This window comes from Zarconia sp., from assembly GCF_057467645.1.
Window position 1 is genome coordinate 1 of sequence record NZ_JBRJXU010000137.1, and the last position, 46,682, is coordinate 46,682.

Here is a 46,682-nt window from a genome sequence, read left to right on the forward strand (position 1 = left end):
CCCCTCAGCGCTTTACTAACATAACACGACCTCACCCATCTGCGTCAACCCTTTTGGCAAAAAAAAATTGACAATCTCTGAATCTCCCTCTGCTCAAGGGTTTCAAACTCGACTATTCCCGGCAGAACCGGCTGTTGTTTAGTCGAGCACCTCTAAGAGAGAATAGGTGAGTCTACACCCTAGATCGATCTAGCTCAGCGAGGGGGAAATCTGGTGAATTTTCAGTCTTTAATATTGACGCTGCACAAATATTGGGGCGCTCGTGGTTGTGCGATCGCTCAGCCTTACGACACAGAGAAGGGCGCGGGGACAATGAATCCCCATACATTTTTACGAGCCATCGGGCCCGAACCTTGGTCGATTGCCTATGTCGAGCCTTGTCGGCGACCGACGGATGGACGATATGGCGAAAATCCCAATCGCTATCAGCACTACTATCAGTACCAGGTGCTGATGAAACCTTCACCGGATAACATTCAGGATCTCTATCTCGATTCGTTGCGGGCTTTAGGAATTGCCGTGGAAAACCACGATATCCGATTTGTCGAAGATAACTGGGAGTCTCCGACGCTGGGTGCGTGGGGTGTGGGCTGGGAAGTTTGGCTCGATGGGATGGAGATTACTCAGTTCACTTACTTTCAGCAATGTGGCGGAATTGATTGCAAGCCGGTTTCGATTGAAATTACCTACGGACTCGAACGGCTGGCGATGTACCTTCAAGAGGTCGATGCATTTCCGAAAATCCGCTGGACGGATGAGTTGACTTACGGTGATGTTCACTTACAAAGTGAAATCGAACAGTGCGTTTATAATTTTGAAGCGTCCAATCCAGAGTTGCTATTTACTCTATTTAGTCTTTACGAAGGGGAAGCGGCTCAGTTATGCGAACGAGGATTGGTCGCCCCGAGTCTCGATTACGTCCTCAAATGCTCTCACACCTTCAATCTGCTCGATGCGCGGGGTCTGATTTCAGTAACGGAACGCACTAGATACATCGGTCGGATTCGGAATTTTGCACGACGAGTGGCTCATTTGTATCTGGAGCAACGCCAAAAGCTAGAGTTTCCATTGATGAAAAATCCGTCAGTATAATGAGATTGAATCCCGATGGAGTCATTTAAGGTTGCTGGTGAATGAAAGGTAAGCTGTCCATCTCGAACAATTTTTTCGAAAAATTCGATCGCTCCGGAACGCTGTTTGATAATCTCAGCTTCTCCAATCGTTCTCAGATTTCACAAAATTTGGCGGTTTTAATCGATGCCGACAATATTAGTTCCAAATTAATTTCTGCTTTACTCGAAGAAATTTCTAAGTATGGCACGGCAAACGTCAAAAGAATCTATGGCGATTGGACGAGCTCTCACCTGAAAGGTTGGAAGGAACGATTACATGAGTTTGCCATACAGCCGATTCAGCAATATAGCTACACCTCAGGGAAAAATGCGACCGATAGTGCATTGATTATCGATGCGATGGATTTGCTGTATACAGATAACTTTGATGGTTTTTGTATCGTATCTAGCGATAGCGACTATACTCGTCTGGCTTGTCGTTTGAGAGAATCTGGGCTGTTGGTTTATGGCTTTGGGGAGCGAAAAACGCCAATTCCTTTTCAGAAAGCGTGCGATAAGTTTACCTACGTGGAAATTCTGTCTAAATCAGAGCCGATCTCTGAACGTACTGAGTCAACATCTATTCTCAGTAAAGTGGCGAATTTCAATCGAGATTCTCATTATGTAAAAACGGAAGTCGTTCCAGAATTTCCTGAAGATAGCGACACTCTCGGTGAAACGGATCGAGTTCCGATCGAGCTAATCGAACATGCCTATGAAGCAATTGCCGATGAAGATGGCTGGGCCAATTTAGCTCCGGTCGGGGGACAAATTAATAAAGTATCCCCTTCATTCGATCCGAGAAATTATGGTTATAACAAGCTGGGAAAGCTGATTGAAGCGCTAGATTTGTTTGAAATCAAGGAAGTTGCCAGCGAACATAATCCAGTTGTCAAAGTTTTATACATCAAGAAAAAACAAAAGATGATGGAAGATAGTTTGGCTTAATCATTTCTAAGCCGTGCAAAAAAATAACGTCTGTAAAAGTGCGCTTTACTAAGAAAAATTCTCAGTTGTGAAACGATCCCTCAGGAGTGTATGGCGTTTACCACTCTCTTTGAGGTATGAGAACTTCACAAAACGTTATAAACTAAAAAAGTAAGATTTTCCTTGCTTCTGAAACGTCAATATTTGGGTAGATATAGACCTCCTTTTACAGTAGCTATTGTGAGAGGTCACTTTTTGTTGTTGTAATTGTGGCGAATGCAAGCCAGATATTCGTGCAGGTCAGGGATGCACCCATATTTGCACAAATTATCCTAAGGGTTAAAACGGTTGCAATCTCTCAACTTAAAGAAGGCAAAGCTCGTGAAAATCTTCGTTCTATTGTGTCCATGTATCTCGTTCAAAGCTGTCAGAATTTGCGATGAATCTTAGTGAATTACTCGAACCCATTGCCAGTCAATTTCGGAATTTGGGAATGCCCGAACCGATCGTCCACTGGGGACATCCATTAATGATGGGAATCGTTATCTTTGCCATGGGTAGTGCTGTGGGATTGACCGGTTGGCGCGGACGAATGGCGACAGAAGCTACGGTCTCTGGTGAAAATTTCAGCACTCACCGCAAAATTGCTCCTTTCATGTTCCTCTTTCTGGCGTTAGGCTATACCGGCGGATTACTCTCGCTGGTTATGCAACGGGAAGCCGTCCTCGAAAGTCCTCATTTCTGGACTGGATCGATCGTTTTGATTTTGCTATCCATTCAAGCCGGATTGTCGTTGAGTGGTTTTTGGGGCGATCGTTCCTCCCTACGTAGCGTCCATGCGTATTTGGGGGGCACGACATTGTGCGTCATGTTCCTTCATGCAATGTTAGGGTTGAAGCTGGGTTTATCTATCTAAGCGTTCGCTTCCCATCACCCATCTCAATTACCTCTAAATTGTTTAAATAATGTCTCAAGGTGCTGGCATCATTTTAAGTTTGGCTTATATTGTCGGCTTGATGATGGCAACATTACCCCAAAGCAAGTATGGGTTACTGGCTTTGGGGTTTATTTTGGCAGCAATCGTGCCTAGATTCTGGCGGATGGGGCCGAGATGGTGGGTGTGGATAACAGCAGGAACGATCGCCTTTTCGGCTGCTTTTTATTTTCAACTTCGCGTTCCCGAACCGGCTGTCAATGACATCAGCCAGTTCGTACCCTCCGCTGATGTAGAAGCCGAGGCACAAATCGTTACAGTACGCGGTAAAGTCGTGAGTTCTCCTCGCCTGACTCGTTCTCAATCGGTACAATTTGAACTTCAAGCGATCGAACTTCAAGAAACAACCAGTGCAGACAACGGCAGTTCCAACACCCTATCCCAAATCGATCGACCCGTCACAGGAAAACTCTACGTCACCGTTCCCCTCCTGCAAGGAACCGGTTTGCATCCAGGACTGGAAATCTCGATAACGGGAAAACTTTACGAACCCACACCCGCCACCAATCCCGGCGCGTTTGACTTCTCTAACTACCTGGCTTGGCAAGGTATTTTTGCTGGAATGAGAGGGGATGAAATTCAGCGCTCTAATCTTCAACCCACTGCCGATGCCGGATTTGGGGGACTCTGGCAAATTCGCCAGCGTATCGTTCGCGCCCAAGTAGAAGGGTTGGGAAGTCCGGAAGGGCAATTAGTGAGTGCAATGGTACTCGGACGCAGATCCGTCGATTTACCCTACGAGATTCGCGATCGATTTATTCTCGTAGGTATGGCACACGCCTTAGCTGCCTCCGGTTTTCACGTAACCCTGATTTTAGGCTTAGTCCTGGCAATTGCCCGACGACTTTCCGAGGGGACAAAATTTTGGCTGGGTACGGTGACATTGGTTTTCTATGCCGGACTCGCGGGTTTTCAAGCTTCGGTACTGCGGGCTGCGATTATGGGATTTGGCGGCTTGGTGGGTTTAGTACTGCAACGAAAAGTCAGACCCGTGGGTATTTTGTTACTGGCGGCTGTCATTTTGCTGCTGTACGATCCCCTGTGGATTCGGGATGTCGGATTTCAGCTCAGTTTTGCCGCGACTTTGGGATTGATCGTTACCGTTAACCCGTTGGTGAAGCGTTGGGATCGACTACCCGTTGCCATCGCTACAGCGCTCGCAGTTCCGATTTCGGCAACCATTTGGACGCTTCCCCTACAAATGTACTATTTCAGCGTGGTATGTACTTACAGCGTTCTCGTGAATGCGATCGCCACGCCTCTACTTTCTTTAATTACGATCGGTGGATTTGTTAGTGGAATTGCTGCATTGGTGTATCCGGCAGTGGGTCGTATTGTGGCAGGGTTACTGTACTATCCCGTTCGCGGCTTGCTGGCGATCGTCGAATTTTTTAGCGAACTTCCCGGAAATAGTATCGCTGTCGGAACGATCGCGCTTTGGCAACTCGTCGCGTTATACGGACTTCTCGGAGCGGTTTGTCTGTATTGTACGTGGCAAGCCGATCGAAAGAGATCGGGAAAAAAAGTCCAATCTCCCAGTTGGGTTCTATGGGTAATGTTGTTTTTCCTCTCGTTAGGCATAGTGGTGTTTCCCGCTTGGCATCAAGCCAACAACCTGTTTCAAGTCACGGTATTGAATACGCGACGGGAACCGATTTTAGCGATTCGCGATCGATGGCAAGTGACACTATTAAATAGTGGGGATACGAATACCGTTCGTTATGTAGTACTGCCTTTTTTCAGCAGTCAGGGAATTAATCGAATTGAGGCGGCGTTGGCGATGCGTCCTCCAATCGGACAAAATTCCGGCTGGCAACTCTTATTAGACTCGCTTCCGATTCAAACTTGGTATTATCCAGCATCTCCACCGGATTCCAGATTGGAAGCAATTTTGGCAGCAGTGCGATCGCAAGACGGATCGAGCGTTCCCCTGTCGGTTAAGCAAACCGAACCTATGGGTGCGACATCCGTGACACTGCTCAATGCCAATCCTCCCGTCTGGCAGTTACGGATTCGGGAACAGACTTGGTTGGTGTTGGGTAATTTGGATATTCAGCAGCAGACTCAACTCCTGGCCGGTGAGAGTTTGCCGGAGCTCGAGGTGTTATGTTGGTCGGGGGCAGAAATTTCCGATCGACTTTTAGAGGCTCTCAATCCCAAAGTGGCGATCGCGTTTTCCGATTCCCTTGACAGCGAGACAGTCAAAAAACTACAAACTCGGCAAATTCAGTTATTTTGGACTCATCGCGATGGTGCGGTGCGTTGGAGTCCCGAGGAAACCTTCCAAACCACTTTGGATAAGACCCAAAACGATCGGAAACGCGATCGGTCGGGACGCAAACTAGAGTAGAATATAATATACCTGCTGGAGAGGTGGCAGAGCGGTTGAATGCGGCAGACTCGAAATCTGTTATGGTGTCACAGCCATCGGGGGTTCGAATCCCCCCCTCTCCGTTGTTACGAAAACATCTAACTCGACTTTTTCATTTTCATAGGAATAAGAGATGAGAGGTTTGAGTCTCATCTCTTGTGTTCGATCGGAGATTCAGAATCGAAAACCGATCTCGCTCACGCTCAAGTAACGGGAGTCTCTACAGTTTCGAGCAGACCCCTTTGCACGAGAATATTTCGGAGGTGCCGCAACGCTGAGGTCTCCGAACAATTTTCTGTGGCAAACTTCAAGCCATTCTGACCGAGTTCCTGGCACATTTGTGGGTCATCCCAAAGAGTGCGAATCGTCTGAGCTAAACCCTCAGGTGAAAAAGCCTCACAAGTCAGTGCATTGTGACCTTCGATCGCGTAATCGCGCACGCCATCGGAATTCGTAATTGCAAAAGCTGTTCCCAGATGCATCGCAGCAACAAGAGTCACGTGACCGCATGGCACTTCCGAACCACTTAGAGGAAGCACCATAAAGCGGGAATGCTTAATAATGTTGTATGCGTGGGGTTTGGGAATATTTACCCGAACTTTGACATTGGTAGGAATGTCTAGATTTTTTAGGTTTTCCGGTCGGGTTACCAACACAAGCGGGATATCGGGCAACTGTTCCATTGCAACCATTAGAGAATGGTAGTCTCGTGCATTTCCCCCAATCGCACAGATGTAATCTCCTGTTTCTAAAGGTGTATCCGGTTGAACTTCGGGCTGTCCTACACTCCAAAGGCACACATCAATGCGCTCTAAGGGAATCCCAAAATACTCGTGATAGAGCTGTTTCTCCATGGTTGAATAGACCACAAAGCGGCTGATATCCGCAAATGCAGCGGTCATCAGACTGCGCTTGACTCCTCGCGGCAGCTTAGGATAGTTAAAAGAATACGCAATGTGTTCGACCTCGACACCGAGCTGCTTCACGAACAGAGCACACCAAAACGATACAGCAGGGTCGTGGGTAAAAAGGATTTTTGCACCCTGTTCCTTAACGGTAAGTACGGCTTCTCGGCAGGTGCGAATCATCGTCAGGTTCGGATGCTTTACGTATTTTTCGAACAATCCTTTTGGTTGATAATAGTAGAAATGCCAGTGAAGGTTTTCTCCGGAGAGTTCGGGTGCGAACCACTTCCAACTTTGTTTGGTAAAAGCCGTACAGCATACGATATGTTGGGTGGCTTGAACCGACTGAGCTGTGTGGGTTTTTGAGTTTTGAAGGGTTTTCATGAGTGGTGGAAGATTCAGTGAAAACAATAAGATAAAGAAGATTGAACTAAAGCCGATCTCGCAGTCAAATTTTCGTGCTAGGGGTCAGTTTGAAGAGATGGCGAGATCTTTTCGAGTGAGGTTGGCAACGAAGATGTGGTAAATCTCGACTTGCAAGTGTCATTTTCAAGATCCATAGAGTGTTGTCCACTCCGGAAACTGCCGATTCAAGAGTTGGCTGAGTTCGGCAGTTTGTTGTTGCTGAATGGGACGCAAGTAGTCGATGGCTTGCTCGACATCACCCGAATCCCGTTCGACAGGTCGAGAAAGGGTTTTAATCGCACCAGCACGAACTTGAGAGGGAATGGCCCGCTTGAGAACATCCCATGCTGGAGTGCCGCGTAACCGAGAGATATAAGAAGCTCCCCAGACTTTGGAAACTTTTTGTGTTGCAGCGTTATCGCGCCGGTTGAGACTCGGAGGAATGAAAGATGGGTCAACTCCCAACCATTCAAATAGACCCGAGAGGGTTTGCTGGGGGTTCGCACTGAGTTCTTCCAAGGTCAGCGTCATGATGCGATCGCGACCAAGTGTATCGATGTAGGGAGCCAGCTGCATGGCGTAGTAGCTGATATCGGTAATGTCTTTCGTACTTTTGATTGCCTCCAGCATCGGGCGACCTTCCGCAGACCACTGAACTTCCCACCAGTAGTGGCTGATAGAGCGTTGGATGGGGTCTCGCATGATATAGACGATCCGAGCATCCCGATTGAATTGAGCAATGCGCTGGGCAACCCCTTGATAACGCGGTAGTTTTGCGTAATCTGTAGATGATTCGCCAATAACCCGTACTCCATCGGCAGGGGAAAAAAGACTCAGATACCACTCTTGGCCCTTAGACCAGTTGAGTTCTTTGACAAAGTACTGAGTTTCTTTAGGCTGCTGGCTCATACAGATTTCTGGATGTTCGTCCAGATAATTATGAAGCGAAGTCGTACCCGACTTCATTGCCCCCACTATAAATAGATTAGGAATTGATTTCATCATCAGAACTAGCCTCGGAAAAGCGCCACTTGTATTCTCGGATATCGCTACTCCCAATCATAGCTCGATGTTTTTTTGAACAGTCGAACAATTGATGAGCATTAAACTGTCTTCTTCCCTTGAAATTCCACAATTTGAATCACACTTAGGTCAGTATCGATGACGTGACTTGATTTACTTAAAATTTACACCCGTAGGTAATTTGACTGTTTATCTCGATAAATCCGTACTGCTTTTTACAATTTATATTGTGGTCCTTAGTACTTTTCCTTGCAACCTATCTAAAGTATTTACGGAGACTGGAGTTCTAATGACCACTACATTATCCGAAAATTTACAGAGTCATTAGAATGTAAATTCTCACTCCAAAGTACTCTATGGAAAAGGAAATACAGAAGAGCAACTCTCTTTCTTTATTAAACTCATACATAAACCCAAACATTTCATAAGTTTTGATAAAGCTCGAGTGTAACCCTTCAAGGGGGTGAGGTGTTCTCGTGCAGCGCGGCAGAAATAAATAACTAGCTTACTCAGTTTGCTAAAAGCTCTCAGTCGATGGGTGTTCGCATTTTTACCTATGTAACTAAATGTAAATTAACCCAATTCCTCTCCTGGGTCAAAACAGAAGTTAGTTAACAAATTGCAACATAAAAAAGCTTTTCAGCACCTACCTACTTAAAACTTCAGACTCCGTTCGATAGTTTACTGTCTAACGACTCCTGCCATCCTGCACTAGTACACATAGCGTTCGGGAATTTATAACGGTTCGGTTATTGCTGGCGCACTGCACTACGTAACGTCAGTTCGGGTTAAGAGTCTATTTGTCACGGGCTCAACAAGAGAATGCAGGTATGAGACCGACAAATGCTGAAAATCAGTAACGGCAAAATCAGGGTTTCAGCTTATCCCGAACTCACGTTACGTAGCACAAGGGTTGGGATTGACCTTGAAGAATACTCCTACCCCTCGTCAAAAGACCCTCCGAGCAAAAAGAAACAGAGCTCAGGACAAGAAAAGCCAGTAGCACGTCAAGGACACAGCGTCGATCTGGGATGGTGGGATGACTGTGTGGCAGTTATTGGTTAAGCTATGGGACAACTGACAGTCGTGAGTTGGGTTAAATCAGCACTAAGTTATCTCGATGAATGGCGGTTTGAGCGACAAAATAGCCCAGAATTTCAGAAATTTGTTCCGAGCGACAGCCTTGAATTTTTTGCAGTTCGACGCTGCTGTAATTCGTAATCCCTCGAGCAATAACTCGATCGCGCTCGTTACAAATGCGAACGGAATCAGAAGTCTGAAAATCTCCCTCAACTTTGACAATCCCCGCAGGCAATAAAGATTTTCCCCCTTGAGCGATCGCTTTTTCCGCTCCGGCATCGATATAAATCGTGCCACTGGCGATCGGTCCGTGGGCGATCCAACGCTTGCGAGCATTGTCACTACTTGGTTGGGGGTCGAAGAGGGTTCCTAGGGGTTCCCCTTGCAAAATTTTTTCGATATTTTCTGGGTGTCGACCTGCCGCGATGACCGTGCGAACGCTACTTCCGGTGGCAATCCGCGCCGCCGTAATTTTGGTTTCCATTCCACCAGTTCCCCAGCCGCTGCGGGAGGTTCCCGCGTCTACTGTCAGGAGTTCGTCGGGATGCTGGACGCGCTCGATGGGTTGGGCGTCGGGATTGGCGTTGGGATCGGTCCAATAGAGTCGATCGACATCGGTGAGCAAAAATAACCAGTCTGCTTCCACCAAACTTGCCACTAGAGCCGAGAGGGTATCGTTATCGCCAAATTTTAGCTCTTCGACCGCTACGGTATCGTTTTCATTGACGATCGGAATCGCTTCGAGTTTGAGGAGTTCGCGAAAGGTATTGTAGGCATTAACGTAGCGGCTGCGTTCGACTAAATCCTGGCGGGTGAGCAAGACTTGGGCAATGGGTTGTTGGAGAGCGGTAAATAGATCGTCATACACTCGCATTAACCGTCCTTGTCCCACAGCAGCTACCGCTTGTTTGATGGCGATCGCGCGGGGACGCTCGGTGAGTCCGAGTCGAACGCAGCCGACACCCACGGCCCCAGAAGACACTAAGATGATGCGATGTCCGAGGGTACGCAAACGAGTGAGGGTTTCCACCAAAGCACCAATGGTGGAGAGCGCCAATTGTCCGGTTTGCGGTTGGGTGAGGCTGGACGTACCAATTTTGACAACGATAGTTTGGGGTTGGAAGTCCGCTTGAGGACTCATTATAAATCTTCTCGATCGAACGGATAAATAGCAGCAGAGTGCCCCTTCTATCGGTGAAGGTTAACACTCTGCTTGGGATGTATTATTGCATTTACGCTTAGGGTCTATATATAAACCGACCCCATTCAATATTTAAGGTCTTTATTTAAGCTGACCTCATTTAAGACTCTTCCAGGATGCCAGACAATTGAAGAAATCATGACGGGCGTAATCTTTTCTTTATATTTCATTTCTTGGACATTCATCAACATCTATAAAGTTTTATTTATTTACACTTTACTTATGGACACCCAGAGACACCCCCAGGGCTTGGGAAAACCAAATCTCGATCGCCCGCACGGTAGAATTACTAGCCACTTGACCGGGTTCGACCATCGGTTCGACGAGAATGGTAAACATCCCCAAACGATTTCCCGCCAGGACGTCGGTAAACAGACGATCGCCGACCATTCCCACTCGTTCGGGGGGTAAGTTCATCGCGGCAACCGCTTGTCTGAGTTTGCCCCGAAAGGGTTTGCCCGCAAAGGCTAGGTAGGGAACATCCAGAGCGCGGGCGATCGCACCGATCCGACTTTCGTTAATATTGTTACTCACCAGCCAAATTGTCGCCATTTCCTTGAGTTGACCCACCTGTTGTTGAAGTTGGGGAGACATTTGGAAGCTCTTCATCGGCAAGAGGGTATCATCCACATCGAGAACCAAGCCTTCAAGCTGGTACTGTTTGAGAATCTCCGGCGTCAAACTCAAGAGCGAGTCGCCTAAAACCAGATCCGGTTGTAAGAATTTTCCCCAGGACATCAGTGTTTTTCGAGTTGAAATGTTGAATGGAGGTCGATGCACGCCCCGATCTCATCGATTTTATCGATCGGCTAAATCTCGCTCGACGGTGGCAATGGCTTCTTCATGTTCTGCCAAGGTGCGGCTAAAAATGTGAGTGCCATCGTAACGAGCCATGAAGTAAAGGTACTCCGTCTCTTCCGGTTCGAGGGTGGCTTTGAGACTGGCAACCCCCGGAGCGGCGATGGGAGTTGGAGGGAGTCCCGGATTGAGGTAGGTATTGTATGGAGAAGGTGTTTCGACCTGGCGGAACGTCAAAGGCTTATCAACGGTCTGGCGAATTCCCAAACCGTATTCTACCGTTGGATCGGCTTCGAGTTTCATACCCTTCTTCAATCGGTTGGTAAATACACCCGCGATCGTCGCTCGTTCGGGTTCCACCACCGATTCTTTTTCGACGATACTACCTAGGGTCACCCATTGGAGTAATGTCAGTTCTAAGGGATTGGGCTTTTGGCGGTAGACGGGAAGCGCAACTTCTTCAAAACGCGCCAGCATTTGAGCGATGACGGCTTCAGGAGTCAAACTGCCGTCGGTTAACTGGTAAGTATCCGGATAAAGAAAGCCTTCGAGGTGGGGTAAGTTGTTTGGCAGCCAGGGATATTGAGCGTAAGGTACGTTGCGCGAGGCTTCTATAAAGGCATCAGCCGAGAAAAATCCTTGTGCCTCAAAATAGGTCGCCATTTCCCGAATCGATCGCCCTTCGGGAATCGTAAAGCTATACTGCACGACATCCCCTTCCCAAATACGATCGGCGATCGACTCCAGGGGTTGAGCTGGAGATAGCTGATACATCCCCGCTTGAAAACCGCCCGATTGTCTTTGAAACTGCAACCAACGGGCCCAAATCTTCCATGCCAGAGCCGATCGAATGACCCCCGCTTCTTCTAACTTCACCCCAATAATTTGGGCGGGAGTGCCTTGAGGAATTTCAATTTGCATTGCAGGCGGTTCTTGGGCTTGACCCACCGGAGTCACCAGCGGTGGCGCACTCGCCCACTCCCACCATTTCCAGCCTCGCCAAGCACCATATCCCGCGCCACCCAATAGCACCACCAGAAACACAAACCATCTCAAAAAACGTCGCACCTGCCTACGCCTCAATCTAAATCAGCAAATAATCGCTCTTCCAGAATACTTTCAATATGGGGCATCATCGGTTCCAGTTTTTGATAATCTTCATTGGAAAGTAACTCCAGTTTTCCCAACGCATTCATTCGCGCCAGAACGAAAAACGGATCGAGGGGCGTGCACACCGCATACTCTTGCTCTTCATGGAAGAAGTTCGCCAGCCACAATAACTCTTCGTATTCGTCGTCATCGGAGTCGTCTTCGTACTCCTCATCCTCGGCTTCGGGGATTTCGCCAGCAATCGTCAGGGTCAGTGCAGTGTGCTGAAGCGTCATATCGTATTCTGCCAGGACGGCGCGAGCCGTGGGAAATACTTTTTCGATATCCTCTTCTGTAGCGAGGGAGACTTCGTCCTCGTTATCGGTATCGAGTACGAGGATATCGACAGGGGTATCAACGGGCATCAAGAGAACGTATTCTTGGCCATCGAGATCGAAAGATTGTTCGATGTAGCACGAAAGCGATCGCCCAGTATCATCCGTCAAGGTGACGGACGCACCATAAGGGCGATCGTTCGGATTTTGCGGTTGGTTCATTACCCAATATTCGCAGTCGATTTCTCGCTGTCAATTTGTATAGATTGTGCCTAGTTTAACCCTAAGTTTGACTCGAAGATCGCGTTGGCGTAAATCCCATACCCACAAAAAAAGGGTAGCGTGATGGCTACCCGCAACCTCAACGTTGAAGAATGAGATAGCGGCCAAGCCACTTTCTCAAACCTTCAAATTTAGGCGGTGACTTTACCCGCAGTCACGGCTTTGAGTTCGCCACTGGCGTACTTGGCTGCAAACTCATCGATGGGAATTTGCTTGATTTTCGATGCATTACCGGCGGTCCAGAACTGCTGGTAGCGATCGGAGCAAACTTGCTTCATGTACTTCATCGACGGCTTCAAGAAGTGCCGGGGGTCGAAGTTAGACGGATCTTTCGATGCGGCTTCCCGGATAGCGGCGGTAATGGCCAAACGGTTATCGGTATCGATGTTCACTTTGCGAACGCCGCTCTTGATACCCTTTTGAATTTCTTCGACGGGAACGCCGTAGGTTTCGGGGATGCTGCCGCCATACTGGTTGATCATGTCTAGCCACTCCTGAGGAACCGAGGAGGAACCGTGCATGACGATGTGGGTATTGGGCAAGCGCTTGTGAATTTCTTCGATGCGGCTGATGGCGAGGATTTCACCCGTGGGTTTGCGAGTAAACTTGTAAGCACCGTGGCTGGTTCCGATGGCAACGGCCAGGGCATCCACTTGAGTGCGCTCGACGAATTCAACGGCTTCGTCGGGGTCGGTGAGAAGCTGTTCGCGGCTCAGGGTTCCTTCAAAACCGTGACCGTCTTCTTTGTCACCTTGCATGGTCTCGAGAGAACCCAAGCAGCCGAGTTCGCCTTCGACGCTCACACCGATGGCATGGGCGACATCAACCACCGTACGGGTGACGTTGACGTTGTACTCGAAGCTGGCGGGAGTTTTGGCATCCTCTTCCAAGGAACCATCCATCATCACGCTGGTGAAACCGTTGCGGATAGCAGAATAGCAAGTGCCAGGACCGTTCCCGTGGTCTTGGTGCATGACGACGGGAATGTGGGGATAGGTCTCAACTGCTGCGAGCACTAAGTGGCGCAGGAAGTTTTCACCAGCATACTTGCGAGCGCCGCGAGAAGCTTGAAGAATAACGGGGCTATCGGTTTCGTCAGCCGCCGCCATAATTGCTAAGATTTGTTCGAGATTGTTAACGTTATAAGCGGGAATCCCATAACCATTTTCTGCGGCGTGGTCTAGCAACAGCCGCATGGGGACGAGCGCCATATGAATCCTCCTGATGATGTCTCGTGAGACTAGTGCGATCGAGATTAGCTCGATCTCGTTAGAACAATCTTAAGATAATTTTCAACATTTGGCGAATTGTTTCATTTCACCGATTTTGGCCAGAGAGATGCATCCCTTGAGTCAAAACGAACTCCTATTCGTTCGCTCCAGAAAACAAGCTTGCATCGATATAGTTAATCCGAGCCATCGGGGTGAGGGCGCTGAGGATTTGGGAACCGTAGCTACGGTGGAGAACACGACTATCAAGGAGTGCCACCACCCCCTGACAGTCCCGGACGGGGGCGATCGCCCGTTGCAGTTCGCTCAGGGCTGTGGGCAGGAGATACAATCGAAACCAATCCTGACGCTGTTGTTTGTAGTGGGCAACTCGTCCGGCCACGAGGGGATTTTCGAGAGAGGGAAGCGGCAAGGTGGCGATCGCCAACAATCCCGGAGCGGGAAGTTGACCCTGATGTTCTCGCCAAAACTCCCAACCGGTGACGAGGATACTGTTAGCGCCGATCTGAGTTTGCTCCACCTGAACTCGAGAGCCAAATTCTGCAGCCAAAATCGAACCGACGATCGATTTCAAGGGTACGTCCCCGATGAGAATCACAGTAAACGAACCCGAACTCTGAAGTTGGGTTGCTCGTTCCCAAGAGGTTTCCGGATGCGGGGTGGCCGATGGTCTCTCGATAATTTCCGCATCCGAGATCGTACTCACCCGAATCAAGGTATGTAACTCTCGAATCAGCCGGCTCTGATATTGGGGCGTGTTCGGCAACGGCAAACCGTCGGGCAAGTAGAGTTGAATGAAAGCACTGGCGCGATCGGGAGAAAATTTGACGCAGGTGATGTCCTCAAACCCCATCCGCTGCCGATAGATCGGGGCTTTGGGGTCTAAGTCTAACGCACCGCCAATGGTGACGATCGGTTGTTGGGGCCAAATCGGACTTAAAACTTCCCTCACGTTAACCGGTCCGCACTGTAGGGAAAAGTTGCCGCTGGTGCGATCGATATTCGCCCAAGTCAAATAGCCCTGCGCGTAGAAACGGGACCAGAAATCGTACCAGGAGGGAAGATTTGGGGTCGGGCACGAGTCTAGGTGTTGACTGAGTTGGCGCAGGATATCGAGTTCTGGGGTCTCGAGCAAACAACATCCATAAGGATTGATCGGCCGCTCGAAAATGGCTTTCGTCAGCCGGACTCGGGCGTTGCGAACGAACTCGGACAAGTCCGGATACGCCAGCATTAACTCGTTCCAGTGGCGCGGTTCGATTTGGGTGGTTAATTGCTGCCGAGTCCAGCGTTCGAGATCGTCGGCACCGTCAAGTACTGTGGGAATGCCAGAGGGGAAGCGATTCTCGCCATTGAGTCGATCGCTCAGCCAACTTTGGGGAGAGGTCACTAACAGCCCGGAGAAATTTTCGTCGAGGCGATCGCCGGTGCTGAGGAGTTTTCGGGTTTCCCCCCAGGCTTGCAGTTGAGGAATTTCTCGATCGAGCAGACCCGAATGTATCGATGTGGGGGCCACTAAGATGGCGGCTTCGGGCCACATCAATAACGGCATCAGGTAACTGAGGCGATATCGCCCGTCAAATTCACCGAACGATCCCGTCTGAATCAACGCTCCCCGTCCCAATCGCAAGGCACGGGCAACCAAGCGCCCCATGGTTAAATGATGGGGCCACGACGAGATCTGAGACGATCGCAAAAACGAGCGCAAAACTCTGTGAACTTCGACTTCGACGATCGCCCGGTCTTTGGAATTGGGACGGGTTAAGTTTGGAACGTAAGAGCGTTGGTCGTCCATGGGGCCCAATGTAGTGCGGTGCGATCTGGATACGGCGCGGTTCGACTCGCACGCGATCGGCGATATTTCGATCGTACTATAGCAACCGCGACATCTGATACGAGTGTTGGTCGGCATCGGGGGGTCGGGGCTTTCGCAGGGTTCGGAAGCGACTCGGGAGTGTAACGGACAATTGAAAACTCGTGAATTCCTTCCTCTATCACCCCATCACCCCACACTCTCCCTCAGCTCGACGCGACTTCATCGAGGGAATAGAAACTCTGGATAAATTCAAGGATGACGCTGACTGGGGGTAAGGCAACGGGTTTACTTGAAACTGCCATTCCGGTTTTGGCGGGGGAGTCTCCAGCTCGATCGAGAAAACGTTTACCAAACATCGGGTTATGGTAAACCTTTAAGGTTTGAGAACTCGAATTGGTGAGCACGGCTTGAGTGGGGGCCCCAAAAAACTCGCCCTTGGGTTCGTCGGACTTCTCTAACCCCGAAAGTTCGATGGTACTGGCTACTCGCATCTTTTTTAAAATCGATACGCTGAGTTTGGCGACTCGATTAGACTCTTTGACCCCCAAAATCTCGCTACTTTTAGACTGAATGAGTTTGACGAAATTGAGGGCGCTTTTTTGGGTGGGTTCGGCGTCTTCAAAGGGAAGCATCGCTAGGTAAACCGTTGGGAATAGCAGTTCGTCGGTGTCCACCCGCAGGGTTAGCGTGGTCTGGCGATAACCCACATCGATACTGGGCGGTTGACCCATTTCCGGGTATTTTCGAAAAATGTAATAGTACATTCGAGCCAATACAAAATGGGCTTCCTGAGTCAGAGGCATATCGATAATAATTTGAACCATCGGATGGGTTTGATTGAAAAACCGTTGGAAATCCTCGGGGGTAAAGCGGCAGATTCGACTGCGATCGCCCCATTGACTCAGATCGATCCACTCGCAACTCATTCCCTCGGTTTTCAAACTAAATCGGGACACGCCGTATAACTTAGCTCCGGTTAGAATTGCCCCGCTCAAGTCCGCCCCTTCCCAATCCGCTCTCATCAAATTTGCCTGAGTTAGATCGGCGTGGACGAAGCTAGTATTCACCAAGTTGGCATGGCTCAGATTGGCACCGATTAAGTTAGCCCCGCTTAATTTTGCCCCACTTAAGTCAGCCCAGCGCAAATCGGCTCCGCTCAAGTCAGCCCAGCGTAGATTGGCCCCCCGCAAACTCGCCCCACTCAAATTCGCCCGATGGAGGTGAGCGTGCCGGAGTTCGGTGTGTCCCAAATCCGCTCCACCGAGATCGGCTTTACTCAAATCGGTCCCGTTTAAATTCGCTTGAGATAGATTCGCCCCCACCACCGTTGACCCGCGCAGATCGGCTTCGCTGAGGTTGACACCGCCGAGATCGGTGCGATCGAGCTTGGCTTCTCGTAAATCCGCACCATTCAGGTTAGCCTCGTTCAAATTCGCTTGGGTGAGATCGGCTCGAATCATCTCCGCGCGAATGAGGGCCGCCTGCATCAAATTGGCTTGAGTGAGGTTAGCCCGAATCATGTTGGCGACGTTGAGAATCGCGCCGTGTAAGTTGGCTTTGGTTAAATTTGCGCCGCTGAGTCGAGCCACGTTCAGCTTGGCGTAGCTTAAATCGGCTTCGTTGAGATTCGCACCGCTCAAGTTGGCAATACTGAATGTAGATCGGCTGAGGTTGGCGTTGTCGAGATTGACTCGACTTAGATTCGCTTCGGCGAGGTCGATCGCCCCAAAGTCTCTCTCTCCAGCAGCATATTTTCGGATGAGTTCTTGGACGGTCATAGATTCTCCCTGAAAAACCTAATAAGTAGCGAGTTGTGCTTGAAGAAAGACGCGACTCCCTCGGATTCGAAGGCGGGTGAGTCTGAATGCTATTTTACGCGATGGGTCGCCAATGCCTTTTGAATGGGATTTGGGCGCGATCGAATGTTGGATTTTACATCGAATTGAAGGCTCGTCCATCACTCACATTTCGCTAATTTATTCGTCGAAAACGCCATCACTCGAACACAAAACTTGGCGATTGAATATTTTCTGTTTGAGAGTCACCCTCATTTAAACCCATCACATTTACCACTCTCAAAGTCTTTAAACATCAAGGATTAATATTGATAAAATTCATCATGAACGAGGGTGATGGGAAAGAAATTTGACTGGCTTTGGCGATCGAACCTTGAGGGACTCGATTCACGGAATGAATCAACTGCTTGCCAAATTGAGGATGGTGTTGAACTTCGAGTTGTTGATTCTTCGAGTTATTTAAAACCACGTGAGTTGGCGCGTGAAAAAACTTTTCCCCTTGCTTGATGAGGAACGAGTCATTGGCGAGTTCTTTAAGAGCATTCACTTTTTCGATCGCCACAGAGAGCGTGGCACCAACTTTCTGGATGTATCGATGTTGTTCTTCACTGAGTCGATCGCTCGCTTGGGTGGTCAGCAGGCGAACCAATTGCAGAATATTGTCTTGGGTGGCTTCGGCATCTCGAAAGGGTAAAATCGCCACGCAAGCCGTTGCAAATAACTTGAGATCGCTATTCATCCGAAAGGTGAGAATCGTCCGTCGATCGCCCACTTCAATACTCGGTCCCCGGCGCAATCCGGGATATTGGGCGGCGATTTTGTAATAAGCCAGAGCCAGAGCCAGATGTGCCGCACTGTCCATGACCATATCTACCATAATCTGAACCGTCGGCAGCGTTTCGTTAAAAAATTGTTTGACTTGTTCGCTGCTGAGCTGGCGAATTTGCGATTCATCCCCCGTCGGACTCAGATTCACCCACTTGCAGGTAATCCCTTCGCTTTTGAGACCGAATCGGGAAACGCCATAGAGTTTCACGCCGGTGAGGATCGCTCCGGACAGATCGGCTCCCATCCAATCTACTTTCATCAAATTGGCTGCGGTTAGATCGGCATAAACCAAGCTGGCGTTGAGTAAATTGGCATAGCTCAAGTCCGCACCGGCTAAGTTGGCGCCGCTGAGCTTAGCACCGCTCAAGTCCGCACCGGCTAAGTTGGCACCGCTCAAATCCGCCCAGCGCAAGTTCGCACCCCGCAGGTCGGCCCCCACCAGCTTCGCTCCGGCTAAACTGACTTGTCGAAGTTCGGCATTGCGCAGGTTGGCACCACCTAAATCGGTGCGTCGGAGGTTCGTGCCTCGGAACGTGGCGTGTTCGAGATTAGCTCCGCTCAGGGTGGCGCTGCTCAGATCGGCCTCGCTAAAATTTGCGCCTTGAAAGTTGGCTTGGGTGAGTTGAGCTTCTTTAAGAATCGCCCCGCTGAGGTTGGCATCTTTGAGATCGGCTCGACTCAAATTCGCTCGGAGCAATTCCGAGCGTACTAAGGCAACATCTTGTAAAATGGCTTCTCTCAGGTCGGCACGGATGAGGTTAGATACGTTCAAGTCGGCACTGCTGAGATTGGCTCGGCTTAAGTTCGTACCGCTGAGTTTGGCGACGTTGAGTTTGGCTCGTTGGAGATTGGCGCCGCTGAGGTTGGCTCCGCTGAGATTGGCAACGCTCAAACAGGCATCGCTCAAATCGATTTGGCTTAAATTGGCTTGGCTCAGATTTGCTTCGTTGAGGTTAACTTTGGCAAACTTTCTCTCTCCGTCTGCATAGTGTTTTAAGAGTTCTTCAGCTTCCATTTGGCAACCCTGAGACAATCTGAGCATGACAGTGTATGCTTAACCATATTGAGTGTGGCGGCGGTCGCCGAGACTCGAACGAGCCATCGCGCCACGAAATTTTATCCCAAGTCTTTAGAGGTAAAGAGACAGGGAAGCTAAGGTCGAGAGTGCGCCGAACGCGCAATTTTTTCCCCACCCAAACGATCTGCACTGAATTTTTACAGTCCCGATTCTACCATCATAACTTTTGCCGGCTGGAGACGTGAGGATTTGAGGCGTGCCAAGGGTCGATTCTAAATCGATTTCGAGCAACATCAGATCGACGATCGCAGGTTTCTCGTTCCCACAATCGATCGATTTTTATCTCGATCGACAACATCGCGATTGCCGAAATTCCCAACCCAGACCGATTGGTGTGGCGAAACTCAATATCCCGGAAGTAGAGGGAACTGCTTTAGAAGCAGCTGTATCCTGACAAGATATGGGGTGATGAACGATCGAATTTTACCAAGTCAAGGGAGTGATATTTGGACGTCTTTTCGATCTCAGATCCTGCTGGCTTTTATCTAAAAGTTGAGAGAGTCAATTTAGAGAGATTTAGCCAGCATTGAGTGTTGAGCTGTTAGGGGTCACCTTCTTCATTCAAGAGGTCAGCATGGGTTCGAGCTGGATTCTCTCTCCCGAGCCAGGAATCTACGATCTTTGGCGCGCGAGTCGCGTTGAGTTCGTTCGCTCTTGGTCGATCTGAAGCCGAATGCTGACAGTAAAGCCTAGAAGGCGGATTGATTTTTTTCGTTTCGATCGCTCATCTTATTGTCAAGTTACAATCTAAACATGAAATTTTAAATTGCTTCTAAGTTCTTTTCACCCGTGCGAATTCTGACAATTTGTTCGACGGGAGAAATAAAGATTTTTCCATCACCAATTTCACCGGTTTTTGCCGACGCAATCAGCTTATCGACCACCATATCGACGCGATCGTCTTCTACGACAATTTCGATTTTCAGTTTCTGGAGAAACTCGACCGTATATTCAGAACCGCGATATCGTTCGGTTTGACCTTTTTGTCGTCCGAAGCCTCGAACTTCAGAAACGGTCATTCCCACGATACCCGCATTTACGAGGGCAATTTTAACCTCATCTAGTTTAAACGGGCGAATGATTGCTTCTACTTTTTTCACATCAAAACTCCTAAAACTAGAACTCACACAAGCAGGCGAGCGACCGATCGCTCAATATATAGATATCGATGGAGATATCGTAATCGATTATACGTCGTTCCCCGTCGGCGCGTTCTCCACGGGCAACATCCACTCTCCGTGCTGGCGATGGTGCGGTATCGCACCCGATCGAATATCGATCGATTACACATCGAGTTGCGCTAACCCCAAATAGCGAATTCCTTCTGGGGTAATCTCAAACCGACAGGGCAAAACCTCAACCCCGCGCGCGATTGCCTCGCGCAAAAGCTCTCCGTAAACCGGGTCGGCGCTATCTCCAGGGGAAAAGCGATCGCAGTCGCTTCGATTTATAAAATACAACATCACCGATCGCGCTTGGGGAAGCAGGGACATCAACTCGCGCAAGTGCTTTTGTCCGCGCACGGTCACCGTATCGGGAAATAGAACCAAGCCATCTTGTTGTCCCCAGGTTGTATTCTTCACCTCCACGTAGATGGATTTGCCGTCGCCACTTCCTTCGAGGAGGAAATCAACCCGACTTTTGCCATCGCTGCCGTACTTCACTTCCGATCGAATCTCGGTGTAGTCTCCCAATTCCGGAATCAAACGCTGTTCGAGAACCCCTTTCATCACCCGATTGGGCAGGGCGGTATTAATGCCCACCCAGGTTCGCGCCGCATCTCGCATCTGAATCAACTCCCAAGTATAGGCGTACTTGCGCTTGGGGTTGTTACTGCAAGACAAAAGCACCGGGCTGCAGGGATCGCAAACCCCCGTCATCGGTCCGGTATTGGGACAATGTGCCGTGACGATGTCGCCGTTCACCAGTTCGACATCGGCCAAGAAGCGCTTGTAGCGTTTGACCAAGGTGCCAGCGTACAGGGGCGGATACTGGTATACAAAGTCTGTCATGGTCTCTGGTGGGATGGGACTCGGATGCAATGGAAAATAATCGATCGAGTTTCGGGTAGACTCCCACAAGACAAGGGTCGTTTGTTGCGGTTAAATGTTGGGGAAACCTTTCGCAATTTTTTACCTTTAATCTCCGTGTCTGAAGAGAAAAAGCCCGCTCGCTCCCTTGCTGGAATTGCTGGGATTGTAGCAGTCGCCACCCTGATTAGTAAAGTCTTCGGTTTGGTGCGCCAGCAGGCGATCGCCGCCGTATTTGGGGTGGGCGCGGCCGTGGATGCCTACAACTACGCCTACATCGTTCCCGGCTTCTTGCTCGTGCTGCTGGGGGGGATTAACGGTCCTTTTCACAGCGCCATCGTTAGCGTTCTCGCTAAGCGCGAACGGTCCGAATCTGCTCCCATCATCGAAACCATCACCACCCTCATCGGCGGCATTCTCATCCTCGTTACCCTCGGCTTAATTCTTTTTGCCGATCCGATTTTGAGTTTGGTAGCCCGGGGTCTGACAGAAACGGAGGTGGGGTTGCAAACGCGGGAAATTGCCGTGCGGCAGTTGCAGATTATGGCCCCCATGGCGCTGCTGGCGGGTTCGATCGGGATTGGCTTCGGTACCCTGAATGCGGCGGATATGTACTGGCTGCCCTCGATTAGTCCCCTCTTCTCCAGTGCGGCGTTGATTGCTGCCTTGGGGGGATTGGTATTCTATTTGGGCGAAAACGTCATCGAACCGGAATATGCCATGTTAGGGGGCGTGGTACTGGCGGTGGGAACGCTGTTGGGGGCGGGGTTGCAATGGTTCGTGCAGATGGTGGCGCAATGGCGGGCGGGTCTGGGTAAGTTGCGGCTGCGGTTCGAGTTCGATCGCCCTGAAGTTCGGGAGGTGTTGCAGGTGATGGGGCCGGCGACGTTCTCCTCGGGGATGATGCAGATTAACGTCTATACGGATTTGTGGTTCGCCTCGTTTATCCCCGGTACGGCTTCGGCTTTGGCTTACTCGGGATTGTTGGTGCAAACGCCGTTGGGGATTTTATCGAATGCGATTTTAGTGCCGCTGATGCCAGTTTTTTCTCGCTTGGCCGACCCGCAAAATTGGCCGGAGTTAAAGCTGCGGATTCGCCAGGGATTGATGCTGACTGCCCTCACAATGCTGCCCTTGGGGGCGCTGATGATGGCCCTAGCCGAACCGATCGTCCGGGTGGTGTACGAGCGATTTGCCTTCGATCGAGCCGCTTCGGAATTTGTCGCGCCGATGCTGGTGGCTTACGGATTGGGAATGTTCGTCTATTTGGGACGGGATGTGCTGGTGCGGGTCTTTTATGCCCTCGGGGATGGGGAAACGCCGTTTCGAGTCAGCGTGGCGAATATTTTTCTCAATGGGTTGTTGGATTATTTGTTGGTAAATGCCTACGGCGCGCCGGGTTTGATTTTGGCGACGGTGGGGGTGAATGTGGTGTCGATGGGGGTATTGTTGGTCTTGCTCGATCGCAAGTTGAACGGGTTGCCGATTCGCCAGTGGAGTTTGCCAATTGTTGCATTAACCCTTGCCAGTGCGATCGCCGGTTTTTCGAGTTGGATCGTCAATGATACCCTCAGCAGTCTTTGGGGCAATGAAGGGTTTTCGATTTTGCTGCTGAAATTGGGAATTTCTGGTGGTTTGGGGTTGGCAATTTTTGCCGTCCTTTCGATATTTTTGGGGGTTCCGGAAGTGGATTTATTAGTCGATCGCATTCGTCAAAAACTGAGACGGTGAACCACCAGACGTTTATCCTTTGAATGGAGTGCTTTTGATTCTCACGAGTTCTGCGATCGATATTGTCGGAATGTTATAGCCATATTCAGTCGCGTGTTTGACACAAGTGACCGTGGGCAGGCAATCGCGGTGGGAGCGGGGGAAGCTGGGGGAGAAAGATCGAAGATACGCTCTGTGAGCTCGAACTGTTCTAACCTAACTGAATACCGCTATATATCCATTTCGGTTAAATACTTACAATGTAAGCATTCAGCCGTCAGCTATCAGCTACTAGCTTTAGACTCTCAGAACAAGCTACAACTTCAGGAGTTTGGGTTTGGCAGAGGTTCAAGTTAGAAGCTGTGTCGGAGTTTGAAGCTGACGACTGACCGCTGATAGCTGAATGCTGACCTTACAATCATCGTTGTGGTGAGAACCGGGAGCATCGGGAGAGACTTAAAAAAGAGATGGAGCGGGTTGCGCTTAATTGTCACGAATTATCCGAACTCGATATGACGACGATCGATGTCAATAAAAAGCTTTAGACGGTCTTGTTACTAAGACAGTCTAAAGCCATTATCGTATCTGACAATCAAGTAAGACTCAATCGAAACCTCGCTCGAACAAGGTATTGAGTTCGTCGTCTTTGAACGTCTCTTCAATAAAAGTTTTTGAAAACAGGGAAAATGGTGGCTCTGAAGATAGGGATTGTAATTACCGACAACCGCGTGTAGAACTGTTGACAATAAGAACGCAGATGCACCCGAAGGTGAGGTTTTGGCAATTGCAAAATATATTAGCGTGATTTTCTGCCCCGTGCGGGAAAATTTCAGATTTATCTTACAATTTCGACGATCGGCATCCATTGGTTGGGGCGAGCGTCGCTAGGCGATCGCGAAGAAACTCGAATGCCCTATCTCCAACCGTTTAAGTTTTACATCGAATCGAGCCGCCTTCACAATCTTTTTACAAGTGCTTGTTAGGTTGAAATTGACGCTGTATTCGAGCACCTCATTCATTTCACCTCGGAGTACTGACCGCCTGTTTCTAAATATGGAAAAACCGCGATCGACCCCTTCGGCACCGAACCTTGACGCCAACTCAACTCATCGGAAGCCAGGGGGGTTCTTGACGTCTTGGCTCGCTCCGGCGAGAACTTGGCTGGGCAGTCTCAAAATTAGCCAGAAAATCAGTTTGGGATATGCTGTGGCCTTGGGAATTGCAATATCAGGGACGGCTGCAGGTATTGCGTTAGGCGATCGCCACCAGAATTTAGCCCGAAAACAGATCGAAGATGTCCTCGAAGAAACTCGCCTGTTGGCAATCCTCGATCGAGAACTCAGCCATGCGATCTTGCACCAGCACCGAATTATTATCTTCGGCGGGAAACCGAAGAAGTTTCAAGAAGAATATGCCGAGTTCCAATACCACGCCGCAGGGTTCGATCGAGCTTGGCAGGAGTTAAAAGCCACTTACGTCTCCCCAGAAATTGACGAGCGATCGGACGAGTTAGAACTGGTGAAAAAACTAGCGAAAAAATACGACGGTTTGACAGCTGCGTATTTTCACGAAGTTGAATTTATTTTAAGCGATCTCGATCCGAACAATTGGCGACCTGAAGAGGTTGAAGAAGACCAACAACGATTGATTCGGTTGAACCAAAACGCCCTGGGTCGATCGATGAAGAACTTTTCAGAAGATTTGGAAAACCTCGGTGAGGCGATTGCCCAGGAAACAGAGGACGCCGAAGAATATTTGCAACAGGCCGAAGCACTGCAAATTAAAGCGATCGCCTTGAGCATTGTCCTCTCCGTCGCGATCGCGGGATTGTTTGCCATTCGTACCAGTCGCACCATCTCTCTACCCCTGCGAAAAGTCACCTACATCGCCCACAAAGCTACAGCAGAAGCCAATTTTGACCTTCAAGCACCGGTCACCACCCAAGATGAAGTGGGAATTTTAGCTCTGGCAATCAACCAACTCATCGGGCGAGTACAGCAACTCCTCAAAGACCAACAACACGCCAACGAAAAGCTAGAACACTACAATCAAACCCTAGAGCAGAGAGTGCAAGAGCGCACCCAGGAACTGCACGATAAAAATGAATTTCTCCAGGACACCCTGCGCAAACTCCAACGCACCCAAGCCCAACTGATTCAAGCAGAAAAAATGTCGAGTTTGGGACAGATGGTGGCTGGAGTCGCCCACGAAATCAATAATCCGGTGAATTTCATCTTCGGCAATCTCACCCACGCCAAAGAGTACCTCGAAGATATTCTCAATCTCTTGCATCTCTACGAGCAGGAATACCCCACTCCCACCCCTGCGATTCAAACAGAAATCGAAGCGATCGAACTGGATTTTCTCGAAGAAGATTTGCTGAAACTGTTCGGATCGATGCGAGTGGGAGCCGATCGCATTCAGGAAATCGTGAAATCCCTACGCAACTTCTCTCGCCTGGATGAAGCAGAAATCAAAACCGTCGATATCCACGAAGGCATCGACGGTACGCTGATGATTCTGCAAAACCGTCTCAAAGCCAAACCCGAGTATCCGGCGATCGAGATCGTCAAAAAATATGGCACACTGCCCCAAATCGATTGCTATCCCGGCCCACTCAATCAGGTGTTTATGAACTTGCTCGCCAACGCCATCGATGCCCTAGAACAGAAACGACTCGAGCGACGCGAAACCGCACGCATCGAAATTCACACCGAGGCAATCGGCGATCGAATCTCGATTCGGATTCGCGACAATGGAACCGGAATTCCCAATTCGATCCGCAGCAAGCTTTTCGATCCCTTTTTCACCACCAAACCCGTCGGTAAAGGTACGGGACTCGGACTCTCGATTAGCTATCAAATCGTCGTCGACAAGCACGATGGAAGCCTCCAGTGTCGATCGAATCCCAGCGAAGGTACGGAGTTTGCCATCGAGCTGCCGGTTCGTCAAGCGGCGATTCAAGCAGCGTAGGGTGCGGTGTCACAAGCGATCGGTGCTCGGGGATGTGCGGGTTTAGAGTGTACCCATCGTCGGGGTCAACAGCCCCATTCCCCCTACCGGTGTCTCTTTGATGACGCGGGTACTTTATTTCTTTGCAAGTCCCTAAGTAATCAGTAATCAGTTTGACTTGAGACCTCCATTGTCAAGTTATTCGTAATCCAGGCCGATTGATAGGGTTTGAGAACGAACTCGGTGTGAACTTCTTCAATGCAGCGTCCGCTGATGAGATCGCACCAGGAGTCCGTACACACGAGATTCAAATTGGATAACCGCAGTTCCTGAGTTTGGTTACTGAGATTGTGAATGGAAAAAATACTCTGATCGCGATACATACTCTGCCGCCAGAAGGCAAAGATCGCTTGATTGAGGGGGTGCAAGGTGTACTGGGTGGCATTGGGATGAAATGCCGGTTGGCGGCGACGAATCTGAATCAGTCGGCATAGTTCTTTGAGAACGATGGCGTGGGGGGATTTAGGATCGCTCAGTTGCTTTTCTAACTCCTCGTCGTTCCAACGATGGCGGTTAATCGATCGATTGTGACCCGTCCGTTTCATATTCTCCGTATCGTTGCACGTGGCGAGCAAACTGTGGATGTAGAAGGCGGGAATTCCCTCGAGGGACATCATGATGGTTTGCGAGCACAGAAACCGCTCGATTTGCCAGCGATCTTCTCCTTTGGCCGTGCCTTTGAGAGCATCGAACAGGGAGATATTAATTTCGTAGGGACTTTGGCTGCCGTCGGGTCGGGTGCGATAGCTAATTTGTCCGCCAAATTGTTTCATCACCCCCACTAAGGTCTGAAATTCTGCCTCGGAGAGCAATCCTTCTGTGGGTCGCAAGCCAATACCATCGTGGGAGGCGGTAAAGTTAAAATACGCACAGCCGATCGGGGCGGGCGGCATACTCATCATCCAAGTTTTCAGGTGATCCGATCGACCCTGAAGCAGGGCGTTGAGAACCAATGGCGGCAGGCTGAAGTTATAAATCATGTGCGCCTCGTTCCGATTGCCGAAATAACTGAGGTTTTCCCGGTTGGGGACGTTGGTTTCGGTAATCAGGGCGACCGTCGGATCGAGGGTTTGTAAAATCTCGCGCAACAGGCGGACGATGGCGTGGGTTTGTGGCAGGTGAATGCATGTCGAACCCGGTTCTTTCCACAAAAAGCCGACGGCATCGAGGCGGATGTATTTTGCCCCTTTTCGAACGTAAAAGAGAATGATTTTAACGAATTCGATCAGAACGTCGGGGTTGGCAAAGTTGAGATCGACTTGGTCGTGGCTGAAGGTCGCCCAGACGTATTTATCCCCTCGATCGGTTTCAACTTTTGCCAGTAGTGGGGAACTGCGAGGACGCACCACATCGGAAACATCAGCTTCGGGGTCGGCTTCGATAAAATAGTGACAACCGGGTTCGAGCCCTTGTTTGAATTGTTGAAACCACTCGCTTTGACTCGATACGTGATTGAGCACCAAGTCGGCCATCAAATTAAATTTTTCGGCAATTTTTTCGATGTCCGACCAGTCTCCTAATTCGGAGTTGACGGCGAGATAGTCGATAACGGCAAATCCATCGTCGGAACTGTAAGGACAAAAGGGTAAAATATGAACGCCTGTTATCGTCTCTCCTAAGTGTTTTTCCAGAAAACGAGATAACGTCTTCAGGGGTTGTTCCCCGGTTGAACTGCAAATACTATCTCCATAGGTAATGGCGATAACGTTATCTTGATTCCACTTGTTAAGATTTTCGGCAACGGATGGGGCAAAATTTCCGTCGAGGAGCTCAAAAATTCGATCGACTAAAATTTTCCCCGTTCGATCTCCGTAAACTCGATCGAGTAGCGGCTTGACTTGTTGGGAAAAATATTCGTATCGATCGGTTGAATCAGTCGTCATCATAACTATACAATTGGCAAGCGATAGCGATAAAAATATGGCAAAAATGTAGAGACCCGAAAAGGTTGGTCTGGCAATCCCTCAAAGACTTTTGATTTTTGTCATGAAACGTTAAATCCCGACCCTTGGAACTGGGGGGTAAACGGATAATTGCCAACCTCAGTTAAACCCACATTATAGTGGATTTTGGAGTTGGGAAATTTGAGCCTGAAAATTTGAGTCCGAACATTGACAATCGGGCCTCTCCCACTTTCAAAATCTTGTTGTGACCCATCGATCGTCGATATCTTGTGAACCGATATATTCTAAACCGATTGCTCGTTGCGATTCCCACCCTGCTGGCTATCAGTCTTGTGGTATTTGCAGTCCTGACTCTAGCACCGGGCGATCCCATGGGAGAATTGGCGACCAACCCCGCGATTACCGCCGAGGTTCGGGAAAACTTGCGTCGCTCCCTCGGATTAGATCGCCCCATCTACATCCGGTATTTGAAGTGGGCGATCGCCTTTATTCGCGGGGATTTGGGATATTCCTTCGTTAGCCGCACCCCCGTAAGCGATCTAATGCTCCAGCGCTTGCCGACGACGTTGTGGGTGGTGGGTTCGGCTTACGCTTTGGCGGTGCTGGTGGCGTTTCCCTTAGGAGTAATTTCCGCTCTCAAACGATATTCGATTTTCGATCGTCTGGCAACGACGTTTGCATTTTTGTGGTTTTCCCTACCGACTTTTTTCACTGGACTGTTATTTATTATCGTTTTTAGCGTCCAATTAAAGTGGTTTCCTTTTATTTATCAAAGTACATTAAACGTTACAGATTGGCAAAGTTTTGTCGCACAAGTTCAACAATCAATTATGCCTATTTGTGTATTGGGACTTTATCAAGGGGCAATGTTGATGCGGTTCGTGCGCGCCTCCGTTTTAGAGCAATTCGATCGACAATACGTCCGTACCGCTTATGCCAAGGGATTATCGCAGTTTACTGTCGTGCGACGACATATCCTCCGCAATGCGATGATTCCGGTAGTGACGCTCGTTGCCCTCGATATTCCTGCTGTTTTTACCGGGTCCCTGGTGACCGAACAAGTTTTTCGAGTTCCGGGTATCGGTGCACTTTTAATTGAGTCAATTTATCGCAGCGATACCCCAGTCGTTATGGCAATTACGATCGTTTATGCTATTTTGATTGTGGTGTTCGATCTTATCGCCGATCTGATTTACGTTCTCTTAGATCCGAGGGTTCAATACAAAAAATAGGTTCGTTAAACATTTGTTAAACAACCGGGTTCTCGGTCATCCGATCGCCCTAACTGGGGAGCCGATTGAAATGCCAATAAAAATGAAAGAGATGGAAATGGCCAACCGTCAATTCATGGCAGAGGCAATTGCCCAGTCCTTACTTGGGGTTCGCTCTCGAAAGGGCGGTCCTTTTGGAGCTGCGATCGCCAAAAACGGAGAACTGATTGCCAAAGCTCACAATCAAGTCACCTCGACGAACGATCCCACCGCTCATGCCGAAATTATCGCGATTCGCCGAGCTTGCCAAGTTCTACAAACCTTCGAGCTAAAAGGCTGCGCACTGTATACCAGTTGCGAACCCTGTCCGATGTGTTTGGGAGCCATTTATTGGGCTAGACTCGAGCGTGTTTACTATGCCAATACCAAAGCTGATGCGGCGGAGATTGGATTTGACGATGGCTTCATCAATGATGAATTGAAATTGCCCCAGCCCGATCGTCAACTTCCAATGATTCAAATGATGCGAGAAGAAGCGATAAGTGCCTTTGAGGAGTGGATTCGCCTTCCCGATAAGGTTGAATATTAAATACACTCACTGCCTCGGGATCGGTAAACTCACAAACAACCTCAAAAATCCAACTCAAAAAATAGCGTTCCTCAAGCAACAATATCCAATTGAGACTTGGGTGTATTGTATAAATGTTCGGTCGTGAATGCTGAATATTTCCATGACCCATTTCTCTTGGCTCGCCGATTCAAATTTGGCAGTTCGATCGTAATCGTCTAGTGTTAGCGAGACTTAATTTTTCCTGCAATTTGTATCAATCGAACCGTGTTAATTGTTGATAGTTGACATTGACTGCTTATCGAGCTTTACTACTTGCTATAGATGGTGCTGTATCCTCTCGTAAAAATAGAAATTTCAGCATCTACAACCCATTTCAAACTGAAGGAGAATCGTTATGCCATCTAACAACGACCCCAAGACATACTCCAAGAAGTTACGTCCTTGGGCTGTCGCTCGTTTGCTGCCGGATATGCAACAGGAGATCGTCGCTCGCTTTCGCACTCAGTCCGATGCGAACGGTCATTTGTCTTGTTTGAGTCGGCAAATTCCCAACGATCGGTATCTCGTATTTTTTGACTACCAACCTTCATCGACGACACCGGCTTCTCCAGAACCGACTGTGGGTGTGTGAATCCAAAATTTTGAGTTGAATTTTGTCAATTGAATAGTAGTTTCCCCCCGAATAAAAGTCGGGGGAAAATATTTTTCCTTTCAGGTTGGATGTGATGGATTCAGAAAATTGACCGTAATATAGCGTTTCTCGAATGAATGAGGTCCGGAAAATCCCCCTAAATCCCTCTGATGAAGGAGGACTAGAGATTCACGATCGGTTCTCACTGATTTGAGAACTGCTAGATCGAGTTCGGTTGCATACTGACAATGACCGTTGTCGTGAGAATCGGGGGCATCGGGAGCATCGGGAGAGACTTAAAGACGAGATGGATCGAATTGTGCTTAATTGTCACGAACGATCCGAACTCGAGATCGTACACCCTCGATCGCGATTCAACCGAACTCAATCTTACTGGTGATAGAGTGAATCTCGATATAAAACTTGCTCTTGATGGGTGGCGATTGTGCAATCGGACAGAGGAGAGGCAACGCAAATCAGCCGATATCCCTCGTCGAGTTCGTGGGGTTGGAGAAATTTCTGGTCTCGAGTATCGATATCCCCACAAATGAGTTTGACAACGCAGGCGGAACAATTTCCCTGTCGGCAGCCTGCGGGTAGGCGAATATCGTTATCCTCGGCGATGTCGAGAATATATTCATCTTCGGGAACTTCAAGGGTACGATCGAGACCCTTATCTCGATTGAGCAAGCGAACTTGATAAACGCTCACAATTTGGCAACCTTCGCAACGAATGCGGATATCGTTTGGGGGAGTCGGGGTCGTGGCAAGAGCAAAGATGACCCCCATCTGGCAACACGCCGCCGACTCCGATTCGGTTCTATGTCAAGACAAAGTACAAATGAAAAACCAGAGAACCGAACCCGATATTACACCGCGACGGCAACTCGATCGTTCGATCGCGGCTGGGTAACGGATGGGTCGCGCACCTCTGACGAAAAAGACGGAACGGCCAAACCGTTACCATCGCTGGCGCGCAAAATCGAGACTTGCAGCCGTAAGTTCGGCGTGGCAAACCAAATCCGTTTCTCTCCGCTAGCATAGCGATAGTGAATGGTCTCGACGAAAGTGCCGTCTTCATTGAGTTCGTAACGACTCTCGGAGGCAAGGGTTTCGGGAAACCCCGGCGATCTCAACAAGTAACCTTCGTTCGTATTATAGAGATCCGGGATGGGGACGACGATATAGCGACCCGATCGATTTTCGGAGATCGTTCCCCGCGATTCATTATGCCAATGAACGCAGAACGGGGAGATCGTATCCCTGGGATCGACACCATATTGCCTGCATAAATCGATCGCCTCTTGGTCCTCTACATCCAACAAGGTCGTACTCACGGTAGAGCACATTTCGTCAAATTTTCTCGATATCGGATCGTGACCGCTACGCTGCGATCGCCAACACCCTAGAGACAGGGTAAAAAATTGGTGGATGTTCATAGTCAATCTCGGTAATGCACGCAATGTTCAAGTTCGTACCCCCTAATACCGAACTGTTTTGGATCGAGAAAATCACCATCGATTCTTTTCGATTTTTGAGATTTCAATCCCGTGACAGTTTTTATTTAAAGTCGTTTTATGAATAGATGTATGTACCGAACTGCACCCAAATCAAACATTAACCCTGAAACTCTACCAACAGAAGGTCAAAACACGCTCGATCGTAACTATTGAATAAATTCCCCGCCCGTGCTGGCAAGAATTCTGTTTAGAATCTCGTTTCCATCTCCCTGAGATTTCTCTCGTCCCGAAAGAAGGGGAAGCTTGAGAAAGCTTGGGTCGATCGATTGGGGAATTTTCCCTTTTAGAAGGGGGATTATCGGATATCGAGCGTGTTTTGACCTAAATTTTAACCACTGAAGTCTTGCTTTTCAGGTTATCATTTTTTTTCGATGCGTTCGGGAACAAACGTTACTGCAATATTCAGACTCCTTAGGATACTCGAATAGGGTAACTCTCGGGGGTAACGGAACGGCAATGGCGTTACCGAACCAAATCGATCGCATTGGCAAACAAACTTTGCAAGCGATGTAAACTGGCTCCCGCTTGGTACAATAAATCCCCTTTCCCCAGCAGGTATGCTGCTTCCTTGCGAGACCCCCCCAACACGATCGCCGAATCCGCCTCGCTAGCCGTCCGCAGTGCGATCCGTCCCGGTAAGTTCGATCGAATAATGGGGGTCACCACTTTGGCTTCCGGACGCTGAGTGGCGATAATCAAGTGAATTCCAGCGGCCCGCGCCATGGCCCCCAATCGTTTGATACTCCCTTCGAGGGGGTTTTTAATCTCTTTATCGGTCATGAAATCGGCATATTCGTCGAAAATACAGATAATTGCCGGTTCTGGGGGTTTATCTCGATCGATCCGTTTTTGGTTGTAGCTGGATAAATCGTTGCAGCCGCAGGCTTCAAACAGCCGATATCGCCGTTCCATTTCTTCGACTAATTCTTCCATCAATTCCACGGCACGATCGCAATCTTTCACCACCGGCGACAGCAGCCACGGCATCCCCTCAAATTCCGGGAACGTCACCCGTTTGGGATCGACGAGGGCAATTTTGAGTTGTGGGGGAGAACGACGCTGCAACAAGCTCAGAAGGAGCGCGCGCAAAAACTCACTTTTGCCGCTTCCAGTCGTTCCCCCCACCAAAAAATGGCAGGTATTGGGATCGGATAAATCCGCTTCGACGAGTTTGCCGTCCAAATTCACGCCGATGGCAATCCGAACCGGTGCAGTTGCGGGAGTTGAGGTGGGTTGGACGTACTGCTCGAAATAGGCGATTTGGCGATCGCTTCTGGGTAAATCGACGCTGACGTATCCCGCTTGCGGCGCAATGAGCGGCAGTGCCGGAATTCCCAACTGCACTTGCAAATCTTCCTTGCGAGTCAAAATCGAGGAAACCTTCACCCCCAGCTTGGGTTTGAGCTTCACTCGCACGAATGCCGGCCCGACTGCTGCGCCTTGATAATCGACATCGACGCCAAATGCTTGGAGAACGGTTACTAGTTGTTCGGTAATGGCATCTACTTCTGGGGTGGGGGGGGAAGACGCGGTGACGCGGGGACGCGGTGACGCGGGGATGGGGGATGAAGTTTTTTGATTTTTTTGGGAGGGAGACTTTAGAGAGGGGGAGACGGGGGAAGGGGGATTCGGTTTGGATGGAGTTTTCCGATTTTTTCTGGTGGGAGACTCTCGAGAGGGGGAGATGCGGGGAGGCGGGGACGCGGGGATGTGGGAAGGTGGATTCGATTTGGATGGAGTTTTCCGATTTTTTCTGGTGGGAGACGAAGCGGATTTGGCTGGGGTTTCAACTGGGGTTTCGACTGGGGGAAAATAACCCTGACATTTCTGCTGCTGGGGACAAATCTCGCACAGTTTCGACTGAGAGGTTGGCGGTGGCGGATTGGGTTGCGGCGGTTCCCACGCCAGCCATTGCCGCATCTGCGCGAGTTTGTGGGGAATCAGTTGGTGGACGGTGCGATCGAGTTCTTCCCAGGGAAACTGATATGCTCGAAACTCCGGCAGTACGCAGTACACGGCCGCATCCACCGGTTTGCGTTTCTGTTGCTGCAACATATAAGCATACAGCGCCACCTGTGCCACCTGCGCGGATAAATCGGCAGCTTGGTACGTTTTGTATTCCACCGCGCACAAACGACGGTTGGCAACGTCATAAACGAGGCTATCAAATTGACCCCGCACGAGTTGTGTCGTACCGTCGGGTAACTTAAATTGTGCCTGTACTCTAAGTTCTCGATCGACAAATGTTTGCGGGAGAATTGTATCGGCATGGCAGTGATATCGGTTTGCCACTAACAACTGCGCGTAATGGCGAATTAAGCCGCAAACTCCCTGCCATATTTGATAGAGGGTTGGCGCTAAATGGGGTTTCTCTCCGACAACAGATTGGAGGTAGGGATAAAATTCGATCGTGTAGAATAGTTGCTGCATTTCCTGCGCCACCTCTTCGGCTTGAAGCTGTTCGGCTGCCGGAGTTAGCAGAGATCGAAATCGAGTATCTGCGATCGCGAGTTCGACAAATTTTTGCGCCAGTTGATGGAAGGGATTGCCGATGGCAGCATACTGAGTTTTGGGGAGAAATACTGTCTTGCCACCAAAGCGCCGCTCTAAGTAAAATAAGCGAGGACATTCAAAGGCTACTCGCACGTTAGTAACGCTAAAAGAAGGGTCATTTAATTTTGCAGTTGGCACAAATATTTCCTCCTCAGTTTGGGTATACTTTGGCGCAATAAATTCGAGTAGCTGGCGATGAACGTGAGCTAAATAAACGGTATCGAGTTTTGCATAGTGTAGCTGTTTTTCGCTCAAGGGTCGTCGTCGCCAGTCACTACTTTGGGGTTCGCAATCGATCTGGGTAAACCCGCAGAGTTCGACAGCGAGGGTTTTCAGTTTTAGGTTCGACGTTCCCAGGCGTTTCTTCGATATTTTTCGGGCTAACTGATAGGTACAGGTGATATTTTTTGCCTGTTTCTTACCCAAAAATTTTAAATCGTAACTGGCATGATGAAAAACCTTTTCTATTTTGGGATTTGAAATAATTTTTTGAAGAAAATATGCAACGAGCTGAGGTCGATCGAGAACATCTAAAATATAAGCGGATTCTCCAGTGCGATCGTCGGGGTTAATAAGGACTTGAATCAGGGAAATTTTCGGATATTTGGTTTTCCAGTCTGCGGTTTCCGTATCAACCCATAATATGGTTTCTAAAGCAAGAGTGTCGATCGCACCTTTAATTTCGGTGGCTTGGGTTAAATACAAGAAAATATACTCCTAAAACTATTCATGCTTTAGTCTAATTTAAGGTATCCAGTATACAAACCACGATTCAGGTTGTGACTGATGACCAGTAATTTGTATCGGATTTTTTAGAGCAATTTTCTGTAGTGTTTTAACCATATAATCGTCAGAAATAGAGTCCGCAATTGTTTGTTCGCGAGTTTTCTCAATTAACGTTTGAACAGATAAAAAATTTTGGATTTTGAGCAACCGTAACATAGATTTTTCAAGATTATGTTCTGTTGTTGATTTAAGATTTCGATCTACGCTCTCACTTGCTTCAGTCTTTTTCGGATTAGCTGTAAATAAATTCAATTCTTGCAGAAGCGAACAGGATTGTAAAACCTTAGATTGGCGAACGAAATTCTGTAATTGCTCGACATTCGGAAATCGATCGCCAACTTGCAGTTCACCCACTCGCGATGCATTCAGTAAGTTCGTATAAGTTGCTAAGTAATATAGAGACTTTAGATGAGGTCGAATATGAATACGATTAGCAGTACTAAAAAGAGATTGGTAGATTTGATAACCTTTATTGGATGATTTACCAACTTGAGCTGCACGAATTAAATAAAATTGTTCGAAATAATTTTTATCGATTTCTTTTTGGCAAGCTTTCATCAAAGAGCAAAACTGGGTTAAATTAGCATTTTCAGACCAAATCACACCAATTTTATCTTTCGTGTCACGTTGTTGATACTGAAAAGAGTATCGAGTTTGCTTATGATTTACTAAAATACTATTTTTGAGATTTTCGACTTGTAATACTTTAAGGATTTGTTCGAGCATCTCCACTAGCTCAAAAGAAGAAAAATCATAAATCGATCGTAGAGATTCTCTTTGTTTTTGAAATTCTACGTTCCAAACTATTTTAAATTCATTTAAAGGATTTTGGGGTTTGATATTATCTCCTCGCATATATCGATCGATTAACTTTTTACCCAGAGCGATCGCATTTCTAATATTTGTCTTACCTCCGGGAAACTCAGTTTCGAGCTGTTGGCGGCTTAACGGATAAATTGGTAATTCCGGTTTGGGATTAGCTTGAATGTGTAGGGGGTGCAACCGGATTCGCCAAAGTTCTTCAGCCAGGTCGAGATTAATCGATTTTAAAGTGACGCGAGCGTTAATCCGAGCTTTATCTGATTGAGTAATTCGATCGGAATTTTGTCTGGCGATATCGGTGACTAAACTAATAATAACGAGAAAATTTTTCAGATTTTCGTTATGAAAGTTCGTATTGACACTAAAGACCGACGGAAGATTAATATGGTCGAGTTGGTCAAAACAGAGGACAATCGGACGATTTTTATCGGCGATTCGACCGAAATTTTCGAGAATTTTTTGCGCGGCATATTCAGAATCAATAGATTTTCTAACCCGCAAGGCTTTTAAACTTTCCTCATCGAGATCGTCACCTTTGAGCCACTGACAGGCAAGGTGATAAAGGTCGGGTTTGGTTAAATTATATAAAACTCCAAAAAACTCATGAGGATTGTAAATGCCGACTGGATAGGTACTACTAAAATTACGGATAAAGAGAGTTCGCTCTCCCAATAACTTTTTCATCATGCTGCGGCTTTTTAATGCCGACAAACCTTGAAGCCACAGTAGGAGTTGCGAGCGTCGTTTGCCATCGGGGACTCGAACTAAACTATCCACCGTTTGCCGCAAAACATGACGTAATATATACTTACTATCGCTACAGTGACCGATATATACAAAAAAAGCTTTCGGGTTGAGCTGTTGTTTTAGTCTTCCTAATAGATAGCTTTTGCCAGAACCCGAATCGCCATAGAGAAGCAACGTTCGAGTTTGATGATCTCGAGCAACAAGATCGAGAAATAATTCAATTTTATCGATCGCATCTTGATGAATGGAGTTAACCGTTAATGTTGGATCTTGACGATCGGTCCAGAAATTTCCATGTCTTGAAGAGACTGCATCAAATGGATTAACAGCTTGTTGAATAATTTGGTCGATGGATGCCATGCCGATCCTGCAAAATACTTAAAAGATAAGAGTCTGGGATTAAATAGCGGAAAATTCAGATTCCGAGAGATCGGAAATTGTCAGAAAAAATAGCGGTCCTCCCATGTTTTGAGGAATTCCCGCCTCAATTTGCGTGCTGGTATAAGGACTAGTATCGGTGAGGGAACTCATCTCGATCCGATCGTCTCGCTGCAAGCGATATAGCGTCTTATCCAACTCATCCCGAGAGAGCATTGCTAATTTCTGGCGTAGGTGAAAAATCGGCAAATAGTTATCCGTCCCCAGTTGTCGATCTAAATCCCGAATCGTCTCTAAAATGTCCTCATCTCCGACTTGATGCGTCGTCTGAGTCGTCGTCTGATTCGTCGTTTGTGGAGATTGCACGCTCGATATATTGGATAGCAAGTTCGTCTGCAGCATTCCAGTTTCATTTCCCAGCGATTGCCGCAGAGATTTCCGTAAAAAACGAATGTAGTTATCGAGCATTTGTCCGCTATAACTCGAAGAATGACCGCTGGGATTAAACTCATCGCGTAAATAGATTTTTCCTCGTTCGCTTAGCCAGACTTCTTTAATTTTTGTTTCTACGGCTTTGAGGAATCCGCGATCGATTAAATCATGAATGGTTTCTTGTCGTTCGTTCGCTGGAACCTTTTTTATTTTTCCCGGTGCAATCGTTCCCTTGGTACTGGCTTTTAGGACTTCTAATTCAATTGGCGTAATCGGTAAATTACTGGGATCGACTTTCAGCAAAGATTCTCCGGCAAGGGCAATTTTAAATTTTGTAATCTCCTCAGAACGTTCTACCCAACCGCGATTGTACAGTTCCCGACAAATTTTTTTACACTCGGCGGCTGAGGTTTTAGAATTCGGTTTGATTTTCGGATTTGTAATGGAGGCTCGATAGTTTTCAAAACCTAACAATTTCAAGATAAATTTAACTTCTTTTGTTTCCATCAGATAATTGTCCATAGCGCGCTCGAGAATTAACTCAAGCAAAAATAAAGTAATATCTAAGAGTGATTACGTAGGAAAAAAAATATTTTTTGGTAAATATACCTTAATCAGATATTATACAAATTAATTGTTCCCTTGGCATTGCCTCGGGATCGAGGACTTTAATTTGTTTTTCCTGGACGATTCGCTCGAGCAATTCCTCAATTTCCACACGATCGAGATCGAGAAACCGCGCCATCGTATTTTCAATTAACGCGCTTCTGCCAATCAACTGCTGTGTTTTAATCAGTTGGATTATAAATTCTCGTGCAGTACTAATTTGACTTGAAGATGAAGAGACATCTCGATCGGAGACGATTCCTAAATCTTTGAGTAATGGAAGATGATGCCAAACCTTCGATTCTCGACTTAAATGTTTTAATGCTTGAATATCAATCGTTTGGGAACCCAAAGTTAACTCCCCAGAAGCCGCCGCATAGAACAAGTTTTGATACGTGGCTAAATAGCAGACAGACTCTATATTGGGAATAAGGTGAATGTGATTCTCTTGAGTAAATATTTTTTTGTGAATTTGATATCCTTTATTTTGCAGTTTTCCCCATCCTTGAGACCGAATCAAGATAATCGAATCGCATAAGTCTCGATCGAGAATTTCTTGGCAGGCTTTCATAACATAGAAAAAATGCGTTAAGTTCGGATCTTCACTCCAAATTAAACCGATTTTTCGATCGCCGCGATAATAACTGAGTGTAAAGGATGAATAGCGATGGGGAAATAAACTTTTTTGCGTGAGCCGATCGGTATTTAATGCGGCTAACGCTCGTTTTAACATTTGCACGAGTTCTAAAGAGGAAAATTGACGAATTCTCGCGATCTGTTTTTGAGTTCTGCGTAAAGCCTCGAACCACAAAAGCTGGAACGCAGCGATCGAGTCTTCCATATCAACTCCGCTACCGGCTTTATATTCAAGAACGAGCTTTCTCGCGATTTCCAGAGCATTACGAGGATTTGTTTTACCTCCCGGAAAGTGTTTATCTAAAATCTCATATTCTAAGGGAAAAATTGGCGAAATCGGTTTGGGATTTGCTTGTTTGTGAAGCGCAAAAAGCCGAGTTCGATATAGGGATGTTGCTTGAGATAGGGTGATCGGTTTGAGCAGAATTTGTCGATCGATTCTCACCAAATCCGAGGGTTGCATCCGATTCACGTATCGACGTGCCGTGTGAGTAATTAGACTAACAACAATCAAAAAGTTTTTAAATTTTTCGTTATGAATGGTAGAATTAAAGTTGAGTAAGTATTGTAAGTTCACTTCACCATCTGTGGTGCCGGCAATGCAGTCTAAATTATCAAAACATAGAACGATCGGAAATGTGCCGACAGACAGTCTCCCAAAGTTCGCTAAAATTTTGTGAGCGGCATCTTCCGTTTCAATAGGATATCGAACCCGTAGCCGGTTTAAATCTTCGTCATCTAAGTTTTCTCCCCTCAACCAATCCGAGGCAATTAAAAACTTTTCTGGATCGAGTAAATCGTATAAAACACTTAAAAATTCATTGGCATTGTAGAGATCGGAAGGATGAAGTCCTCGCAGTTTACGAATAAATGCTTTTCGATCTCCGAGCCATCGATCGATAAGACTGCGTTCTTCAAAAATTGATAAACTCTTCAGCCAAATTAAAAGTTGAGATTCTTGTCGATCTCGAGGAACTTCGAGCAAGCTATCAACCGTATTTCTGAGGATATGCCGCCACAAAAAATCGCGATCGACCCACGGACCGATATAGGCAAAAAAGGCTCTTTGATTTAACGTTTGCTTGAAGCGATCGAGCAAATGACTTTTTCCCGCACCAGAATCTCCACATAAGAGAATTGTGCGGGTTCGCCGATCGCTATTGACGAGATCGAGCATTTCGGTCATTTGCCCGATTTCCTCTTGATGGATTGAATTGACGGTTGTTTGGCTATCTTGGGATTCTTGCCAAAAGTTTCCCGGTCTAAAATTTACCGAATCAAAAGGATTAATTGCTTGGCGCAAAATTTGCTCGATCGATGTCATCTCTTACATTATTTTTGAATTACTTTTAAATCACCATTAATCCCACGTGCAACATTGTGCCAAGTTTGACATCGAGTCTTACCCTTTCCCATATCGAGGAATCGGCACGATTCAGTGGCACGATCTGCAATTAAGACTGATTTGAATAGAATCATCGAATCCGTTTGTTTGTTATACGTGTGTCAAACATCAAATCTAAATATATTCGGAATATTTTAAGATTTCCTTCAAAAATAATAAATAGCGTACCGCTCGCACCATTCCAGTGCCAAACAAAGGAAATCTAGACTATAGAGAGAAAAGATTGGAAGCGGGTTAAGCGGAACTCTCAGGAATCTCGATCGTTCATTGTTAGAAATACGTAATTTTGCTGAACTCACCGGCAAATTGTTTCAGCTACAGTCGAAAGAGAAGACTACCATTCAATTCTGTATTACCCTCATGCACCGGACTCCTTCTCCCGTCCCCTTCGTCAATCTCAGCTTGATGCATCGACCCATTCAAGCTCAGCTCGAACAAGCCGTTCAGACTGTGTTGCAGCAAGGAGACTATATCTTGGGTCGAGCGGTGAGCGAATTTGAGTCGGCCTTTGCCTCTGCTTGCGGCGTGCCTCATGGTATTGGTGTTGCTTGCGGAACCGACGCCATCGCTCTCGGACTGCAAGCTTGCGGAGTCGGTGCGGGAGATGAGGTGATTTTACCGGCAAATACCTTTGTTGCCACCCTGATCGGAATTCTCCATGCCGGTGCTACCCCGGTGCTCGTCGATTGCGATCCCCAAACGGCTCTCATCGATTTGAATGCCGCCGAAAAAGCAATTACGCCACGTACCAAAGCCATCGTTCCGGTACATTTGTACGGTCAGATGGTCTCTCCCCGGCAACTGCTCGATTTTGCCAGCACCCACGATCTGATTATCTTTGAAGATGCCGCCCAAGCTCACCTGGCACACCGAGACGGCTATACTGCCGGTTCCGTGGGAATGGCAGCCGCATTTAGCTTCTATCCGAGCAAAAACCTGGGTGCGGCTGGCAATGGTGGCATGGTGGTCACCCAAAACGATGCTGTCGCCGAGAAACTGAGATCCCTGCGCAACTACGGTGCACCGCAGAAATACATCCATCGAGATCGCGGCACCAACAGCCGCCTCGACACCCTACAAGCCGCGATTCTCAACGTCAAGCTGCCCCATCTGAGTACCTGGAACCACCAGCGCAATTGGGCGGCCCAACAGTACGACGCGCACCTGGCTTCACTACAGTCTCAGGGCATCGTGCCGATTCAAAACCAAAGCGATACCGGTCACGTCTACCACCTCTACGTGGTGCGAATTAATCCCGCGATTTCCCTCGATCGAAATCGAATGGCCGACGAACTCCACAATCGCGGCATTCAAACGGGGGTTCACTATCCCGTACCCTGCCACCTGCAACCGGCATATCAATATCTAGGCTACCAAGCCGGTGACTTCCCCCACTCCGAAGCCCTTTGCGAGCAAATTCTGTCGCTGCCGATGTTCCCAGGCTTGAGTGCGACCCAAATTCATCAAGTCGTCGATGCGATCGCTTCTGCGGCGACTTCCCAGTTGTCGGCGGCCTGAGTTCCCCCGATTTCGGGAATTGGGGGATAGGATGGGAGAGAAATTCGATGTATCTCGATCTCTGGGATCGATACCCCCCATCCCACTGGCACTTCCAACCCAAAAACTCGATCGCCAGTGACGGAGGAACATCCACAGATCGACCCACAAACTCGATCGCTCAACGACTCATTGCCATGGACGCTCGCCAAAAATTTCCAGCTCTTCTCGATCGATACCTGCCAGAACTCGCCATCGCCGCTTTGTTAGGAATCATGTACGGCCCGCTGATGTTTCATTGGGTGGATGGGTGGCTCAACAAAAGTATCAGCATCGAGCACGAATATTTCAGTCACGGTCTGATTGGCATTCCCTTCGCGGCTTATATCGTATGGGGCGATCGCCATCGGTGGCAAAACCTCAGCGATCGCGCTAACCCCATCGGCGCAGTGTTCATCGGTTTGGCCGGGGTTTTTTATCTGAGCGGTTTGTGGGATTTGGTCAACTTATCCCTTCCCGTGATGCTCGTGGGAATTTGCCTCTGGTTCAAAGGTCTTGAGGGGTTGCGACTGTTCTGGTTTCCCTTACTTTTGGTTCTACTGGCGACTCCCAACGATTTACCCTACCTCATCGCCCCCTACACCATGTGGCTGCAAAGCGCGATCGCTGGAACGGCTGGCTTTATTCTCACCGTGTTCGGTATGGATGTCACCGTCGCCGATATCTATTTATTGGTTGGCGGCCGCATGGTGGAAGTTGCCCCCCACTGTGCGGGGATTAAAATGCTGTTTACCACGATTTACGTGGCCCTGATGTTGCTGTACTGGACGGGCGTTATCTCCTCTCGCGGTACCAGCATCATGTTTTTGAGTTGCGCGATCGCCATTAGCGTTGCCACGAATGTGGTTCGCAACACGATTTTGACCTTCTTTTACGGCGCGGGTCGAGACGACCTTTTTCACTGGATGCACGATAGTTGGGGGGGCGATGCGATTTCGGCCATCATGCTCGTATTACTCATTCCCACCCTGACCCTCGTTGAAAAAGTGGCAAGTTTGCTGTTTCCCGAGACGGAAGCAAGTTGAGAATTCGAAATTCGGAATTCGGAAGTCAGAATTAAAGCATTCAGCTATCAGCCATCCGCCGTCAGCCGTCAGCTTGTTCCCCCCCACTTCTGGGATTTCAATGGGTTCAGCTACCACTCAATCCTAATTCCGCTCCGATCTCGAGAACTCTAATTCAACCCATGCGAGGGCGCGTTCTCTTCCAAAGCTGATAGCTGATAGCTGATAGCTAAGTGCTGAATGCTTACATCAGAATTAAAGACAAGGGAGATGGAGAGAAGTAGAAAAGAACCATTCATCTGGATTTCGCTGTTAATTGTCCATTGTCCCTACCCTTGGCAGAATCGAACACCAAAACAACAGGAGATGAGAGGATGAGACTCTCGGGAAATCAAGATAAATGTTCCCCAACCGAGAACGATCGCGTGGGTTCTGCTACGAACGTACCCAAATTCTGGCATCGGTATCCCATCTCGAAATGGGTGGTTCCCCTCTTTTTATTGGTTCTACTGGTCGTCGGTACTTTACCGAACTATTTGCAAGGTCGCTGGACTTGGACGGAAGCCCCCGAGTTAGCTAATATCAAACCCCTGCGAGAACTCGCGAAAACCGGGGTTGTGCTGACCGATTGGCAGACGGTTGCCGAACAAGAATTGGAGATCGGTCCTGGGAAATGGCTGCGACAGGAAATTAAATCCGATGGTAATGCCGATGTTCATACCGATGACAGTCCCACTGGTGCGGTTTTATTCTTGCACCCCCAAACTCGCAAAACCGGAACCTCCTCTCAACCTCAGATGGAATGGACGGATCTGGATTTAGCGAATGGGGTGTTGGGATGGAAAACCGATTCTTACCAAAAGCTGAAGTTTAGTATCTCCGATGTCGGTAATGGTTCTCCGGCTAACGTGGAAGCTCGATTCTTCCGAGGGTGGAACCGGCGACAGACCTACGCGATCGTTCAATGGTATGCATGGCCCGGCGGCGGACATCCCAGCCTCAATCGTTGGTTTTGGATCGATCGTCGCGCTCAACTGTCCGGTCGGCGAATGCCTTGGGTCGCCGTCTCGATGTCGATTCCCATCGATCCCTTGGGGGAAATTGAAGATGTGCGCGATGCGGCCCAATCTTTGGGACAACAGGTTCAGATTGCGCTGGAAACTCAGGCGTGGTCGGAGGAGTCTTAAGGTTTAGGGTGTGGGGACGCGGTGATGGGGAGAGGGGGCATAGCGTCGCAATTTACCCATTCTCAATTGTCCGTTGATTCCCCCCCTTCACCCGAAGATGTCTTCTCTGGAAATTATGGTTAACGTACGTTAATTTGATATATTTTCCCCCTGCTCATACCCTACCATAGGGCGGAAACGAAGTAAAATCGTTAATTTATTGCAGCCATTCTCAATAAATCGGGCAAATTTCGGGTGAATTTTCGGCTCGATCGCAGACTTTAGCCTCCCAGTTGCAAAACCGCTTCAGCAACTTGTGCGGAGACGAAGGGCAGCAATTGCTCGTTTTTCCCCTGAGCCTTTCCTTCGGAAAACACCACCAATAAGTAGGGGAGGCGATCGCCAAACTCGATATACGCCGCATCGTGGCGCACTTGGCTGGTGAGTCCCGCTTTCGACCACACTTGAGTCGCCTGGGGTAAGCCATCCCCCAGGAAGCCTATCACCTGATTTTCCGGGTCGGCAGCCAGTTCTGCCGGGTCGAGGCTGCGTTGGGTTAGTGCCATCATCTCCTGCGATCGCGCCGACGATACCGCCACCCCACCAACGATACTATGCACCAGCCTTGCCGTGGCGTTGGTGGTCAGCATATTCCGGTTTTCCATCATCATCCCCAGAAATGCCCGCTCTCGACCGTATGGGCCGTCGCACCAGGTTTTTTGATTGACGTTAATGGTTTCCAACTCCGGCCAACCTAAAGACTGGAAGTAACGGTTAACGATGTTACGCTGAGATTTCCAAGTCTCGAAAGGACCCGCAGGTAATTCCGGACCGCTGGTGGTGCCACTGAGAACGTCGATAATGTATCCGGTCGCATCGTTACTCGAATCGACGATCGCATCCCGAAGGGCCCGTTCCAACTCTGGGGAAGAAGACATCATCTCCCGCTCGAGCCATTCGTGTACCGCCACCAGGTAAAATAATTTGACGATGCTGGCGGGGTAAATTCGCTCGACTCCCCGGTACTGAAAGCCTCGGGGTTTGTGCTTCCAAAATTCCTCGGCACTCATCGCCCCACCGGTATTGACAAAAACAGGGGGTTCGTAGACCACCCAGGTCAGTGCCAGTTGATTTTGAGCGAGTTGGGGAAATTCGGCCCAGGTGGCTTCTAAAATGCGATCGCCCAATTGGGTCAGTTCCTCGTCTTTGCGAAAAAAAGTCATCTTTCTCGAACGAAAATTAGCACTTAGCCCACTGTATGGTTTCTCTATCCGAACTTCAACCGGCGATCGAATATCAGTGTTTAACGGACTTGGATTTATACGATTCTCCAAAGTGCGATCGCTTGGCAACCCAAGCCGCCGCGAACCGACATCTAACCATTCTCGCACTTCCCCTGCACGATGAGGGCAACCGAGCCATTCGAGTTCGACTGTGCGAAGATGACTATCCCGGCTGGCTGAGGGTTGAGGACGCCCAAAATTTGCAACCCGCTGCAACCCCGTACGTTGCCCCCATCCTTTCGGATGCGGAAATTCAAGCCAAAATTCCCGATGCGATCGCATTTACCCACCGTGCCATGGAAAAACACGAATGCTACCTCTGGGGCGGAACGGTGGGGCCGAATTACGATTGTTCGGGATTGATGCAAGCGGCATTTGCCTCGGTGGGGGTGCGGTTACCTCGGGATGCCTACGAGCAAGAAGCGTTTACTCAGCCGGTTGAGTTGGAGGCATTGCAATTGGGAGATTTGGTTTTTTTCGGAACGCCAGAAAAAGCCACCCATGTGGGATTGTATCTGGGGGAGGGGCGATACATTCACAGTTCTGGGGTAGAAAAGGGACGCAACGGCATGGGAATTGACGTGCTATCGGAGGCGGGTGGCAAGGTGAGTCAGACCTACTACCGGGAACTGCGAGGGGCCGGACGGGTGATGGAGAGCTATCAACCGCATGGAACCGTTGAGAAATGAAGGAAAATGCTAAAAAAATACGCTAAGTTACACCTATTCGCGATCTTTGGTAGAATTAGCCCAATCGAAATCTAAATTATTCAAATAATTTATACATTTCGTTATTTACAATAACATCACAGTTCGAACTTTATGGTTTTTAAAAAGATATCCGACCAAGCTAAGCAAAAAGCAGAAGAAGTTGTCGCTTCCGGTCAAGAAACACTCGATCGATTAATTGACGAGTTCAACGAAATGCTGCCCTTTGCTGAAGAACTTGGATTAAGTATTGGTAGTTTCAATATCGAAGCGGGTCTACTTCCTACCATTAGTACGACTCTCGTGGGTTCGATCGAAGATATTCAAAATGAAGCCGTCGAACGTTTAATTTCGGAGCATGAAAGCAATAAACTTTTGGTCGCTATCTTGAAAACAGTTTTGATGGCCAAAGGAATTCACGCGCGTCTTGAAGGCGCTTATATCTCGATTCTTAAAGATTTGGTCATTGATATTAAATTGGGAGTTCCTCCGAGTATTTCCTGCCGCTTTCAAGCCAATTCATAAATGACGCTTCGCGCGAACGATCGGGTTGACAGACGGGCTGATTGATATCAAGTTCGGTTAAACACTTACAATTCCGGTTTGAGTGAGCTTCGCTTGCTCTCGGGGACGTGAGGGGCTTCGGGAGCGGTCGGACCCCGCGTCGGACGGGGCGTATAAACTCCTGGGGACACCCCAGGAGACAGCCCCTTCGCAAGAGGTCGGACCCCGCGTCGGCGCG

General features: G+C 48.5%; 36 protein-coding genes and 1 tRNA gene. 17 read left to right on the forward strand and 20 right to left on the reverse strand.

From position 1 onward, the window contains the following. The first annotated feature begins 213 nt into the window (after positions 1-213). The 5 genes from glyQ to AC2215_RS21230 all read left to right on the forward strand — a co-directional run bounded on the left by glyQ (position 214) and on the right by AC2215_RS21230 (position 5,487). Complete coding sequence (glyQ, locus tag AC2215_RS21210) at positions 214-1,092, forward strand: glycine--tRNA ligase subunit alpha (protein ID WP_486812006.1); 879 nt, start codon at positions 214-216, stop codon at positions 1,090-1,092. A 41-nt stretch (positions 1,093-1,133) separates the two neighbouring features. Further along, positions 1,134-2,060 carry an NYN domain-containing protein gene (locus AC2215_RS21215; RefSeq protein ID WP_486812007.1) on the forward strand — a complete coding sequence of 309 codons (927 nt, stop codon included), beginning with the start codon at positions 1,134-1,136 and terminating at the stop codon, positions 2,058-2,060. Between the two features lie 418 nt (positions 2,061-2,478). After that, positions 2,479-2,955 carry a DUF4079 domain-containing protein gene (locus AC2215_RS21220; protein WP_486812008.1) on the forward strand — a complete coding sequence of 159 codons (477 nt, stop codon included), beginning with the start codon at positions 2,479-2,481 and terminating at the stop codon, positions 2,953-2,955. A 49-nt stretch (positions 2,956-3,004) separates the two neighbouring features. Then, positions 3,005-5,383: a ComEC/Rec2 family competence protein gene (locus AC2215_RS21225; protein WP_486812009.1), complete on the forward strand. Its 2,379-nt coding sequence runs from the start codon at positions 3,005-3,007 to the stop codon at positions 5,381-5,383. A gap of 17 nt (positions 5,384-5,400) precedes the next feature. Next, a tRNA-Ser gene (locus AC2215_RS21230) sits at positions 5,401-5,487 on the forward strand. 120 nt (positions 5,488-5,607) lie between these two features. On the opposite strand, the gene AC2215_RS21235 is transcribed toward AC2215_RS21230, so the two are convergent. The 10 genes from AC2215_RS21235 to AC2215_RS21280 all read right to left on the reverse strand — a co-directional run bounded on the left by AC2215_RS21235 (position 5,608) and on the right by AC2215_RS21280 (position 19,206). Continuing rightward, complete coding sequence (locus AC2215_RS21235; RefSeq protein WP_486812010.1) at positions 5,608-6,693, reverse strand: glycosyltransferase family 4 protein; 1,086 nt, start codon at positions 6,691-6,693, stop codon at positions 5,608-5,610. Positions 6,694-6,858: 165 nt separating this feature from the next. Beyond that, positions 6,859-7,719, reverse strand: a complete 861-nt coding sequence (locus AC2215_RS21240) for a sulfotransferase family protein (protein ID WP_486812011.1) — start codon at positions 7,717-7,719, stop codon at positions 6,859-6,861. Between the two features lie 1,114 nt (positions 7,720-8,833). After that, positions 8,834-9,958, reverse strand: coding sequence for a glutamate 5-kinase (proB, locus tag AC2215_RS21245; protein ID WP_486812012.1), 1,125 nt, complete (start codon positions 9,956-9,958; stop codon positions 8,834-8,836). 276 nt (positions 9,959-10,234) lie between these two features. After that, a complete protein-coding gene (locus AC2215_RS21250; RefSeq protein WP_486812013.1) occupies positions 10,235-10,756 on the reverse strand; it encodes a YqeG family HAD IIIA-type phosphatase in 522 nt (173 codons plus the stop codon). Between the two features lie 60 nt (positions 10,757-10,816). Continuing rightward, a complete protein-coding gene (mltG, locus tag AC2215_RS21255) occupies positions 10,817-11,884 on the reverse strand; it encodes an endolytic transglycosylase MltG (protein ID WP_486812014.1) in 1,068 nt (355 codons plus the stop codon). Between the two features lie 11 nt (positions 11,885-11,895). Further along, positions 11,896-12,462: a DUF3727 domain-containing protein gene (locus tag AC2215_RS21260; RefSeq protein ID WP_486812015.1), complete on the reverse strand. Its 567-nt coding sequence runs from the start codon at positions 12,460-12,462 to the stop codon at positions 11,896-11,898. 191 nt (positions 12,463-12,653) lie between these two features. After that, positions 12,654-13,733 carry a class II fructose-bisphosphate aldolase gene (gene fba / locus AC2215_RS21265; RefSeq protein WP_486812016.1) on the reverse strand — a complete coding sequence of 360 codons (1,080 nt, stop codon included), beginning with the start codon at positions 13,731-13,733 and terminating at the stop codon, positions 12,654-12,656. Positions 13,734-13,887: 154 nt separating this feature from the next. Continuing rightward, positions 13,888-15,546: a helicase C-terminal domain-containing protein gene (locus AC2215_RS21270; RefSeq protein WP_486812017.1), complete on the reverse strand. Its 1,659-nt coding sequence runs from the start codon at positions 15,544-15,546 to the stop codon at positions 13,888-13,890. 224 nt (positions 15,547-15,770) lie between these two features. Then, positions 15,771-17,345 carry a pentapeptide repeat-containing protein gene (locus tag AC2215_RS21275; protein WP_486812018.1) on the reverse strand — a complete coding sequence of 525 codons (1,575 nt, stop codon included), beginning with the start codon at positions 17,343-17,345 and terminating at the stop codon, positions 15,771-15,773. Positions 17,346-17,658: 313 nt separating this feature from the next. Beyond that, positions 17,659-19,206, reverse strand: a complete 1,548-nt coding sequence (locus AC2215_RS21280; RefSeq protein WP_486812040.1) for a pentapeptide repeat-containing protein — start codon at positions 19,204-19,206, stop codon at positions 17,659-17,661. Between the two features lie 589 nt (positions 19,207-19,795). On the opposite strand from AC2215_RS21280, the gene AC2215_RS21285 reads away from it, so the two are divergent. Further along, positions 19,796-19,936, forward strand: coding sequence for a hypothetical protein (locus tag AC2215_RS21285; RefSeq protein ID WP_486812019.1), 141 nt, complete (start codon positions 19,796-19,798; stop codon positions 19,934-19,936). A 94-nt stretch (positions 19,937-20,030) separates the two neighbouring features. On the opposite strand, the gene AC2215_RS21290 is transcribed toward AC2215_RS21285, so the two are convergent. Both AC2215_RS21290 and sfsA read right to left on the reverse strand, forming a co-directional pair. Then, on the reverse strand, positions 20,031-20,369 hold the full coding sequence (locus tag AC2215_RS21290; protein ID WP_486812020.1) for a P-II family nitrogen regulator: 339 nt from the start codon (positions 20,367-20,369) through the stop codon (positions 20,031-20,033). 183 nt (positions 20,370-20,552) lie between these two features. Then, complete coding sequence (gene sfsA, locus AC2215_RS21295; protein ID WP_486812021.1) at positions 20,553-21,281, reverse strand: DNA/RNA nuclease SfsA; 729 nt, start codon at positions 21,279-21,281, stop codon at positions 20,553-20,555. Between the two features lie 135 nt (positions 21,282-21,416). Between sfsA and murJ the strand changes: the two genes are divergently transcribed. Together murJ and AC2215_RS21305 are read left to right on the forward strand one after the other, a co-directional pair. Then, positions 21,417-23,030: a murein biosynthesis integral membrane protein MurJ gene (gene murJ / locus AC2215_RS21300; RefSeq protein ID WP_486812022.1), complete on the forward strand. Its 1,614-nt coding sequence runs from the start codon at positions 21,417-21,419 to the stop codon at positions 23,028-23,030. 1,107 nt (positions 23,031-24,137) lie between these two features. Continuing rightward, on the forward strand, positions 24,138-25,982 hold the full coding sequence (locus tag AC2215_RS21305; protein WP_486812023.1) for a sensor histidine kinase: 1,845 nt from the start codon (positions 24,138-24,140) through the stop codon (positions 25,980-25,982). Positions 25,983-26,122: 140 nt separating this feature from the next. On the opposite strand, the gene AC2215_RS21310 is transcribed toward AC2215_RS21305, so the two are convergent. Next, positions 26,123-27,907 carry a sugar phosphorylase gene (locus tag AC2215_RS21310; RefSeq protein ID WP_486812024.1) on the reverse strand — a complete coding sequence of 595 codons (1,785 nt, stop codon included), beginning with the start codon at positions 27,905-27,907 and terminating at the stop codon, positions 26,123-26,125. Positions 27,908-28,194: 287 nt separating this feature from the next. Between AC2215_RS21310 and AC2215_RS21315 the strand changes: the two genes are divergently transcribed. From AC2215_RS21315 to AC2215_RS21325, 3 genes are all read left to right on the forward strand, one after another. Next, the gene (locus tag AC2215_RS21315) at positions 28,195-29,157 is read left to right on the forward strand and encodes an ABC transporter permease (protein WP_486812025.1); all 963 of its coding nucleotides are present in this window, start codon (positions 28,195-28,197) and stop codon (positions 29,155-29,157) included. Between the two features lie 70 nt (positions 29,158-29,227). Next, entirely contained in the window at positions 29,228-29,725 is a 498-nt protein-coding gene (locus AC2215_RS21320) for a nucleoside deaminase (protein WP_486812026.1), read from the forward strand. A gap of 376 nt (positions 29,726-30,101) precedes the next feature. Then, positions 30,102-30,338, forward strand: coding sequence for a hypothetical protein (locus AC2215_RS21325; RefSeq protein ID WP_486812027.1), 237 nt, complete (start codon positions 30,102-30,104; stop codon positions 30,336-30,338). Positions 30,339-30,728: 390 nt separating this feature from the next. Here the strand turns inward: AC2215_RS21325 and AC2215_RS21330 are convergent, their stop codons facing one another. Continuing rightward, a complete protein-coding gene (locus tag AC2215_RS21330) occupies positions 30,729-31,049 on the reverse strand; it encodes a 2Fe-2S iron-sulfur cluster-binding protein (RefSeq protein ID WP_486812028.1) in 321 nt (106 codons plus the stop codon). Between the two features lie 52 nt (positions 31,050-31,101). Between AC2215_RS21330 and AC2215_RS21335 the strand changes: the two genes are divergently transcribed. Then, entirely contained in the window at positions 31,102-31,251 is a 150-nt protein-coding gene (locus AC2215_RS21335) for a hypothetical protein (protein WP_486812029.1), read from the forward strand. On the opposite strand, the gene AC2215_RS21340 is transcribed toward AC2215_RS21335, so the two are convergent. The 5 genes from AC2215_RS21340 to AC2215_RS21360 form a co-directional block, all read right to left on the reverse strand. Then, positions 31,208-31,777: a phycobiliprotein lyase gene (locus AC2215_RS21340; protein ID WP_486812030.1), complete on the reverse strand. Its 570-nt coding sequence runs from the start codon at positions 31,775-31,777 to the stop codon at positions 31,208-31,210. The two genes, AC2215_RS21335 and AC2215_RS21340, sit on opposite strands and share 44 nt — an antisense overlap. Before the next feature lie 543 nt (positions 31,778-32,320). After that, positions 32,321-35,116 carry a DNA translocase FtsK gene (locus tag AC2215_RS21345; RefSeq protein WP_486812031.1) on the reverse strand — a complete coding sequence of 932 codons (2,796 nt, stop codon included), beginning with the start codon at positions 35,114-35,116 and terminating at the stop codon, positions 32,321-32,323. Positions 35,117-35,155: 39 nt separating this feature from the next. Continuing rightward, positions 35,156-37,126 (reverse strand): ATP-binding protein, encoded by a 1,971-nt coding sequence (locus AC2215_RS21350; protein WP_486812032.1) that lies wholly within the window; start codon positions 37,124-37,126, stop codon positions 35,156-35,158. 39 nt (positions 37,127-37,165) lie between these two features. Next, positions 37,166-38,083, reverse strand: a complete 918-nt coding sequence (locus AC2215_RS21355; RefSeq protein WP_486812033.1) for a hypothetical protein — start codon at positions 38,081-38,083, stop codon at positions 37,166-37,168. A gap of 103 nt (positions 38,084-38,186) precedes the next feature. Then, positions 38,187-40,142, reverse strand: a complete 1,956-nt coding sequence (locus AC2215_RS21360; protein WP_486812034.1) for an ATP-binding protein — start codon at positions 40,140-40,142, stop codon at positions 38,187-38,189. Between the two features lie 441 nt (positions 40,143-40,583). On the opposite strand from AC2215_RS21360, the gene AC2215_RS21365 reads away from it, so the two are divergent. The 3 genes from AC2215_RS21365 (at position 40,584) to AC2215_RS21375 (ending at position 43,971) form a co-directional block, all read left to right on the forward strand. Beyond that, the gene (locus AC2215_RS21365; RefSeq protein ID WP_486812035.1) at positions 40,584-41,741 is read left to right on the forward strand and encodes a DegT/DnrJ/EryC1/StrS family aminotransferase; all 1,158 of its coding nucleotides are present in this window, start codon (positions 40,584-40,586) and stop codon (positions 41,739-41,741) included. Positions 41,742-41,917: 176 nt separating this feature from the next. Continuing rightward, positions 41,918-42,805, forward strand: coding sequence for a cyanoexosortase B (gene crtB, locus AC2215_RS21370; protein WP_486812041.1), 888 nt, complete (start codon positions 41,918-41,920; stop codon positions 42,803-42,805). A gap of 353 nt (positions 42,806-43,158) precedes the next feature. Beyond that, positions 43,159-43,971, forward strand: a complete 813-nt coding sequence (locus AC2215_RS21375) for a cyanoexosortase B system-associated protein (protein WP_486812036.1) — start codon at positions 43,159-43,161, stop codon at positions 43,969-43,971. Positions 43,972-44,231: 260 nt separating this feature from the next. Here AC2215_RS21375 and AC2215_RS21380 read toward each other — a convergent pair whose 3' ends face one another. Next, the gene (locus AC2215_RS21380) at positions 44,232-45,173 is read right to left on the reverse strand and encodes a serine hydrolase (protein ID WP_486812037.1); all 942 of its coding nucleotides are present in this window, start codon (positions 45,171-45,173) and stop codon (positions 44,232-44,234) included. A 35-nt stretch (positions 45,174-45,208) separates the two neighbouring features. Between AC2215_RS21380 and AC2215_RS21385 the strand changes: the two genes are divergently transcribed. Further along, positions 45,209-45,922, forward strand: coding sequence for a C40 family peptidase (locus AC2215_RS21385; RefSeq protein WP_486812038.1), 714 nt, complete (start codon positions 45,209-45,211; stop codon positions 45,920-45,922). A gap of 132 nt (positions 45,923-46,054) precedes the next feature. After that, on the forward strand, positions 46,055-46,465 hold the full coding sequence (locus tag AC2215_RS21390) for a hypothetical protein (protein ID WP_486812039.1): 411 nt from the start codon (positions 46,055-46,057) through the stop codon (positions 46,463-46,465). Positions 46,466-46,682 lie beyond the last annotated feature (217 nt).

Bases quoted from the DNA above. Each gene is read 5' to 3' on its own strand.
- AC2215_RS21215 (WP_486812007.1), top strand. From the start codon at position 1,134: ATGAAAGGTAAGCTGTCCATCTCGAACAATTTTTTCGAAAAATTCGAT.
- AC2215_RS21220 (WP_486812008.1), top strand. From the start codon at position 2,479: ATGAATCTTAGTGAATTACTCGAACCCATTGCCAGTCAATTTCGGAAT.
- AC2215_RS21225 (WP_486812009.1), top strand. From the start codon at position 3,005: ATGTCTCAAGGTGCTGGCATCATTTTAAGTTTGGCTTATATTGTCGGC.
- AC2215_RS21235 (WP_486812010.1), bottom strand. From the start codon at position 6,693: ATGAAAACCCTTCAAAACTCAAAAACCCACACAGCTCAGTCGGTTCAA.
- AC2215_RS21240 (WP_486812011.1), bottom strand. From the start codon at position 7,719: ATGATGAAATCAATTCCTAATCTATTTATAGTGGGGGCAATGAAGTCG.
- proB (WP_486812012.1), bottom strand. From the start codon at position 9,958: ATGAGTCCTCAAGCGGACTTCCAACCCCAAACTATCGTTGTCAAAATT.
- AC2215_RS21250 (WP_486812013.1), bottom strand. From the start codon at position 10,756: ATGTCCTGGGGAAAATTCTTACAACCGGATCTGGTTTTAGGCGACTCG.
- AC2215_RS21260 (WP_486812015.1), bottom strand. From the start codon at position 12,462: ATGAACCAACCGCAAAATCCGAACGATCGCCCTTATGGTGCGTCCGTC.
- fba (WP_486812016.1), bottom strand. From the start codon at position 13,733: ATGGCGCTCGTCCCCATGCGGCTGTTGCTAGACCACGCCGCAGAAAAT.
- AC2215_RS21270 (WP_486812017.1), bottom strand. From the start codon at position 15,546: ATGGACGACCAACGCTCTTACGTTCCAAACTTAACCCGTCCCAATTCC.
- AC2215_RS21275 (WP_486812018.1), bottom strand. From the start codon at position 17,345: ATGACCGTCCAAGAACTCATCCGAAAATATGCTGCTGGAGAGAGAGAC.
- AC2215_RS21280 (WP_486812040.1), bottom strand. From the start codon at position 19,206: ATGGAAGCTGAAGAACTCTTAAAACACTATGCAGACGGAGAGAGAAAG.
- sfsA (WP_486812021.1), bottom strand. From the start codon at position 21,281: ATGACAGACTTTGTATACCAGTATCCGCCCCTGTACGCTGGCACCTTG.
- AC2215_RS21310 (WP_486812024.1), bottom strand. From the start codon at position 27,907: ATGATGACGACTGATTCAACCGATCGATACGAATATTTTTCCCAACAA.
- AC2215_RS21320 (WP_486812026.1), top strand. From the start codon at position 29,228: ATGCCAATAAAAATGAAAGAGATGGAAATGGCCAACCGTCAATTCATG.
- AC2215_RS21325 (WP_486812027.1), top strand. From the start codon at position 30,102: ATGCCATCTAACAACGACCCCAAGACATACTCCAAGAAGTTACGTCCT.
- AC2215_RS21340 (WP_486812030.1), bottom strand. From the start codon at position 31,777: ATGAACATCCACCAATTTTTTACCCTGTCTCTAGGGTGTTGGCGATCG.
- AC2215_RS21350 (WP_486812032.1), bottom strand. From the start codon at position 37,126: ATGGCATCCATCGACCAAATTATTCAACAAGCTGTTAATCCATTTGAT.
- AC2215_RS21355 (WP_486812033.1), bottom strand. From the start codon at position 38,083: ATGGAAACAAAAGAAGTTAAATTTATCTTGAAATTGTTAGGTTTTGAA.
- AC2215_RS21360 (WP_486812034.1), bottom strand. From the start codon at position 40,142: ATGACATCGATCGAGCAAATTTTGCGCCAAGCAATTAATCCTTTTGAT.
- AC2215_RS21365 (WP_486812035.1), top strand. From the start codon at position 40,584: ATGCACCGGACTCCTTCTCCCGTCCCCTTCGTCAATCTCAGCTTGATG.
- crtB (WP_486812041.1), top strand. From the start codon at position 41,918: ATGGACGCTCGCCAAAAATTTCCAGCTCTTCTCGATCGATACCTGCCA.
- AC2215_RS21375 (WP_486812036.1), top strand. From the start codon at position 43,159: ATGAGACTCTCGGGAAATCAAGATAAATGTTCCCCAACCGAGAACGAT.
- AC2215_RS21380 (WP_486812037.1), bottom strand. From the start codon at position 45,173: ATGACTTTTTTTCGCAAAGACGAGGAACTGACCCAATTGGGCGATCGC.
- AC2215_RS21385 (WP_486812038.1), top strand. From the start codon at position 45,209: ATGGTTTCTCTATCCGAACTTCAACCGGCGATCGAATATCAGTGTTTA.
- AC2215_RS21390 (WP_486812039.1), top strand. From the start codon at position 46,055: ATGGTTTTTAAAAAGATATCCGACCAAGCTAAGCAAAAAGCAGAAGAA.